Below are 43,731 nucleotides of genomic sequence, written 5' to 3' on the forward strand. Positions count from 1 at the left end.
CGTGGCGGACGGCGAAGCGGCGGCCGGTCGTGGCCTCCAGCACGCTTCCGCTCCCGGCGGAGAGCAGCCCGTGTGCGTCCTCGACGACGAGCGTGTGCCCGGCTTCGAGCGCCTCGTACGGTCCCGGACCGGCGAAGGTGAGGGGCAGGACGCCGAAGAGAACGAGGTTCTCGCGGTGTATCCGTGCGTAGGCCAGGGCGATGACCACGCGCAGCCCCAAGGACCGGGGTGCCAGCGCCGCCTGCTCCCGGCTGGAGCCCTGGCCGTAGTTCAGCCCGCCGATCACGGCGTGGTCTCCGGTGGAGCGGGCCCGCTCGGGATAAGTGGGATCGACGCCCTCGAAGGCGAAGTCGCCCAGCCGCTCCACGTTCGACCAGAGCGGCATGGCGCGAGGCCCCGCTGGCAGGATCTCGTCGGTGGAGACGTCGTCGCCCATCTTCAGCAGCACGGGGACCCTCAGCTGCTCCGGCAGCGCCTCGAAACGGGGCAGCGGCGGATGGTTGGCTCCCTTGGCGAGCGGCACCCGGCGGGCCCGCTCGGCGGGCAGGGGAGGCACCAGCAGGTCGTGGTTGGTGAGCCATTCGTCGGGTTCGTCGATGCTTGGTGCCGCCGGTCCGAGCGTCCGCGGGTCGGTGAGGACGCCTGTGAGGGCCGAGGCCGCCGCCGTCTCGGGGCTCACCAGGTACACCCGGTCGTCGGCGGTGCCGGACCGGCCCGGGAAGTTGCGGGGCACGGTGCGCAGGCTGATCCGGCCGGGCGCCGGCGCCTGTCCCATGCCGGGACAGCCGTTGCACCCCGCCTGGTGCAGGCGCGCGCCGGCCGCCAGGAGCGCTGCGATGTGGCCCGCGCGGGCGAGGTTGCCGAGGGCCTCGCGGCTGGCCGGGTTGATGTCGAAGGAGACGCGGTCGTGCACCGTCCGGCCCGCCACGATCGCAGCGGCCACGGCCAGGTCGCGGAAGGCGGGGTTCGCCGACGAGCCGACGTAGGACTGGTGGATCTCGGCGCCGGCGGCCTCGGCGACCGGCACGACGTTGCCGGGGCTCGGCGGCAACGCCACGAGCGGCTCGACGGTACCCAGATCGATCTCGGTCAGGTGGTCGTAGTCGGCGTCGGGCTCGGCGTCGAGCCGGCGCCAGTCCCCGCCGCGGCCCTGGCGGGCGAGGTAGCGGCGCACCTCGTCGTCGGAGCCGAAGATCGAGGTCGTGGCCCCCATCTCGGCCCCCATGTGGGCGATCACGTGGCGGTCCCACACCGACAGCCCGGCCACACCCGGACCGTGGTACTCGATGAGCCGGCCCACCGCACCGTCGGTGCCGTGGCGGCGTAGCATCTCCAGGATCACATCCTTGGCGCTCACCCAGGGACCGAGTCGCCCCACGAGGCGGACACCCCAGATCTCCGGCATCGTCACATGCAGCGGCTCGCCGGCCAGAACGAGCGCGACTGCCAGCCCGCCGGCGCCGATCGCCAGCATCCCGAGAGCGCCCGCTGCGCAGGTGTGGCTGTCCGAGCCGACCAGGCAGGCGCCGGGCCGGCCGAAGGACTGCTGGTGCACGGCGTGGCAGATGCCGTTGCCGGCCCTGCTGAACCAGAGCCCGTAGCGCTCGCAGGCGCTGCGCGTCATGAGGTGATCGGCGGGGTTGCGTTCGTCGGCCTGCAGCAGCAGGTGATCCACGTACCCGACGGCCAGATCCACCTGCGCCCGGTCAACCCCCATGGCCTCGAGTTCGAGCGCGATGAGAGGCCCGACCGAGTCGTCGATGAACACCTGATCAGCAGCGAGGGCGATCTCGGTACCGGCGACCGGTGTTCCGGCGACCAGGTGCGACTCGATGAGTCGGCGTGCGAGCGATCGTCCCATGGACAGGCCCTAGGAGTGTGCCGGACAACCCGTCCGCGAGCGCGAACCGGGCCACCGGAAAGTGGACTCCGGTCCTGGATCGAGTCCAGGGCCGGCTCCCCGTCGGAATGACTGGAGGGAGTCTCGCAGCACTGTTCAGCGGACTCCTAGCGCCCCTGCAGGCCGTAGCGCTCGTCGAATCGCGGATCCCGCGTGCAGCGCACCTGTCGCTCGGCCTCCCGGTCGAGCACCTCGGCGAGCGGGAGGCGCAGCCCGTCGTTGAGGTTCTGCTTCATGGCGACGAGCGCGCCGGGAGCGGCCGAGAGCAGGCGTTCGGCAACCCTCTGGGCGTGGGGGAGCAGCTCGTCGTCGGACACCACCTCCGACACCAACCCGATGCGCTCCGCCTCGGGCGCCTCGACGACTTCGGACAGCAGGTAGAGCTCGCGCGCCTTGGCGGGACCCAGCACCCAGCCCATCGTCGCCGTGCCGCCGAAGTCGCCCGAGAGGCCCACCCTGGCGAACGCCGTCACGAACCGGGCCGATGCCGCGGCGTAGCGCAGGTCGCAGGCGCAGACCAGTGACAGAGCGCCCCCGGCGCACGGGCCGTTGACCGCCGCGATGGTGACGGCGCCCATCTCGTGCAGCAGCAGCGAGGACTCCATGAAGCGCCGCAGCAGAGCGGTGTCGGCCTCCAGGCTCACGCCCCACGGCTCGCCGGTCTCGTCGCGGTCGCCGCCCGCCGAGAATGCCCGGCCGGCGCCGGAAAGGATGACGACCCTCACCGCGGGGTCGCCCGCAACCCGTTCCAGAGTCTCGGTGAGCGCTCCCAGCAGCCCGGTGCTCAGCGCGTTGAGCCGCTCGGGCCGGTTGAGCGTCACATGCGCGATGCCGCCGGCGGTCTCCACCAGGACAGGTTCGGTGCCCTCCTGCGGGGTCGCCGCCCGGCCCCCGGAAGTCCCGGGCCGCTCCGGCGGTGCGGGTTCAGCCACCGAGGTTCGCTCCATGGGCCCTACCGTCGGTGCCGCCGACACCGTCAACCGGGCTGCTCCGGGAGCGGTCCGCCTGGACGGATGCCCGCAACTCCGCCGTTGCGGCCTCGTCTACCTGGAGGTCCCCGGTCAGGGCGACGCCGTAGTGGCGCCGCGCCGCCTCCGGCGACACGAGCCCGCCGCGCACGTCGCGGAGCACTGACTCGACGGGGCGCTGGAGGGGGTCGCCCAGCCCGCCCGCACCCGCGGTGATGAACGCCAGGGAGTCGCCGGCCTCCACGGCCACCACGTCGCACTTGGACGGCAGATCCTCGGTCTCCCCGCCGGCGCGGTGAAGCAGCTTGCGGCTGAGGTCGCCGGGCAGGCCGCCGGCCCATCCCCAGGGCCGGCTCTGCCAGCGGTCGTCCTGGATGGTGATCTCGCCGTCGCTGTCGAAGCGGTACACCTTCTCCACCCCGTTGCCGCCTCGATGGTGCCCAGGCCCGCCGCTGTCGGGGATCGAGCGATACCTCTGCACCGTTACCGGGAAGTAGCTCTCGATGTACTCGGTGGGGATGTTGGTGAACAGCGGCCACCAGGAATGCCCGTCCATGCCGTCGCCCGCCGGGCGGCCGGGAAGCCCCCCGTAGCTGATCTCGCCGAGCTGGAAGTACTCGCCGCGGTCGTCGGTGCCGCTGTAGGTCAGCGCGGGGCTGGACCCGTAGCCCGCGCCGGCGGCGAACTCGGGGGCGCAGAGCGCCAGCACGCCCTGGATGACGTCGAAGTGCCGGGCGAGGGTGATGTTCAGCAGGCCCAGGGGGGCGGGGAACTCGGGACTCACGAGCGAACCGGGCGCCAGGATCACCTCGATCAGGTCGTGGAACCCCTCGTTGAACGAGATCTCGGGGTCGAAGGCCATGATGAGGTAGATCCCCACGAACATCTTGAACATTCCCTCGTGGGTGGCGAGGTTGATGGGGCCGGGCGCCTGGGGATCGGTGCCCGTCCAGTCGAAGTAGGCCTTCTCGCCCTCCCGCCACACCGTGAGTCTCATCTCGAAGGGTCCGTTGCCCTGACCGTCGTCGTCCACCACATCGCCGAAGCTCACCGGTTCGGTGGGGATGTGGCGGGCGATGATGGCGGCCATGGCGTCACGCGTGCGCTGCAGCAGGGCGTCGCAGGCGCGGCGGTAGGTGTCGGCGCCGAATCGGGCGCACAGATCCTGAACCCGCGTGGCGGCCGTACGGCAGGCGGCGACCAGAGCCATGAGATCGGCCTCGTTCATCTCCGGTGTGCGGCTGTTGTTACAGATGATCCGGAGCACGTCGGCGTTCAGGCGGTCCTCGGCGAAGAGCTTCACCGGCGGGATGCGGATGCCCTCGTCCCAGATGGACGTGGCGGTGGCGGCCATGCTGCCGGGCACGGTGCCGCCGCAGTCCAGCACGTGCCCGAACATGGAGGCGTAACCCACCCGTTCGCCGTCGAAGTCGATGGGGGACAGCACCAACCAGTCCGGCGTGTGCTGGATGGCGCCGCCGCACAGGTAGGGGTCGCTCTGCAGGATGACGTCGCCGCTGCGGATCTCGTCACCGAACGTCTCCAGCAGCAGCGGTACGTACGAGCCGAACTGGCCCACGAGCATGTTGCCGGCGGCGTCGGTGACGAGGGGGAACTCGTCGTGCTGCTCGCGGATGATCGGCGACATCGCCGACTGGAGCACCACGGCGTCCATCTCCTCGCGGATGTTCAGGAGCGCGCTCTCGATGATCTCCAGCGTCGCCAGATCGACCGAGGCGTCGGGGTCGCTCACGCGGGCTCCTCGGAGGTGATCAGCAGGTTCGGCATTCGCGTCGTAGGGCCAGCCGACGGCCGTGTGCGTCATGTGAACTCCTCGGGGGTGATCAGCAGGTTCGACCAGGCGTCCGTGACGGCGACGTGGCCGGGAAACACGAACGTGGTCGTGTCGGTCTGGGTGATGATGGCCGGCCCGGAGACCGCGTCGCCCGGCCGCAGGTGGTCGCGCTCGTAGACGCCCGCCTCGGTCCAGCCGCCCTGCTGGTAGACCTGCTCGGTCGAGGCCCGCGCATGATCGCCGTCGCCGCGTACCGCGGCCCGGGGTTTGGGCGCGATGTACGCGGCCGGGCCGCGCGCTTCGACGCGCACGTTGACGATCTCGATCGGGGCATCGGGAATGAACTCATAGAGCCGGTGGTGCTCGGTCCGGAAGATGTCCGCCAGGGCCTCCAGCCGGATGTCGCCACCGCGGTCCACCGGTACGTCGACCTCGATCTCGTAACCCTGGCGGAGGAACCGGAGGTCGCAGGAATGCGCGAGCGTGCCACCGGTGAGGCCCTGGGCGGCCAACCAACCCTCCGCCCGGTCCACCAACTCCCCGAACGCCTCGGCGGCCTCGCTGCGGTCGTCGTCCCGCAGTTCGGTGATCAGCGTGCGGCTGAAGGTGTTGCGATGGCCGACCGTGTGGTAGCCGTATGCGGACAGCACCCCCGGGGCGGGCGGCACCAGCACCGGGAAGCAGCCGAGCAGTGCCGCCAGGGCGTTGCCGTGCAACGGACCGGCACCGCCGAAGGCGACGAGGGCGTAGTCGCGCGGGTCGAGGCCGCGCTCCACCGAGATGATCCGGAGCGCGCCGGCCATCTTCTCGTTGGCGATGTCCACGACGGCCTTTGCGGTCTCCTGCGGGGTCAGTCCGAGGGGGGAGCCGAGCAGGTGCAACGCCCGCTCGGCGGCGTCGCGGTCGAGTGTGATCTCGCCGCCGAGCAGGCCGGCCGGCAACCGGCCCAGGACGAGGTTGGCGTCGGTGACGGTCGGCTCGGCGCCCCCCTGCCCGTAGCACACCGGCCCCGGATCGGCCCCGGCGGAGCGGGGGCCGACGCGCAGGCCGCGCAGCAACTCGGGCACGAAGGCGATCGAGCCGCCCCCGGCGCCGATGCTGCGGACGTCCAGGCTCGGTGACCGGACCGGTAGATCTCCCACGACCGTGTCGCGGGAGATCTGGGCTGTCCCGGCGGTGCAGAGCGAGACGTCGGTGGACGTGCCGCCCATGTCGAGCGTGAGGATGTCGTCGAGACCGCTGGCTGTGGCTACCGCCAGCGCCCCGGCGACCCCGCCCGAGGGGCCCGAGATGATCGTCTCGACCGGCCGGACGGCGGCGGCTTCGCTGGACATCAGCCCGCCGTCGGAGCGGACGATGTTCACGGCGCAGTCCACGCCGTCGGCGCGCAGCCGGTCACCGAAGTCGGCCAGCGAGCGCGACACGGACGGCGAGATGTAGGTGTTGACGACCGCCGTCATGGCCCGCTCGTACTCGCGGTACTCGGGGAGCACCTCGTGCGACAGCGTCACGTGGAGGTCCGGTGCCACCTCCTCGGCGATGCGGCGCACCTCCAACTCGTGTGACGCGTTGGCGTAGCTGTGCAGGAAGACCACGGCGATGGCCTCGACTCCGCGTGCTGCCATGTCGCCGACGGCGCCGCGGGTGGCCTCGACGTCCAGGGGGATCTCGACGGTCCCGTCCGAGCGCACCCGTTCGGGGATCTCTCGGGTCAGCTCGAGGGGCACCAGCGGGTCGGGCTTCACCCAGTTCAACCAGCCGACCAGCGGCCCCGGCGTCTGCGAGCGGGCTAGGTGGAGAATCTGCCCGAACCCTGCCGTCGTCACCAGGCCGATGCGGGCGCCCTGGCGGGTCAGCAGGACGTTCAGAGCGGCCGTCGAGCCGTAGTGCATGGCGACGATGTCGCCGCGGGCGGTGCCGCTGTTCTCGCAGACGCGGGCGATGCCGGCCAGGACCGCCTCGGTGGGATCGGCCGCGGAGGGGGTCTTGGCGATCCACGTGTGCCCGGAGGCGGTGTCCGTCAGGACGAGGTCGGTGAACGTGCCGCCGGCGTCGACCGCGAGCGAGAGGCTCATGGCCTGCCGTCTCGACCCGCGCCGGCGAAGAGACTCATCGGCGATCCTCCGGCAGAAGCAAGCCGAGCGCCGGGAACTGGATTCCGGCCCTGGATTGAGTCCAGGACAGGCTCTTCGCCGGAATGACGAGGCTGGGCAGCGGAGTTGCGAGCGCCGGGAACTGGATTCCGGCCCCGGATCGGGGTCCGGGACATGCCTTCGCCGGAATGACGAGGCTGGGCAGCCGAGTTGCGAGCGGCATGCTCACTGGCTTCCGAGGTCCGCGAGTCTCGCCAGGACGGCGTCCAGATCCACGACATCGCCGTACTTGGCGTCGATGTCGAAGAGGTTGGCGTCGTGGGGCTCGGCGGCGATGTCGGCGACGCACTGGCGGGGAACGATCGTCCGGAAGCCGCTCTGCATCGAGTCGATCGCCGAGGCGCGCACGCACCCGCTCGTCGTACACCCCGCCAGGATCACCGTGTCAACGCCCAGGCCCGTGAGGTACGACGCCACCGTGGTGCCGAAGAAGGCGCTGGCGAAACTCTTGACGACGACCGGCTCGCCGGGTCGGCGCCCGAGGCGCTCGTCGAGTTCGACCGTCTCGCTGCCGGCCACCGCGTACTTCAATGTCGGGCACTTGTCGATGAACCGGCCGGCGTCCCGTGCCGGATCGTCGTAGGCGACAACCGTGTACACGATCGGCACCCCGCGCGAGCGGGCGGCTGCCAGGAGCCTCGCTGTCGCTTCGATGGCGTCGGAGAAGTCGCCCCCACCCGGGATGGACGGATCGACGAAGCAGCGCTGGAAGTCCACGACGACCACGGCGGCGCGGCCGCCGAAGCCGACGCGGCCACCGAGTTCGGCCTGCTCGTAGATCCGGTGCTTGTCCTCCATGCGGATCAGATCTTCTCACGCATCGGCGTGCGAGAAGTTTCCGGGCCAGGAACCGTTCTCTTCGCCCCACCATGGATTCCGGCCTTCCCCGGAATGACCGGCGGGTTCCCTCGCGCCATTACTCCGCAGTGTTCGGGGCGGCGTACCTGCGTTCCGTCTCCCGCCAGTCGTCGAGCCCGACGAACGTGTTGAAGGCGTCGAATCCGGTGAGGAGGTCGCGCAGTTCATCGGGCGAGTCGATCTCCGCGAGTCGTTCGTAGAACCCTGCGGCGGCTCGGTGGACCGCCAGTGCCACGTCGGCGAAGAGGATCCAGGCGAAGCCGAGTTCCTCGAGCAGGCGGCGGGAGACGTGCGGGGTTCTGCCCTCGTAAGCCCAGTTGAACAGCTGCGGCCCGGGCGACTCCGTGGCGATGCGGCGGATCTCGTCGACCGACTCGGGGGCCTCCACGAAGAGCACATCCGCGCCGGCGGACGCGTAGGCGTGCGCCCGCTCGAGGGCGGCGTCGAGGCCCTCGGGCGCACGGGCGTCGGTGCGAGCGATGATCACGAAGTCCTCATCACGGCGGGCGTCGACCGCCGCGGCGATCTTGACGACCATCTCGGCGGTCGGGATCACCGCCTTGTGGGCCATGTGGCCGCAGCGCTTGGGCGTGACCTGGTCCTCGAGGTGCAATCCCGCGGCTCCGGCCGTCTCCAGCGCCCGCACGGTGCGCATCACGTTGAGCGGGTTGCCGTAGCCGCAGTCGGCATCGGCGATCACGGGGCGCTCGACGGCGTCGCAGATCCGGCGCGTGGCCTCGACCGTCTCCGTCATGGTCACGAGGCCGATGTCGGGACCGCCGGTGAGCGCCGCGGCCGACCCGAACCCCGTGACGTGCAGGATCTCGAACCCAGCGGCCTCGGCGGTGCGGGCGGTCAGCGCGTCGTAGGCGCTGACGACCAGCCTGCTGTCGCCGTCGCCGAGCGTGCCGCGCAGCGTCGCGGCAGGTGTCACCGGAGGCTCTCCGCGCCGCGCGGGAGATCCCCTGTGGCACGGCGCCGGGCGCCCCGCGGCGGCACGGCCTCCATGCGCCGGCGGGGCGCTGTGATCAGGTCGCCCGCCCGCGGGGTGCCCCCGTCATGGGGTGACGTCCTGCAGGTAGAGGGCGCCGAGCGGGTTGGGTGCAACGCCGCCGTACTCGCCGAGGTGCACCCACGGCAGCACGGTCTCGACCAGCGGCACGTACGGCACGTCGCTGGCCAGCAACGACTGCATCTTCGACAGCAGGGCGTCCCGGGCCGGCCCGAGGGGCTCGGCCACGATCCGGCCGAGCAGGTCGTCCACCGCCTCGCTGCCGTAGCCCTCGAGCTTGACCGACATCGGTCCGACGGCCAGCAGCAGGAAGTAGGCGACGTCGTTCACCAGCGGCCGGGTTCCGAAGAGCCAGGCCTCCAGTTCGCCGCCGCGGGTTGCGGTGTTGAAGTCGGCCGGCGAGCTGATCAGGTCGATGTTGACGCCGATGCCCACGTCGCGCAGCTGATCCTGGATCAGCACGGCCACCTGCTCGGCGTAGGGCCCCGGACCCGAGCTGGGGTTGATCGACAGCGTGAAGTCGAAGCCGTCGGCCAGCCCCGCCTCGGCGAGCAGCGCCCTCGCCGCCTCCGGGTCGTGGCGGGCCGCCACGTCGGTCGGCGGATCGGGCTGCGGGATCGCCGTCGAGATCGGGTAGAGCCCGGGCTTGCCGAGACCGGCGTACGCCCCGGCGATGAGGGCGTCACGGTCGATGGCCAGCGAGATGGCCTGGCGCACGCGCACGTCGTCGAACGGCGCGAAGCGGGTATTGAGCGACAGCTTGTCCAGGTTCACGTCCAGCCCGGCGATCGGATCGATGCCGTCGCCGCCGGCCGCCACGACGCTCTGGAACAGGTCGAATGTGAGGCCGCCCACGAAGTCCACCTCGCCGGAGCCCACCAGTAGCATGCGGTTGCCGGCGTCGGGCACTGCCCGCATGACCACGTTCTCGATGGCCACGCTGCCGGCGTTCCAGTAGTTCGGGTTCTTGGTGAGACGGATCTCCTCGCCGGGGATCATGGACTCCACCTGGTAGGCGCCGTAGCTGGCCGAGTTGGTGGCCATCCACTCCTGTGCCCACGGGTCCTCGTCGGTGGCGTGGGCCTGCGCCTCGACGCTGTCGATGATGCCCATGCCGTACCAGGTGAGGACCGGCAGCGTGAGTGAGTTGGCCGACGGCGCCACGAGCCGGAAGGTGCGGTCGTCGATCACCTCGATCGGGTTCTCGCGGTCGATGCCGCCGACGCTCAGCAGGAACGGCGTGATGAAGTCGGTCTCCAGGCCTCGCTGGAAGGTCCACAGCACGTCCGAGGCCGTCGCATGGTTGCCTGCCGGGCTGAGCGCCTCGCGCAGCGTGAAGACATAGCTGCCGCTGTCCTCCTGCGTCCAGGATTCGGCCAGTTCGGGCTGCAGGTCGGCCGGACCCTGCAATGCCGTGGCCCCGGCGGGCAGCGGCACGTAGCGCACCAGCGTGCTCACCACGCTCTGGGTGGTCTCCCCGGTCGGCCGGCCCTGGTACACCGCCGGGTCGACGTTGGACGGGACGGCCGGGAAGATCATCGTGAACGTCACCGGCTCGGGTTCCGGCGGGGGAGGTGGCGGCGGTGGCGGGTCGGGCGCGGCTGCGGCCTCAGCCTCTGCTGCCGCCTCCTCGGCTGCGGCCCGGGCCTCCTCGGCCTCGGCCCGGGCCTCCTCGGCCTCGGCTTGGGCGGCTGCGGCCTCGGCTTGGGCGGCTGCGGCCTCGGCCTGGGCGGCTGCGGCCGCGTCCTGCGCCTCCGCCAGCGCCGCTCGCGCCGCCTCGACGGCGTCCTCGTTGCCCTCGGCGGTGGCCTGGGCCAACTCGGCGGCGGCGATCGCCTCCTGCGCTCGGGCCGCGGCCGCCGAGGCTTCAGCGTCCGCCGCGGCCGCGGCGGCGTCGGCGGCGGAGGCAGCGCTGTCGGCGGCGGAGGCCTCCGAGCGTGCCGCCTGCGCCTCGGCCAAGGCGTCCGCAGCGGCAGCGGCTGCGGCGTCGGCCTCGCCGGTCTCGGCCTCCGCGCATGCCGCGGCCACGAGCGCGAGCGCGGCTGCGAGCGCGGCAAGTCGATAGCTGATCTTCCGTGGCCTCATCGGGCAATCTCCCCCTCTGGACGAATGGAAATCGCCGGACACCTTACGCGCTGGCGCCCGGTCGTTCCCGTGGAAGCTCGTGCGCACTGTCGGGCCGTCCGGGCAGCGACCCCGGTGGCGCTCCCGCGGCCTCCGTCCCGTCGTTCCGGCGGAAGCCGGAACCCATCGGTCTGCGACCGGGCTCACCATGACCGGCGGGGCCTACGAGCCGGTCAGGAATTCGTCGTAGAGCGCGGCCGCTCCGGCGATGTCGTCGGGAAGGGCATCCCAGCGGCCGCCGGGGACGAGGCCTGCCGCCTCGGCGCTGTGGGCTTGCAGCGGGTCGTCGGGATGTGCGGCGATCAGCGTCGGAACACCGACCTGCGGGAGGCGGTCGGCGGTCGGGTAGGCGAGCGCGGCCCGGTACGGGAGGTGGTAGGTGTCGAGCCGCTTGGCGACTTCTACGAAGCCGCGGTGGAAGGCCGGCAGTTCGACCATCGGGACCCAGCGGATGCCGTCGCGGGTGCGCCGGAACCACGGCCAGTAGGTGGTGAACGCCCGGCGGAAGTGCCACGCCGCCAGCAGGTGCGTGCCGTCCCAGGTCGGCTCGAACGTGGGGAGGTAGCTGGCCAAGAGCTCGGCGCGGGGCAGGAGGTCGGGCCGGTCGCCGTCATCGAACATGGTGACGCCCTCGAGGATCAGCCGGTGGATTCCGGGGCGAGCCAGGGCGACGTCGGTGGCGATCAGCGCGCCGGTATGCGTGCCGTAGAGGTCGAGTTCGCCGACCTCCAGGACGTCCAGGGCCTCGTTGACGATGGCCGCGAACTCCCCGATGTCGAACGGCCCGTCGCCGGGGGGCGGGTCGGAGTCGCCGTTGCCGGCCGTGTCGAGGGCGATCACAGGACGGTCCCCGGCCAACTCCCGCATCAGGGGTTCCAGCAGTGCCGACGATGTCGGCGAGGCGTGGAGCATGACGAGCGGCCGGCCGGTGCCGGCTGTCCGGCGCACCAGCAGTTGGCCGCTAGTGGTCGTCAGGTAGCCGCGTTCGATGGCTCTCGCCGCCGATGTTCGCGCCGGGATCTGCAGCGAGCGATCGGCACTGCCGGTCGCATCGAAGAGTGCGCGCAACTGCGACCACCGGTCCGGGCCAGGCGGCAGGTCGATCACCGTTCCGTGCCGGCCGGGCGCCGGAATACGCCCGCCGGGCGGCGTGAGCGGGTCGGCGGGGGACGTGACCAGAGTCCATGGGATCTCGAGCCGGCTCAGCGAGCCGGCCGCTGAGTGGGCGAAGGCGGCGCGGAGCCCGTCCCCGTAGCCATCGCCGGCGCGGAGCACGTCGGCGGCTCGGCGTTGCAGCACGCCGGGTGGCGGCTCGTCGGCGTCCAGGCGTGTCTCCGCCCCCGGCCAGTACCACGGCCGGAACAGGGATTGCTCGTGGCACCACCACCAGATGGCGGCGATGTGGGTCCCGTCCCACGACGGGTCGAGCCGGGGACAGAACCGCGCCGCCAACTCGCTCCTCTGCGAGTCTTCCAGGAGGGGGAGTTGGTCGAGGACCACGTCGGCGACCCGCTCGGGGTGCTGGACCGCGACCTCCAGAGCGACCTGTGCCCCGGTACCGGTGCCGTAGAGATGGCAGCGGTCGATGCCCAGGGCGCCGAGGTTCTCCGCCACGGCGTCGGCGTAGTCACCGAGGGTGGGGGGGCCGCCCAGGGAGTGCGAGTTGCCACAGCCGGGGAGATCCAACACGACGACCGTGAACTCGCCGGCCAGCGCCTCCGCGAGGGGGGCCAGCGATCCCGCCGACCACGGGAAGGATGGCAGGAGCACCACGACCGGCCCCGATCCGCTGCGCAGGTAGTGGAACTCCCGGCCGGCCACGTCGGCGAAGTGCCGGGACAGACCGCTGGGATGTGACGCCGCGCCCTCTGTCACGGGCGGACCGCCGGGTCGGGCCGGAAGCGGCTCGGGACTCCGTGGGCATCGGGTGTCGCTCCGGCTGAGAGCCTGCGGCGCGCTCGGCTCCGAGAGGGATCGCCTCGCCCGCTCGTCGCCGCGACGGGGGCCGGAAAACACGACGGGGCGCCTCGTCCGGCACCGCCGCCGGCGCGTCCCGTGCTCCCGCCGCGGCGTGCGGGGCCGTCCTCGATCACCGGAGCGCCGGCGGCGGCTCGTAGCCGCCGGTCACGTCGGTGAGGCGCCGGGCGAAGTCGATGGTGCTGCGATCGTGCAGGTACGGGCCGACGATCTGGATGCCGACCGGCAGGCTGTCGGATGCGAGGCCAACCGGGGCGACGGTCGCGGGCAGCCCCGCCATGCTCGCCATGCCCGGCCAGATGATCTGATCCCAGTAGTCGCGGACCTCGCCGTTGACGGTGATCGTCCGGTGGTTGATGTTGGAGTGGTCGTGCGGGATGGCGGTCGTCGGAACCGTGGGGCACAGCAGGATGTCGCAGTCCCTGAAGAAGTCGCGCCAGCGTTCCCGGTAGCCGGCGCGCTCCTCGTCGGCGGCGAGCCAGTCACGGTGCCGGGCGGTGCCGTCGCGCAGGTAGCGGGCGTTGCGCCCGTCGTCGTCGGGTGCCAGTTCCTCGGCCTTCGCTAGGAGGGTGCCGTAGACCCGGTTGGCGAGCCCCGCGGTCGTGGCGGCGTAGAGCAGGCGCTGGTAGGTGCGGTGGGCGTCGGCGAGGGTGAAGTCGGGCCGCAGCCGCGCGTCGATCGCAGCGCCCGCGCTGGCCAGCGCGTCGACGGCGTCGCTGAGGACGGCGCCGACGGCGCTCTCGACGGGGCACGCCGGATCCTCCAGCCACACCGCGACGCGGTAGTCAGCGAGTGCCCGCCCTCGCGGAGGCGGCAACGCCAGGTGCCAGGCGGCGCCGTCGGCCTCGTCGGGACCGGCGAGCACGTCCAGTGCCAGCGCCAAGTCCTCCGCAGCACGTCCCAGCGGCCCGACGACGGCGAGATCCACGGGGCTCAGCGCCCCCGGTGGCGGGGGGATGTGCCCGCGGGTCGGGATGATGCCGAAGCTGGGCTTGTGCCCGTAAATGCCGCAGTAGTGCGCCGGGTTCCGGATCGAACCCCCGATGTCGCTGCCGAGCTCCAGCGCCGTCAGCCCGGCGGTCAGCGCAGCGGCCGAGCCGCCCGACGAACCGCCCGGTGACCGGTCGGTGTTCCACGGGTTGCCGGTCGTGCCGAAGACCACGTTCTCGCTCTGGGCGTCGCCGCCGTAGAGGGGGCAGTTCGTCTTGCCGAACACGATGGCCCCGGCGGCCTTCAGGCGGGCGACGGCGGTCGCGTCCCGATCCGGCACGTGCCCGCCCAGCCAGGGGGCCCCCGCCGTCGTGCGCAGCCCCTCGGTCTCGATGGTGTCCTTGATCGTGATCGGCAATCCGTGCATCGCCCCGGCCGTCTCGCCGCGGGCCAGTGCGGTATCGGCCTCGGCCGCCAGCCGTCGCGCCCGCTCAGCATCCAGCGTCACAACCGCGTTCAGAGCCGGATCGGCTACGTCGATCCGGCTCAGGTAGAGGTCCAGCAACTCCCGGCTCGACACCTCACCGGCCTTGAGCGCGGCCACGAGACGTGCGGCACCTGCGTGCGCCCAGTCGGCCATCGCCCCACGATATGCGCCCGGCGCGCGGAGACCCGGGGTTGAGCACCCTGTGGAGAGCGCCGGAACGTTGCGCCCGGCTACCGCTCAGGCACTGCAGGCCGCGGCCGGCGGGGCGCCGCCACCGCCGCGCGCCGGCGGCCCACGGGTCACCGCGACCACCGCCCGCCGGTGCCTATGGCAGGACCCAACAGCTAGCGTTGCCCGCGTGGCGGCGGAGGAGATGACACCGGACGGCCTGCTCTGGACGCCGCTGCGGATCGGCGCCACGACGGTGAAGAACCGGATCATGCTGTCGCCTCACCGCCAGGCCTACGGCGACGACAACCAGCCCACCGACCGCATGATCGCCTACTACGTCGAGCGGGCCAAGGGTGGTGTGGCGCTGGTCGACGGGGAGTCCACGTCGGTGAGCCGGCGCCTTGCCCGTGCCAGTGCCGAGTCCGGGCCGTCGGGGTGGCGCCTCACCGCCTGGGAGGAGCGGGTGATCCCGGCCTTCGCCCGGCTCGCCGAGGCGCTGCACGCCCACGACTGCAAGATCTTCATGGAGTTCAGCACGTTCGGCGTGAACCAGGGCGCCCGCATCGACTTCGACGACTGGTACCCGGTGCGGGGACCCTCGCGGGTGCCATCGCCGGGTGGTACCGAGATCCCCTGGGAGATGGACCAGGAATACATCGACGAACTCGTGGAGGACTACGGCCGCTCGGCGGCCAACATGAAGCGCGCCAACATCGACGGTGTCGAGGTTCATGCCGCGCACGGCTACCTGCCGATGCAGTTCCTGAGCCCGGCGTTCAACAAGCGCAGCGACCGTTACGGCGGCTCGCCGCGGCGCAACGCGCAGCTCCTCGTCGAGATCGGCGAGAGCATCCGCTCCCAGGTCGGCGACGACTACACGGTCGGCATGCGCTTCTCCTTCGACGAGTACATCGGCGACGCCGGCGTCACCCCCGAACTGGCCGAGGAGTACCTCGACATCTTCGCCGCCACGGGCTTCTATGACTTCTTCAGCATCTCCAGCGGCAGCTACCACAGCTTCCACTACGCCGTGCCGGCCATGGGGTCGGTGCCGCAGGCGTTCCTGGTCGACTACGGGCGGCGCGCCAAGCAGGTCGTCGGCGACCGGGCCAAGATCTTCCTGGCCGGCCGCATCCTGGATCTCGCCACCGCCGAGCGGGTGATCGCCGACGGCGCCGCCGACATGGTGGCGATGGTGCGAGCCCACATGGCCGACCCGTTCCTGATCGCCAAGACGCTCGAGGGCCGGGAGAGCGAGGTGGTCCGGTGCGTGGGTGCCAACGAGTGTCTCGCCACCGGGTTCCGGGGCCGGCGGATGCACTGCGTGATGAACCCGGCGGTCGGCAGGGAGCGACTTTGGGGGGAGGGGACGCTGCAGCCCGCCCCGGTGGCCAAGCGGATCGCCGTGGTCGGTGCGGGCCCGGCCGGTCTGCGTGTGGCCGGCGTGGCGGCCCGGCGTGGCCACCGCGTCACGCTGTTCGAGGAGAACACCGACGTGGGCGGGCATCTGGACCTGTTGAAACGCCTGCCCACCCGCGGCGACTGGCAGAAGATGATCGACAACCTGATGATGGTCGTCGAGGCCAACGGTGTGGAGGTGCGGATCGGCGCCGCTGCCACGGCGGGGGACATCGGCGGCGGCCGGTTCGATGAGATCGTCTGCGCCACGGGTTCGGTCTGGGATCGCAGCGGGTTCTCCGGCGGGCGGGCCGACCGCGCCGGAATCCCCGGAGCCGAGGCACCGAGCGTCCTGGACGTCGCCACCGCCGTGCGCCGGGCGCTCGACGATCCGACCGCGCTGGGGCGCAAGGTCATCATCCTCGACGACTGCGGCGCCTACCTGCCGCTCGGGCTGGCGGAGGTCCTCGGTGGAGCGGGCGTCGACGTGGAGGTCGTCAGCCGCTTCGCCGTCATCGGGCAACACTTGGTGGAGACGCTGGAACTGCCGTGGATGCTGCCGCGGCTGGCCACCGCCGCAGTGACGCTCACACCGAACCACTTCGTGGAGGAGATTCGCGACCGGCAGGTCGAGGTGTACACCACCTGGAACCGCCGGACCCGCCTCGTGGACGACGTCGACGCGGTGGTCCTGGCGATGATGCGCAATCCTCGCGACGAGCTCTACTGCGAACTGCGCGCCAGCGGGGATGTCTCCGTGCACCGCATCGGCGACGCCGTCTCGCCGCGCACCACCTCCGACGCCACCTACGAGGGCGAGAAGCTCGGCAGAGAGCTCTGAGATGTCCGACCGCGCCCGATCCCGCAGTCGCCTCGGCCGAACCGCCACGACCGGAGTCGGTGATGGCACCCGCGGGTTCAGTTGATATGGCCGGACTCGAACTGATCTGGCGGCCGCTGCAGATCGGCGCCACCACGGTCAAGCACCGCATCATGGTCGCGCCGCACGGGCAGGCCTACGGCGAGAACCACGCGCCGGGCGACCGCATGATCGCCTACTTCGCCGAGCGGGCCAGGGGAGGCGCAGCGCTTGTGGGCGTCGAGGCGACCTCCGCCAGCCGGCATCTCAGCGGCGCCCAACCCGGCGGGGCCACCTCGGGCTGGCGGCTCACCGCCTACGAGCGACGCACGATCCCCGCCTACGCGCGGCTTGCAGAGGCGGTGCATGCCCACGAGTGCGGGATCTTCGTGCAGCTCAGCACCGGCGGCGTCAACGACGTCGGGCGGGCTTGGACCGACAACTGGCACCCGGTGCGGGGCCCGTCGCGGGTGCCGTCGCCGATCATGAACGAGACACCGGTCGCTCTCGGCAAGGCCGACATCGACGAACTGACCGGCGACTACGGCCAGTCGGCCGCCAACCTTCACGAGGCCGGCATCGACGGCGTGGAGATCCACGCCGCCCACGGCTACCTCGGCATGCAGTTCATCAGCCCCGCCTTCAACAAGCGCACCGATGCCTACGGCGGGTCGGTGGCCAACCGCTGCCGCTTCTCCATCGAAGTAGCCGAGGCGATCCGCCGCCGTGTCGGGGACGCCATCACCGTGGGGTTGCGGCTGTCCTTCGACGAGTTCATCGGCGACGCCGGCGTGACCCCCGAACTGGCGGAGGAGTGCCTCGAGGTCCTGGCCGCCACCGGTCTCTTCGACTACTTCAGCATCTCGTGCGGGAGTTGGTACTCGCTGCACCGCACGGTCCCGCCGATGGGCTCGGCCCCCGAGGCGTTCCTGGCGCCGTACGCCAAGCGCGCCAAAGCGGTGGTGGGTGACCGGGCCAAGGTGTTCGTGGCGGGTCGGGTGCTGGACCTGGCCACCGCCGAGCGGGTGATCGCCGACGGTGCCGCCGACATGGTGGCGATGGTGCGCGCCCACCTCGCCGACCCGTTCCTGGTGACCAAGACGAGGGAGGGCCGCGAGCGGGAGATCGTGCGCTGCGCCGGGACGAACGAGTGCATGGCCGCGCCCGCCAAGGGACGTCAGGTCACCTGCGTCGTCAACCCGGCCACCGGCCGCGAGCGCGACTGGGGCGAGGGCACACTCCGTCCGGCCACCGAGCCGAAACGGATCACCGTCGTGGGCGGCGGACCGGCCGGGATGCGCGTGGCAGGGGTTGCCGCCAGGCGCGGCCACGAGGTCACGCTCATCGAGCGCGGACCGAGGCTCGGTGGCCATCTGGACCTGCTGCGGCGGCTGCCCACCCGGGGCAACTGGCAGGTGGTCGTCGACGATCTGGCGACTGTGCTCGACATGAATGGCGTCGAGGTCCGCCTCGGCCAGACGGCAACGGCCGAGGGGCTGGTCGCCGCAGCGCCCGACGCGGTCGTCTGCGCCACCGGTTCGACGTGGGATCGCACGGGATTCTCAGCCGCCCGCCCCGATCGGGAGACGATGCCGGGAGCCGACGGGGACCGCGTGCTGGACGTCGCAACCGCGACCCTGGCCGCACTCGACTCCCCCGAGGCACTGGGCGCCAAGGTCCTGATCCTCGACGACACCGGCACGTACCTGCCGCTGGGGTTGGCGGAGGTCCTGGGCGAGGGGGGCGTCGAGGTCGAGGTCCTCAGCCGGTTCCCCGTCATCGGCGAGTTGGTGGCGGGCACCCAGGACCTCCCCTGGCTGCTGCCACGCCTGGCGAAGCTCGACGTCCGTCTCTCACCCAACCACTTCATCGAGTCCATCGACGGACGCCGCGTCGACGTCTACGAGACCCTCACCCGCCGGCCGCGGCACGTTGCCGGCGTCGACACGGTCGTGCTCTCGATGATGCGCAGCCCGCAGGACGCCGTGTTCCGGGAACTGAGCGACACCGGTCCGATCCCCACCTACTGCATCGGCGACGCCGTGGCCCCACGCTCGGTTGCCGAGGCCATCTACGAGGGCGAGAAACTCGGCCGCGCCCTATAGGTTGGCGGATGGATCGAAACGCTATGTGCAGTCCGTACGAATTGCCCGATTTGCGCGTCGGTGACCGGCAGGAGCCCGACCCGCTGGAGCGCTACTCCTGGCCGGAGTTGCGAGAGCTGATCTACGGCGGCGACGGGCCCTGATGCTCGAGATTGACACCCGCATCGCCAAGTGCGGAGTGCCGGATCGCTAGGAGCCAGCTTTCCGCCTGAACCACTCGGAGGCGTCGATCCCGGCGCGGGACGCTGCCGATGTGAGTCCCTGGACGGCTTGGGATGCCAGTTCAGGCCGTAGTCGGGTGACCGCTCGGTACTCGGTCGCTCGGCGCTCGGCGTCATCGACGGATGTGAAGCGCCAGTCCGAGGGTTGGCCGTGGGCGACCACTGCGCCGGCACAAGTCGGCTTGAACTTAGGCATGGCAAGTTTGTGCGGAGCCGTGTCGAACCGAATGCGGACCAGTGTGTTCTCCGGGGAGCGAATCACGGCTTCCGGGTTTTGCTCGTCCGGACGGAGTCGCAGCATCGGAAAGGCGCGGCAACCTTTGAGTCGAACGCTGTCGCACAGAGGCTGTATGCACAGCCAGTAGCTGCCGGACTCATCGCGAAGGACCACGCCGAGTTCGAGCCGTGGCGCTTTCTGGCCGAAGTCACTGGAACTCATCATGACGGCGAGTGTCTCGCTTGAGGCCTCACCATTACCGAACGCGGCCGTCAGATCATCGACCGCCTTGGTTACCGCCGAGTCGCCCAAACCGATTCCCGGCAGGCCACTGACGATTGCCTCTCGCGCCAATAGCTCGTCAGCAAGGGCCTTCACGTCCGACGAGACGCTTTCCGACCGCCTCAGCCGCTCTGCAAGTTCGCTTGGACTCCCGCCGCTCGTTGTCCGCGTCAGTGACTCAGCCACAGAATCGATGGTCCAGACGTCACCCACGAGCGCGTCGTGCAGTGCTCGCTCGAGGTCGCCGGCGAGCAGGCGGATGAACTGGGGTCCGGCGTCGTCGGCTTGCGGCAGCAGAGCTCGGTGCACGAGCCCTCCGGCGTCCAGATCGGACCCGAAGTTCGTAAGAATCCTCGGAGTGGAGTCGCGCACTGCGTTGACGCCGCGAAAAACGAACTGAGGCATGAGCCCCCCGACGATCATCTCAAGGTCGTCTCGTATCCGCGCCGGAAGATCGCTATATGGGGCAGTCCTCCAATCCTCGCCGCCGACCAACGTGATTCCCGGCTTCCCGAAGACGAGCACGACCGTGTTCTCGCATCGCAGTACGAAGTCGTGAGTCTCCTCGAAGTCCGTTTCCTCCGTGAGGCGGTCGACGATGGCACTCAGCCGTGGCGCTCCGGTGAAGATGACGACGACTGTCAGACGACCCTTGTTCGCCTCGGCGACTTCGGAGATCATCCCGATTGTCCTGGTGTCGTCTCCGAACAGCAGCCAGTCGAGTATCAGCAGGTCGGCAATTTGAGCACCCTGACGAGCCAGAGCCATGAGATCGGACTCACTATCGTGTGGCTGGAGGACACCGCACACGATTCCCTCGGCGATGAACGCATTGACAAGCTCCGCTGGGTGGACCGGTGTTGCGTCATCAGCCGGAGGGGAAACGAGGCCGGGCTGCGGCTCGACGGGGAGGCCAGCTGTCTCGTCGGCGCCGAGTTCCTCCAGCGGGCTGTGGTAGCCCTGCACGCGATCGTCTATGACCAGCGCTGTGCGGAAGTATTCGCTGATTGCGGTCATCGGCGCCTCTCTCGCTCCTTAATTCTTGGACGGATCAGGAACTCCGTGCCGCCATCGCGGTCGCCGAGGTGGATCGACCACCCGGCACGTTCGAGGACCTGGCTCGCAATTGCCAGACCGAGGCCGCTTCCGCCGGGCTTGGTGGTGAAGCCGAAGTCGAACACCCGGTCGGCTATGTCCGCCGTAATCCCGGGACCGCTGTCTCGGTAGACGAGCGTGTCGCCGCGCTTGTCGAGTTCAATGACCTGGGTCGATCCGGCCGAGTCTCGCTGGATCCAGTACAGGCTGTTGTCGACCAGGTTGATGAACACCGGATAGAAGGTGGAGGTGTAGCCCTCGAGTCTGGCGGCTTGAAACTCCCGGCTCGGACGGATCTCGACGCCCACGTCCGCCAAGCGGTCTCGGAATAGCTCGTCGAGGTAGCGCGAGATGTCGCTTCCCTTGATGGTCGTCGGGGTGCGCCGCAGCCGCCGCTGCATTGGCGTGAGCAGCGTGAGATAACTCTCGAGATGGTCGATGTCTCGTCGCAGGTCTTCGTAGAGTCTGACGAGTTGCGGGTTCTTCTTCGCCCACGCCCCAACTCTTCGCACGTCGCTGCGGATACTGGAGATGGTGGCCTGGAACTCGTGGTCGACGACGGCCAGAGCCATGCCGAGTTGCACGAGTTCCAATTGCGCGTCCGCTTGGGCGCGTAGTTCGACGATCTCGGCGTCTGCGGCGGCGGCGAGTTCGGTGGGATCGGGTGCCCCGCTGCTGAAGACGAGCCTGCTCGATTGGACGAGGTTGACGACCCGTATGAGCGCTCTCCTGGATTCGGTTGCCAACGCGTCCACTGCCTGCTCGAACCGGGCCTGATCCTGGATCCATCCGCTGCTGGTCGAGGTAGTTGGCACGGCTATGGCGTCGAGTTGCCTGTTGAAGTCCTCGCGGAGTCCCGCCAGAGTGGCGCGCACGGCGGTGGCCAGTCCCGCCAATGCGCTACCGGCCTCTCCTTGGGCTTCGCTGACTCGGCTCCTCGCCTGCGAGATGCGGCCCTCGACGAACTCGCGCCGTTCCCTCTCGTCCGCTTCGAGGGCGGCCAGCCGCTTCTCGGTGGTCGCGACCAGGTCGTCGACGGTCTCCAAGGCCGGCCGGACGTACGATCTCTCGATCTCCTCGATGCCGCGTTCGAGGGTCGTCATGTCCCGGCGCATCGGCTCGGTCGGAGCGAAGCCCTCGGGCTCGTCGAATTCCAACGACATTGTGAGTTGACGTAGTGCCCACCTCGCAGCGGCAACACGCTGAGAGGCGGGTTGAAGTCGGTCACAAGTGTCGAGTTCCGCCGCGAGCGTCTGCACGATCCCCGCCGTCTCCTGTTGGAAGTTGGTCTCGTTGAGGTACTGCACCCCGCCAGCAAGCTGGGCGCGCAGTCTTCGCCGTCCCTCCCTGGCTCGCTTATCGCGTTCCTTGCGTAGTGCATCCTCCCTCGCGAGCCGCTGCCGGCCCTTCTCGTAGGCCCCGACCCGAGGGCTCTCGGCCCGGAAGAACGTTGCCGCGAGTTCCACGAAGAGGTTGATAAGTAGACCCCTGAAGTCCGAGTATGCGCGACCCTGGGTGAATCCCTCCCTACCCGCCTTCTCTTGCAGGGTGTTGTTGTGTTCGGTCGACAGACTGACGGCACCGAACATCCGCCTGTAGGAGAAGTAGTAGTAGCCAGCACCCAGCGTTCGCCGTTCCTCGATTTCCAGATAGTCCACGTCGGGGCGGCCATACGGCTGGACGCGGATGCCGTCCATGTAGACGTAGAGGCCGCCGAGTTGGCGAAGCCGGGTTGTCATCGTCGCGAACGCGTCCGGTTCGAGTCGCGATTCACTTCGTTCGCCCTGAACGACTCCGAGTTCGAACGCGAAGCACCCGCATCGTGGCCGCAACGGTTTCGGACACGGGATGTCGACGTCGGTTGGTTCTTCGTCGAAGATCCGGATCGTTCCCAGGAAATTGCCGTTCTCGTCGAATTCGCCGAGGACGTGGTGATCTGCTGACTCGAAGTCGGACGTGCCGAAGAAGTCGCCGGGCTGCAGGAGGCTCTCGTCGTCGCCGCCGTAGCGGTGATCGACGAAGTCGACCGAGAACTCGGGCGTGGTCGGGCTCCCGAGCCACACGTCGGTGAAGCCGTGCAGCGTCCTTTCCAATGACGAGGCGTCCTCTGCTCGTGGGCTCTCGAGTTCGGGGGGTAGGTCCTCGGACACCGGGGAGATGAGGAACACCGTGCCGCTCGTCCTGATCGGTTCCAGATCGGGCAGTGCCCGGTAGGGATCGTCAGGTATGGCGTCGAGGGCCGCCAGGATCTCGTCCATCCGGTGTGACCACGAGGCCGAGGTGTCCAGCGCACGGAAGTTCGCGACGGCCTCCGCGATCGGTGTCTTCAGCTGGCCCACGTCAGCCGCAGTGAGGTCGCCGGAGTCCAACTCGACGAGCCCGACGGGCACCTCATCCAGGTCCACACGCGGCAGCTCGAACATCTTCCAGCTGACGAGCGCGGCGACCGCGGGATGACCGTCCCGCTTGGATACGACGAGCACCTGGCTGCCGAGAGCGCCGATGGCGAGACGCCCGATGCCCTTCTCGCCGAGTTGGACCCTCGGCCGCATTCCCGGCGGTGCCGACGTCGAGCCGCGTTCCAACTTCGACTCGGTGGCGATGGTGAGCCAGTGCTTCTCGAAGGTCTCCCGATCCATGCCGACGCCGTCGTCGCTCACGACGAGCACGTTGTGGGATCGGAAGAAGTCCGCGATCGCAACGGTGGCATACGCGTCGTAGGAGTTCTTGAAGAGTTCGCTCAGCGCGGTCGGCAGGCTCGCGATCTGCTGCCTCCCGAGCATGTCAACCGCCCGCGCTCGGGCACGGAAGCGAGTCATGCTGCGGCGTGCATCAGCGGCCCCGAGACGGAAGCGCCGGGAGAGTCCTCGTCCCTGGAGTCGTCCTCGGCCACACGTCGGGCCTGTGCGACGTGCTCCACTAGGTGCCGCCCGAAGTGCCGCGCGAGGACGACCGGTACCGCATTGCCGATCTGCCTGGCCTGGGAGGTCAGGCTTCCGGCGAACTCGAATGAGGTGGGGAAGGTCTGTAGTCGCGCTGCCTCCCGAGCGCTGAGTGCCCGATCCTGGGATGGGTGGCCGAAGCGCCCGTTGCTGTAGCTGATGCACCTCGTGGTCAGCGCCGGTGCCGGCTTGTCCCAGTTGAGTCGGCCGTATACGTCGGTGTGACCTTTGAAGCCGTCTCGATGGCAGTCGGACCAGAGTCGTGCTGGCCAGTCCCGGCGGTCGCCGCCCTCCGGCGTCGCCCGGATCCGCTCGAGGTTCAACTTCGAGAGCCTCATGGATCGATGGCTGCTGATGTCGGACTCCCTCTGCCCGGCCGTGATCGGAGGAAGCGAACCGATCCACTCCCTCACCGTCGAGTGCGAGCATCCGGCTGCCGGGCCGTGAGAGGGACCCGGCAGATCGATCGGTCCGAGGCGGCTGGCCACGAGCACGAGCCGGCGTCTCGTCTGGGGCACGCCGTAGTCGGCACTGCAGACGGTGCCGTAGCTCACGTGGTGCGTCCTGCCCAACTCCTCCACGAAGTCGGCGAACGGACCCTCCGAAGCTGATACCCGCTGCATTCCGGGCACGTTCTCCACGAAGATCAACTCGGGGTTGAGGGCCGTCACGAACCGGAGGAACTCGATCAGCAGGAACGATCGGCTGTCTTCGGCCAACGGCTGCTGCCGGTGTCCGGCGAACGGCTGGCACGGGGCGCACCCCGCGAAGAGCATGACCGATTCCGATGCCGGCTGCAGCAACTCGCCCACGTCGGCGACGCGTACTTCACGGATGTCTTGCTCGATGACAGGTGTGGCCGGGAAGTTCATCCGGAAGGTCGTCACCGCGTCGCGATCCCAGTCGACTGCCAGCATCGGGGAGATGCCCGCGTCGGCGAATCCACGCGTCGTGCCTCCACAGCCGGAGAAGAAGTCCGCGAGGGCGATATCGACGCTCATTTCGGGTGCCTCGGTGGTGCTCAGCACGGAAGTTCGCCCCTTGTCATCACGGCCTGCCAAGCTACTTCACCAGATGGGTGTGACATCACGCGCTGCATGGACCCGAGCGGCTGGAACCCCGTGCCCAGCGGTGCCGAGAGGCCAACGATGGTGCTCACCGCTGGAGTTCCAGTCGGCGCCGAGTGTGCGCCACCTGCACGCGGTCGGCAGCGGTTGCAATCTCGTGCTCCCACAGGCGCAGGGACTCCCAGCCGTGCTCTCGGAGGAGGCGATCGGTGTCCGCGTCGCGTGTACGGTTCATCTCGATCTTGTCCCGCCACCACTGCGAGTTGGTCATCGGCCATGTCGCATGTGTCGGGCAGCCGTGCCAGAAGCAGCCATCCACGAAGACAGCGAGCCGGATCCCGACGAACGCGATGTCGATTGACCTCTGGGGGTTACCTGGAACCGGGTATCCCACTCGATAGCGCATGCCGCGGCGATGGAGTGCGCGTCGAAGCACCAACTCGGGCTCAGTGTCGCGGGTGCGCTGCCGCGACATCCGTGACGAGGCGGGTGCTCTGGTGCGACTGTCGATCACTGCGACAGAGGCAGCGTAGCCGGAGCCGGGGCAGTGTTCCGTCGGGTGCGCGGCCTGCCGGGGAGTCGCATGCACCGGGAAGACCCCTCGATCGAGTGCCGTCGCCAGTCGCTCTCGGCTCGGCCCGACGGCGTTCGCTAGTTTCTAGGGCTTGTGAGGACGCAACTCGCCAGGACGAGACGTTGCGTTGCTTCCGGGTGCCGTCTCGGCAGTGCGATCCTGTCATTATTGCCGAGATCTCCGCGTTAGATCAGAAGTCATCGGGGTGATCAGCGTGGGTGGAGATGTAATCAATAATCACGCTGGGTTCATCTGGTCTGTGGCGGACTTGCTTCGGGGTGTGTACAAGCAGTCGGAGTACGGGCGGGTGATCCTGCCGTTGACGGTGCTGCGTCGGTTGGACTGCGTCTTGGAGCCGACGAAGGCCGACGTGCTGGAGTTGGTCGAGGAACTGCCGGTCTCGCTGCAGAACCGGGATCCGCTGCTGAAGCAGGCGGCGGGGCAGTCGTTCTTCAACACGTCGCGGCACACGTTTGCGACGCTGCTGGGTGATCCGGACAACGTCGCGGGGAACCTGCGCAATTACATCGCGGGGTTCTCGGAGTCGGCTCGGGACATCGTCGACAAGTTCAAGTTTGACGTGCAGATCGACCGGCTTGACGACCGCAACCTGCTGTATCTGGTGGTGTCTAAGTTCGCCGACATCGATCTGAGTCCCGAGACGGTGTCGAATCTGGAGATGGGGTACCTGTACGAGGAGTTGATCCGCAAGTTCTCCGAACTGTCGAACGAGACTGCGGGCGAGCACTTCACGCCGCGCGAGGTGATCCGGCTGATGGTGAACCTGCTGTTCGTCGACGACGACGAACTGCTGACCAGGCCCGGCGTCGTGAAGACCCTGCTCGACCCGGCGTGCGGCACCGGCGGGATGCTCTCGGTCGCCGAAGACCACCTCCGCTGGCTCAACCCGCAGGCCAGTCTGAAGGTGTTCGGCCAAGAGTTGAACGACGAGACCTACGCCACCTGCCGCGCCGACATGCTGATCAAGGGTCAGGAGGCCGCCAACATTCGCTTCGGCAACTGCTTCGACGATGACCAGCACCAGGGCGAACGGTTCGACTACCTGCTGGCCAACCCGCCGTTCGGGGTGGAGTGGAAGATGGTGGCCGACATGGTTCGGGACGAGCATGCTCTCCAGGGCTTCGCGGGCCGCTTCGGTGCCGGTCTGCCCCGCATCAACGACGGCAGCTTCCTGTTCCTGCAGCACATGATCTCGAAGATGAAGCGGCCCGAAGAAGGCGGCGCCCGGCTGGCGATCGTGTTCAACGGCTCCCCGCTATTCACTGGCGGGGCCGGATCCGGCGAGTCGGAGATCCGACGCTGGATCATCGAGAACGACTGGCTCGAAGCCGTCGTCGCTCTGCCAGATCAACTCTTCTACAACACCGGCATCTCCACCTACTTCTGGATCATCACCAATCGCAAGGCTTCCAAGCGCCGGGGCAAGGTTCAACTCATCGACGCTCGCGAAAGCTTCACCAAGATGCGCAAGAGCCTCGGCGAGAAGCGGAAGGAGATCTCCGACGCGCAGATCGACGAGATCACCCACCTTTACGGAGCCTTCGAGGAGAGCGCGCAGGTCAAGATCTTACCCAACGAGTCATTCGGGTTCCTGCGTATCACCGTCGAACGCCCTCTACGCCTCCGCTGGGAGATCACTGACGACACGCTCGCCGCCGTCAAGGACAACGGGAAGCTCGCAAGGATCGGCGCGGAACAGCGGGAGGCCCTACTCAAGAAATTCCGAGCCTGCCACGGCGCGGCCCGCACCAGCGAAAAGGCTGCCCGAGAACTCGCCGAAGAAGTGCTGCTATCAGCAGGTATAGACAAGACCGCGGCGCGCGTCAAAGCTGTCATGGGCAGTCTCGCCATCCGAGATCCCGAAGCTCCGATTCTCATGGACCGCGCTGGCGATCCTCAACCCGACCTTGATCTGCGAGACTACGAGAACGTCCCGCTGCCCAAAGTCAGCGTGACCTTCGAAGCTGATCCGACCGCCCGACTTGACACGGTCGAATACCACACGGCTGTCGACGACTACATGGCCTGCGAAGTCATACCCTACGTTACGGATGGATGGTACGAATCCACCAAGACAAAGATCGGCTATGGAATCCCCCTCACCAAATATTTCTACAATCAGATTGTACTTCGCTCCCTAGTTGAAATCGACGCAGAGATGGTTGCGCTGGTCGAGCGCTTGCGACAACGACACGCATCGTTAGGTTCCGAGACGCTGCAGCAAACGAAAAACAAGACGAGAGCAGTACGCCTAAAGAATGTTGCAGATATTCGCGTTAGCAATGTTGACAAGAAGACTGTTGAAGGCGAGCTGCCTGTCCGCCTAATGAACTATACGGAGGTCTACTATGGCGACCGGCTAGTTCCGGAGTTAGACTTGATGAACGCGACCGCCAGCAAGAGCCAATTGAAGTCATTTCGCCTCATACCTGGTGACGTTATCATTACAAAGGATTCGGAGACACCTGATGATATCGGAGTCGCCGCATATGTTGAGAGATCATCGGACAATCTCGTGTGTGGGTATCACCTAGCTATTATCCGTCCGAACCCGGATCTTATCGATGGCAGATACCTCTATTGGTCGATGTGTTCTGCCGATGTAGCTCGACAGCTGTCGTCTAGTGCAACTGGGATTACGCGGTTCGGGCTTCGAATTGATGCAATTGCGGACGTAGAGATTGAGATCCCATCACTGACAGTACAGCGCGAGATTGCGGATCACCTCGATGCGCAGACGACTCGAATCGATGCCTCTATCGATGAATTGCAGACACAAATCGAACTCTCGCGCGAATACCGGCATGTACTAATCACAGATGCGATAGCTGGCGAACCGCCGAGCGCGAGTGATCCGGGATGAATTCAACTAGTGAGGTGGCGTTCGAGGAGCACGTCGCGTTCTGGCTCGTCTCACATGGCGGCTATCGTCGGGTGAAGGTCGGCAACGTGGGGGTTGGGCCGCGGGACTTCGATGCTGAGGCGGGCGTCGATACTGCTGATCTGTTCGAGTTCATCGGGGCCACGCAGGGGCGCGAGTGGGGTCGGCTTGTGGATTCGGCGTACGGGGGTGACCCGGACGGGGCGCAGGCGGGATTCGTACAGCGGCTCGCGTCGGAGTTGGATCGGCGGGGGACGGTGGACGTGCTGCGTCGCGGCGTGGTGGATCGCAACTTCAAGATCCGGTTGGCGTTCTTCAAGCCCGCCCATGGGCTGACGCCGGAGTTGGCGCAGCGCTACGAGGCGAACGTGCTGTCGGTGACCCGGCAGTTGCCGTTCGATCCGTCGAGTGCGCGGACTGTTGATCTGGGGCTGTTCGTGAACGGGATTCCGGTGGCGACGGCTGAGTTGAAGAATCCGCTGACGGGCCAGACCGTCGAGAACGCCATTGCCCAGTACCGAACCGACCGTCCAGACACGAATAGGACGCTGGGCCGGCTGGGGATGGTGCACTTCGCGGTCGATCCGTTCTTGGTGGCGATGACCACGCGTCTCGCCGGCAGGCAGACTCGGTTCCTGCCGTTCAATCGGGGCCACAATCTCGGCGCGGGGAACCCGCCGAACCCCGGTGGGCATGCCACTGCCTATCTGTGGGAGCAGGTGTGGTCTCGGGATGCGTGGATGGACATCCTGGGCCGGTTCATCCATGTGGAGAAGCCGTCGAAGGGGTCCAAGGCTCGCCCGGAGGTGATCTTCCCGCGGTTCCACCAGTGGGACGCGGTACGGCGGTTGGAGGCCGACGCCAAGCAGCGGGGGACGGGCCGGAGTTGTCTGGTGCAGCACTCGGCAGGGTCGGGCAAGTCGAACTCGATCGCTTGGTTGGCGCACCGGCTGTCGTCGCTGCACACCGACGACGACGTGAAGGTGTTCGACAAGGTGGTGGTGATCACCGACCGTGTGATTCTCGACAGGCAACTGCAGGACACCATCGGCCAGTTCGAGCACGCCGTCGGCGTGGTGCAGCGCATCGACGAGGACTCCGCGCAGCTCGCCGCGGCGCTGGCCGGGGAGCAGGCCCGCATCATCGTGACGACGCTGCAGAAGTTCCCGTTCATCTTCGACAAGATCGAGTCGTTGCCTGACCGCAGCTACGCGGTGATCGTGGACGAAGCGCACTCGTCGCAGACCGGCGAGGCGGCCACCGAGTTGCGCCGGGTGCTGGGCACCGCCGAGCCGGACATCGACCCCGACGCCGAGACGACCGACGCGGAGACGCTGCTGGCCGCGGCGGTGGCGGCGCGGGGCCACCAGCCCAACCTGTCGTTCTTCGCGTTCACCGCCACGCCCAAGGGCCGCACCCTGGAACTGTTCGGCGAAGTCGGCGCCAGCGGCAGGCACGAGCCGTTCCACCTGTATCCCATGCGCCAGGCCATCGAGGAAGGGTTCATCGAGGACGTGCTGGCCCGCTACGTGACCTACAACCAATACGTCCACCTGGAGAAGACGATCCTGGAGGACCCGGCCTACGACACCGCCAAGGCCCGCAGCGCGCTGGCCAAGTACGTGGCCTTCCACCCCGAGAACCTGGCGCAGAAGGCCGAGATCATCGTGGAGCACTTCCGCACGAAGATCGCGGGTCAGATCGGCGGGCAGGCCAAGGCGATGGTGGTGTGCTCGTCGCGGCCTCACGCTGTGCGGATGTGGGAGGCGCTGCGCCGCTACGCCGCCGACTTGGGCTACGGGCTGGGGGTGTTGGTGGCGTTCTCGGGGGAGGTGGAGGGCCTGACCGAGACGAAGGCCAACGGCTTCGGTGAGTCGCAGACCGCCGAACGCTTCGACACCGGCGACTGGCAGATCATGGTGGTGGCCGAGAAGTTCCAGACCGGCTTCGACCAGCCGAAGCTGGCGGCCATGTACGTCGACAAGACCCTCACCGGCCTCGCTGCGGTGCAGACCCTGTCGAGGCTCAACCGCACCCACCCCGACAAGTCCGGCACCTTCGTGCTGGACTTCGTCAACGACGCCGACGCCATCGGCGAGGCGTTCGCCGTGTACCACGGCAAGACCGTGGCGCCGCCCACCGACCCGAACCTGCTGTTCGACACCCGCCGCGGCCTCGATGCCTTCGGCGTGCTCGACACCGGCGAGACGGCGCGGACCGCCGCGCTGGTGCTCGGCGACGGCAACCACGCGCAGGTCCACGCTGCGCTGCAACCCGCCGTCGACCGCTTCGACGGACTCGACGAGGACGACCAGGAGGTGTTCCGGGACGCGCTGGCGCGGTTCGTGCGCGTCTACAGCTTCCTTTCGCTGGTGGTGCCGTTCCGCAACGCCGACCTCGAACGCGACTACCTGTACTGCCGGGCGCTGGCCGCGCTGATCCGGGGCCGCCCGCCCGGCCAGGGCATCGACCTGGGCTCGGAGGTGGAACTCACCCACCTGCGCCACGAACTGACCTTCGAGGGCTCCGTCGGGCTGCCCGCCGGCGAGGGCGAGGTCAGCACCATCTACTCCGGCACCGGGCCGCAGACCGATCCCGAACAGGAACCCCTGTCGCAGATCATCGCCCGCATAAACGAGCGCTTCGGCACCGACTGGACCGACGAGGACCGCCTCGTGTTCGAGGCCGCCGCCGGCGACCTTGTCGACGACGCCGAGATCCAGAACCAGGCCCTCAACAACGACGAGGCCACGTTCCGGGACCACGTCTTCCCCGAGCGCTACCAGAAAGCGCTGCTGTCACGCGGCGACCGCAACAGGCAGCTCGTCTACGACTACCTCGACAGCGCCGACCTGCAGGCCGAGATCGTCGCCATCTTCGCCGCGAGCGTGCAGCAACGAGCCATCGTCGCCCGCCAGCGGACCTGCCCCATCGGCGACCTCCTCGGCACCGACCGCGAGTCGCAGTTCCTCGAGTACAAGTCCACGCTGCGCTGGGACATCAACCGTCAGAGCAAGGGTGGCGCTCCTGAGGACGCGGCCATCAAGACTGTCGCCGGCTTCGCCAACTCCGAATTCGGCGGCACCCTCCTCGTCGGCGTCGCCGACGACGGCACCGTCTGTGGCCTTGAAGACGACTACGCCACCTTCTCTGAGCGCGGCCAGAAGGGGGACCAAGACCTCTGGGGCCAGCACCTCCAGAACCTCATCCGCAGCCGCCTCGGCGACTCCGCCCTCGCGCTCGTCACCTGGCAATTCCACACCATCAACGGCGACCAACTGGCCCGCATCAGCATCGGCCCCGCCAACCACCCCGTCCACGAACGCACGGGCGAACAGCGGATCCTCTGGCACCGAACCCCCACATCCACCATCGCCGTCACCGACCCCCAAGAACAAGACCGAATCATCGCCCGCCGCTGGCCGGCGTGACCAGGACGCGGGTTCTCCGTCGCACAGCGGGGGTCACCGCGTCGGCTGTATCGGGGGTCACCCCGGCGACTCCGTTCCTCCATCATCTCGGTGACGGTGCGCATCTCCTGGCGGTCTTCGCCGTCGGATTCCAGTGCCTCGACCTCGGTGGCGAGCGCTCGGTTCTCCCGGGGCCAGCTGCCGGTCATTGGTCTCCGCCCAGCGCGCCCGCCGGGGTCCAGAGGGCGTCGAGGGGGAGGAGGGTGAGGCGGTCGCCGAGGCTGAGGCGGTGGGGCCCCGTGTGCAGCACGAAGCCGTGGACGAAGTCGGCACCGATGCGGTCGAGTCGGTCTCGCAGCCAGGCGAGCCACCGGAAGGCGTCGGGTCCCGGTGAGATGGCCGCCTTCACCTCGATGGCGACGATGCGCCCGTCGGGCCGTTCGAGAATGAGATCGATCTCAGGCCCGTTACGGTCGCGGAAGTGGTGGAGTCGTGCGCCGCTTTCGTCCCAGGTGAGTTGCTTGGCGATCTCGTTGGCGGCGAACGTTTCGACGAGTTGCCCGACGGACGTGTCGGTGGGGCGCGCCAGGGCGGCGGGGTCCTTGTTGGCGAGCGTCGCCGCGAGGCCGCTGTCGCTGAGGTAGAGCTTGGCGGCTCTGGCTGCCTTGTTGGACAGGTTGCGTGACCACCGGGGGACGTGGTGTACGAGGAAGACGGTTTCGAGCCAGGCGAGGTAGGTGGCCACGGTCCGAGCGTCGAGACCGACTCCGCGGGCGAGGCGGGCGATGTTCAGTTCTTGGCCGGTGAGTGCCGCCACAGCGCTCAGCGCGGGCGCGATGGCGTCGGCGCGCCGGATGTCGGCCAACTCCACGATGTCCCGCCGGGCGACGGTGTCGACGTAGTCGCGATGCCAGCGGCGGCGCTGGGCGGGGGAGAGTTCCCTGGTGGTGGGATAGCCCCCGGCGCAGATCAGTTCCAGGTACCGGTCGCGGGTGTGCGCGCCCGGCGGTCCGGCTCGGAGAGCGTCGGGATTCTCGAAAGCCAGGCGGGTGAAGGTCTCGGGGCCGCCCCGGGCGAGTTCGCCCTGCGAGAAGGGCCACAACTCGAGGATGCCGACTCGCCCGGCGAGTGACTCCGACAGGGTGGGCACGGTCAGGAAGTTCGTCGAACCGGTGATGAGGAACCGCCCCGGTACCGGATCGAGGTCGACCGCCATCTTGATGGCCCTGACGAGCGGGTCGCCTGCTCGCTGAATCTCGTCGATCACGAGCGGAAGGGGTTGAGCGACGAAACCGACAGGGTCGTTGCGGGCCGCGTTGAGCAGTGCCGGGTCGTCGAGGGTGACGAACGTGCCGCCGATCCGCTCGGAGGTGAGACGCGCCAGGGTCGTCTTGCCTGCCTGGCGGGGACCGTGGATCAGCGTGACACGGGAGGCTCCGAGCACGGCGTCCAGTGAGATCGAAGCATGCCGGGGCAGCAGGGACGTGGACATCCCTCCCAAGGCTAATGTAGGAATTGTCGGGCTGCTAATGTATGAATCGTCGGATAGTTGACGCGTGATTCGTCGGCGATCTCAGACGCGAATGGTCAGGCTAAGCGGCACCGCCGAGCCGGTCGAATGTTGGCGGGGAGTGACGCCGACGAGGAGAGCCCCGGCCGTTTGCTTCCTTTGCGAAATGGCAGTACTGCCTCTTTTGCATCTTTTGCAAAATGATCAGTTTGGGCTGTCGCCTGAACGACGAGACCGGGCGAGACGCTGAGACCGGGCGAGACGAGACAAGATCGGGGAGTCGGCAGTGGCGATCGTGCGGCATCCGAACCCGTTCCACCCGACTTTCGGTCGTCCGCCGCACACCCTGGCGGGTCGGGACGAGGCCATGCGTCGCTGCCGTGCCGCCATGTCCGCCGGCCCTGACCATCCGGACTACTCCATGCTGCTCAAGGGCCCTCGCGGTTCTCGAGGCGATGAGCGCCTTCGACACCCCGGAGATCAAGCTCAGCGACCTCGCGCGGGCCACCGGCAGGACGTCGAACTATCTCAGCGTCTACATCGAGCGTCTCCGCGGGGCCGGGGTGATCGACCGGCCCGCGCGGGGACGTGTGCGGTTCACGCATACGACGATGCGCGGCTGGCTTCACCGGCAGCGCGTCGAGCGCGGCGCAGCGGTGGGCGGCTTCGGCCCCCCGGAGACGACCACCACCGTCAAGGAACGCATCATCGCCACCTGCCGCGCCAACCCCGAGGCCACCCACGCCGCCATCGCGGCGCGCCTCGGCACCAGCCCGGACTACGTGGGCCGCGTCCGCCGAGCCGACAGCGCTCCGTCACGCAGATCTTCTGGCACCGAGCCCCCATCCCCACCTCCAACATCGCTGTCGACCTCCAAGAACAAGACCGAATCATCGCCCGCCGCCGGCCAGCGTGACCCGCGTGCGAATAAGCGCGGAGAAACGAAAAGAAGCGCAGAAACGAAGAGGAACGAATAGACGAACTGGAGCGAAGCGATGAGCCGGTAGCATGTTTGCCGTGGCCGGGCTGTCTGTGAAGAACCCGTTCTCGCCTTCGTTCGGGACGACTCCTCCGCTGCTGGCGGGCCGCGACGGGGTGATCGAGCGGTTCGTCGAAGCGGTCGCGACCGGTCCGACGCATCCCGACTACACGTTGCTCGTGACCGGCGACCGCGGCACGGGCAAGACAGCGGTGCTGAACGCGCTGGAGGCGGTCGCCGCCGAGCGGGGCTGGCTGACCATTACGGCAGCCGCGTCGTCGGAGTCGCTGTCGAGCAGGATCACCGGCGAAGCCGAACGCTGTATTCGGAGCCTGTCCGGGGGGCGACGACGCGCTCGGCTGGCGTCGGTCAGCGCCCTCGGCGTCGGCGTGGGATGGGAGACCGACAGCGGCGACTCGGGAGGCGAGCCCAGCCTGCTTACGCTGCTGGAGCGGTTGGGCGACATGCTCACGGAGCGCGGCAAAGGGCTGCTGCTCACAGTCGACGAGATGCACGACGTGTCCCGCGACGAGGTCCGCAACGTCGCCGCCGCGGTGCAGATAGTCACCCGCCGGCGGCTCAGGCCGCTGGCGTTCGCAGCCGCCGCGCTTCCGCTGATCGAGCACACGCACCTTGCGGACCCCAACATGACGTTCCTGCAACGATGCGCCCGGGCGCCGCTCGGCCCGCTCACACCCGCAGAGACCCGCCGCGCGCTGCACGAGCCGATCACTCGCAACGGCAGAGCCATCGACCAAGACGCCCTCGCGGAGGCGGTGGACGCCACGCTCGGCTACCCCTACATGATCCAGCTCGTCGGCTTCCACGCGTGGCGCGGACAGGAGGCAGCCGAGGCGCCGATCAGTCTCACCAATGTCCGAGCCGGGATCCTGGAAGCAGAGCAGACCATGGTGGACCAGATCGCAGGACCGGTCTGGAACCGCCTCTCAACCATGGACAAGCGATTCCTGGTGGCGATGCTCGCTGACCCCGACGATTCGGCGCTCGCCGACGTCGCAGCCAGACTGGGGCGCTCACTCCAGTACGCCCGCACCTACCGGAGGCGCCTCGCCGCGGCGGGGGCGCTGAGCCCGGCATCCAAGGGCCGCGTCCGCTTCCGCGACAACGCACTCAGACGCCGCGCCGCAAACGCCGCCCGCGACGACCCTGCCCTGTCATAGGAGACTGCCCAGCTGGACTCCAGAGCCGGGAATGCGTTGAGGGGTCCAGAGGGTGTCGAGGCCGACTCCGCGTGCGAGGCTGCCGATGTTCAGTTCTTGGCCGGTGAGCGCCGCCACAGCGTTCAGCACGGGCGCGACGGCGTCGGCGCGCTGGATATCGGCTCCCTAATGTAGGAATCGTCGGACAACTAATGTCGGAATCGTCGGAAGCCTGACGTGTGATTCGTCGGCGATTTCAGGCGTGAATCGTCGGCATGGTCTCAGGCTGGCTCCGCGGTGCTGCCGACGTTGCAGAAGGTGGCGGCCCAGTGGCCGGGGCCGACCTCACGTAGGGGCGGGTTCTCCGAGGCGCAGCGGGGGTCGCCGCGGTAGTTGCAGCGGCTGTAGAAGAAGCAGCCCTCCGGTAGCTGGGTGGGGCTGGGGATGTCGCCGGTCAGCGCGATGTGTGGCGGCTGCTCGGTGGGGTCCGCCGGCAGCGCCGCCGACAGGAGGGCTTCGGTGTAGGGGTGGCGCGGGGTGTCCAGTACGGCGGCCTTCGGGCCGGTCTCCACCACCTGGCCGAGGTACATGACGGCCACACGGTCGGAGAAGTAGTCGACCGTGCCGATGTCGTGGGAGATGAACAGGTAGGCCAGGCCCAGATCCCGCTGCAGGTTCGCCAGCAACTCCAGGATGCCGGCCTGCACCGACAGGTCGAGGGACGACGTGGGCTCGTCGAGGACCACGAACTTGGGGCCCGTGACGATGGCCCGCGCCACGCCGACGCGTTGCTGCTGGCCGCCGCTGAGTTCGCGGGGCCGGCGCTCGTAGAGGCCCGGGTCCAGGATCACACGCCGCATGGTGTCGGTGACGCGCTCGCGGCGCTCGGTGGGAGTCAGGGAGGGCTCGTGGATGACCAGCGGCTCCTCGATGATCCGCCCGACGCTCATCAGCGGGTCGAGGGACTGGAAGGGCTCCTGGAACACGATGGTCATGTTCCGCCGGGCGGCCTGCAGCGTCTTGCGGTCCAGTCCGTCCAACTGCATTCCGTCCACGGTGACGTGGCCTTCGTCGGGCTGGATGAGGCCCAGCGCCAGGCGGCCCACGGTGGACTTTCCCGAGCCGCTCTCGCCGATGAGCGCCAGCGTCTCGCCCGCTTCGATGTGCAGGTCCACGCCGTTGACGGCGTGCACCTCGCTGCGGCCTCGCCGGAACGTCTTGCGGACCTCGCTGAGCGTGACGAGGGCCATCACGCACTCACCGTGGCACGGCCGGACCGCGCTGGACTCGCCGGCAGGTCCGACCCGATACCTCGACGCACATGGATTCCGGCCTCCGCCGGAGTGTCGGGGGAGGTGGCCCGCAGCATCATGTCGGCGTCTCGGAGGTCGGGGACGGCGCGGCGACGCTCGTGGGCGCCGCGGGCAGGCGGATCCCGGTGCCCTTGTCGTAGTGGACCGCCGCCCAGTGTTCCGGTCCGACCTCCCGGAGGCCGGGTGCCTCGGTGGCGCAGCGCGGGTCGGAGCGGTACTGGCAGCGGTCGTAGTAGAAGCAGCCCGGCGGCAACTCCAGCAGCGTCGGCACCGTGCCCTGGGCACCCACCAGGCGTTCGCCGCGCCGGGGCACCGCGGCCAGCAGCGCCTCGGTGTAGGGGTGGGCGGGCTCGGTCAACACCCGCCGCACCGGACCCGATTCGACGACTTGCCCGGCGTACATGACCAGGACGCGGCTGCAGTACTGCGCCACGACGCCGACGTCGTGGGTGACGAGCAGCATCGAGCGCCCCTCGGTCTCGGCCAAGTCGCGGATCAGGTCCAGGATCTGGCGCTGGATGGTCAGGTCGAGACCGGTCGTCGGCTCGTCGGCCACGACAAGCCGGGGGTTCAGGACCATGGCCAGGGCGATCACGACCCGCTGCGCCATGCCCCCGCTCAGCTCGTGGGCGTAGCCCCGCAGGACGCGTTCGGGATCGGCGATGCCGACGGCATCCAGCATGTCGAGCGCCGTGCTGCGGATCTCGCCGCGCCGGCCGCGGCGATGCGCCCGGACGACGTTGGCGAACTGGCGCTCGATCCGCAGCACAGGGTTGAGCGCCCCGAACGGGTTCTGCGGGACGAACCCGATGCGCGCCCCCCTGATCCGGCGGAGTTGCCCTGGCGGGAGTCCGACGAGGTCGGTCCCCTCGAGGCGGACCGACCCCCCGGTGACGCGCCCCGGCGACTTCAACAAGCCGATGACCGCCCGCACGGTGGCGGACTTGCCGCAGCCCGTCTCGCCCACGAGACCCACCGTCTCGCCCTCGCCGACGGCGAACGACACGCCGTTGACGGCGTGCACCGTGCGGCGCCGGCTTCGGAACTGGACGTGGAGGTCGCTCACCTCCAGCAGCGGGGGAGCGGCGCCCGGCTCGGCCTGCACGGACCGCCCCGGCGCCGTCCCTTCCGGCCGGCGGGGAGCAGCCTGAGCCGGCGCCCGGGGCGACGCCTCCGGCGGCGGGCAAGTCCCGCCCCGCGCTGCTGGCACGGGGCCCTGCCGGGACAGGGAGGGCGCGGCGCTCATTCCTCGGCCCGCCCGATGAGGCGGGTCACGCCGTCGGCCACCATGTTGAAGGCGACGATCGTTGTGAACACCATCGCGCCGGGGAAGAACGACACCCACCACTGGCCGGTGGCGATGTTCTGCGACCCCACCCTGATCATGACGCCCCAGGAGGCGTCGGGAGGCGTGATGCCGATGCCCAGGAAGCTCAACCCGGCGATCACGATGATGGCGTGGGCGGCGGCCAGCGACGCCTGGGCCAGCACGATGCCCATCGTGTTGGGCATCACGTGGCGCAGCATCACCCGGCTGCGGCTGGCGCCGATGGCCGTCGCCGCCTCGATGAAGCGGCTCTCCCGCAGCACCAGCGCCTCGCTGCGCACCAGGCGGATGAAGCGCGGCACGTTCACCAGGGCGATGGCGAAGATGATGTTGCGCAGGGTGTTGCCGGTGAGCGCCACGATGGCGAACGCCAGCACCAGCAGGGGGAACGACTGGAACATGTCCAGGCCGCGCATGATCCGCTCCGACCAGCGGGACTTGTTGGAGGCAACCAGACCCACCGGGATGCCCACGGCGATCGACAGCAGCGTGCCGGCGAGGGCGATCGGCAGGTCCAGGCGTGCCGAGGCGAACACCCGTGAGAACACGTCGAAGCCGAAGCGGTCGGTCCCGAACCAGAACTCGCCGTCGGGGGACTGCAGCGTGCTCTCGGGGTTCGGCTGGATCGGGTCGTGGGGGAGGGGCGCGAAGAACCCGGCGAGGAGGATCAGCAGGATCACCACGAACCCGATCGTGAGTCCCTTGTGCGAGTGTGCGCCGCGCCCGGCGGCGCGCAGGGCGCGGCGGGGGGCGCTGTCGCTCCCCGATGTGCCCGCGACCCTCGACGAGGCCCGGCGCAGGGCGAGGAGCGCCCTACTCATCGGACACCGGTCCTCTCAGTGGCCGTGCCGGCGAGCACCCGGCCCACTCCGGGGGGCGCCCACGATGGGCGATGAGGCGGCCCGCCCGACTCGCCTCGCTACTCATAGGACACCCTCGGATCCAGCGCCACGACGATCAGGTCCAGGAGCAGGTAGACGAGCAGGGTCAGCAGGCCCACCACCAGGATGAAACCCTGGATTGCGGGCACGTCCAGCTTCAGCATCGCGTCGATGGCCCACTGGCCGAGGCCGCCCCAGGCGAACACCGTCTCGACGATGGCGGCGCCGCCGAACAGCGCGGCGAACAGGATGCCGATGTAGGTGACGACGGGGGTGCGGGCCTCGCGGAAGGCGTAACCCACCACCCGCAGCTCCGACAGCCCGCATGCCCGGGCGAACTCCACCTGGTCGGAGTTCAGCGCCCGCGACAGCACCGCTCTGGTGGTCTTGGCGAAGTGCGACGAGTAGAACAGCGCCAGCGTCACCACCGGCAGCATGGCGTGGTGGAGGGCCGTCTTCAGCAGCCCCCAGTCGCGGGCGATGAGGGTGTCGAGGATCACCGCGCCCGTGACCCGTTCCGGCGGGCGGTCCAGCAGGCCGATGCGTCCCACCGGTGCCGGAGCCCAGCCGATGATGTAGAAGATCACGTAGATCAGCAGCAGGCCCATGAAGAAGTCGGGGATCGACTGGGTGATCGTGACGCTGGTTCTCGAGAGGGTGTCGGGCCAGCGGCGGCGGAAATAGGCGCTGAGCGTGCCCAGCAGGCTGCCGTAGAGCACCGCACCGAGCAGTCCGAGGACCACCAGTTCGAGTGTGTCCGGGAAGCGCTGGGTGATCTCGTCCCAGATGGGCAGCTTGGTGAAGAACGACGTCCCCAGGCTCCGCTCGGTGAACAATTCCCGGATGTAGGCGGCGTAGCGCTCCGGGAGCGGCTTGTCGGTGCCCAACTCGGCGCGGATCTCGGCGACCTGCTCCTCCGCGGCGAGGTCACCGGCGATCACCAGCGCCGGATCGCCCGGCGTCAGGTTGACCAGCCCGAACGCCAGCGTGATGACGATGAACACCGCGACGGGGATGAAGAGCAGGCGCTTCGCTATCGCTCCCGTTCGGTATCTCACGTGCCGCTCACCGCTGGGAATGTGTCGAGTCTCTAATGGCGGACCCGGTCGGATCTGCTGGGCCATGGATTCCGGTCTGCGCCGGAACGACGCGCGAGAGGATCAGCAGCATCGGCCGGCAGTCTCGTGGATTGACCGGGGCACCGCGGGCGGCTCTCGCTGGGCCGCCCGCGGTCGTTCCGTCCGGCGACGGTCGGATCAGTTCTTGGCGAGTTCCTCCGGGATGATCCGGCGGAAGATGTCCATGCGGAACGACTCGACGTCGGGCCCGAGCGAGATCGGGTTCACGAGTTCGATGAGCGGCACCCAGGGCACCTCGTCGATGAGGATCTGGTGCGCCTCGAGCACCATGGCGTCGCGGTCGGGTCCGTACTGGGTGAACGCCATCAGGTCGATGAGTTCGTCGATGCGGGGGTTGTTGTAGCCGTGGGCGTTCTCGAACGCCTTGGCCGAGTGGTGCACCAGCAGCCAGGCGAACTGCGGGTCGCTGATCCCCGGCGTCTGCGAGGAGAGCCAGGCCTGCAGCGCACCCTCCTGCAGCTTCGTCTGGAAGTCGGCGGAGGACGCCATGACCTCGATGCTCATGTCGACTCCGACCTCCGCCAGCTGGGCCTTCATGAGGACCGCGATGTCCTCGGAGAACGGCCCGGGACGGACCGGGTTGATCGTCATCGTGAACGCCAGACCGTCGCCGTAGCCGGCCTCGGCGAGCAGCGCCCGCGCCCGCTCCGGGTCGTAGGTCGCCGGATCGCCCGGTGGGGGCGGCTGGGGAACCTCGCTCAGCACCTGGTAGAGCGCCGCCTTGGCCGAGCCCTGCATCGGACCCTGCACCAGGGCCTCCCGGTCGATCGCCGAGGAGATCGCTTGACGCACCCGCACGTCGGCGAACGGCTCGAAGCTCGAGTTCAGCACCAGCGGCACCGTGGTGTTGCCCTTCGCGGCGATGGCCTGCAGGTCGCCGCCGAGGCCGGCGAACTGTGCCAGCGTCAGCTTGTCGGCGAAGTCCACCTCGCCGGCCTGCAGGAGTTGCAGCCGGCCCGCTGCTTCGGGGATGGCCCGCACGACGATCAGATCGATGTCGGGTGCGGTGCCCCACCAGTTGGGGTTCGGCACGAGGCGCAACTCCTCGCCCGGCGTGATCGACTCGAGCATGTACGAGCCGAAGCTCGCCGAGTTGGTGGACAGCCACCCGGCGCCCCACGGGTCGTCGTCAGTGGCGTGCGAGAGCACCTCGACGCTGTCGAGCGGACCCATGTGGTGGTAGGTGAGAACGGCCAGGGAGTACGGGTTGTTCGTGTCGAGCACCACCAGGTCGAAGGTGCGGTCGTCGATGACCCTGATCGGCTCCTCGAGGTTGATGCCGCCGCCCCAGCTCAGGAGGAAGCGGCCGACGCCGTCATTGGCGATGATGCGATCGAACGACCAGCGCACGTCCTCGGAGGTGATGGTGTTGCCGTACGGGCTCACGGCGTCGTCGCGCAGCACGAAGCGGTAGCCGTCGGAGATCGGGGTGACGGATTCCGCCACGTACGGCTCGACGTCCGCCGGGCTCGGCCAAGTGGTGGCACCCGGGTCCGGCTTCACGTATTGCAGGAGAGTCCCCGCGAACATCGGATTGAGTTCGGTGCTGGGCTTGCCCTCCGTCACGGCCGGGTCGGCGTTGGAGGCCACCGCCGCCACGGCCATGACGAAGACCTCGGGTTCGTCGGCCGGCTCCGGCGGCGGCGGTGGCGGCTCGGGTGGCGGGGGTGGAGGCTGTGCGGCTGCGGCTTCCGCCTCCGCTGCCGCCCGCTCGGCGACCGCCCGCGCCTCTTCCGCCTCGGCTTGGGCGGATGCGGCTTCCGCCTGGGCTGCGGCCGCCTCGGCTTGGGCAGCGGCCGCCTCGGCCTGGGCGGCCGCTGCGGCCTCCTGCGCCTCCGCCAGCGCAGCCTCCGCGGCCGCCACGGCGTCCTGATTGCCTGCGGCGGTGGCCTGGGCCAGCCCGGCCGCCGCTATCGCCTCCTCGGCGAGCGCTGCTGCCGCCTCGGCGGCCGCGGCAGCGGCGTTGGCGGCGGCGGCCGCCGCCGAGGCCTCGGCCCCGGCCGCGGTGGCCTCGGCCCGCGCCGCAGACGCCTCGGCGTTCGCGCTCGAGACGTCGGCGTTGGCGCCGTCGAGGATCGGGCTGTCGTCGTCGCTCGCGCACGCCGCCGCCAAGAGCAGCAGCGCGCCCAGCGCCAGCGATGCACCGAAGAGCCGTGAAGAGATCATGGTGAAGCCTCCTAGGGGATTGCCAGATCTTGCGGGTAGAGGAAGCCGGTCGGGTTGGGCCGCGCTCCTTCGAGGTCGTCGCGGAACACCCAGGGAATCACCGTCTCCACCAGCGGCACGAACGGGAACTCCGTGGCCAGGATTCTCTGTACCTCAGCGATGAACTCGTCGCGGGCCGCTCCGGGAAGCTCGGCGAGTATCTGGCTCGACAACTCATCGACACGATCGTTCGTGAAGCCCTCGTATCCCAGCCCGTCGGCTGCGAAACCGTTGGATGTGAACAGCAGCGGGATCGTGTAGGCGGGCTCGCTGAGAATCGGGCGCACCGAGTACAGCCACGCCTCCATCTCGCCGCCGCTTACTGCCGCGTTGAAGTCGGCGGGCGAGGCGATCGTCTCGATCGTGGCGTCGAGGCCCACCTCGCGCAGTTGCGACGCGAGGATGACGGCGACGGCCTCGGCGTGGGGACCGGGCCGTGTCGGGTTGATGGTCAGGGTGAAGGAGAATCCGTCCGAGTAGCCGGCCTCGGCCAGCAACTCCCTGGCGCGATCGGCGTCGTAACCCGCCGCCACGTCGGCCGGCGGCTCGGGCTGGGGGATGGCCGTCGAGAGCGGGTAGCGCCCCGGCGTGCCGAATCCGCCGTATGCGCCGGCAATGAGCGCCTCCCGGTCGATGGCCAGCGAGACAGCCGCCCGCACCCGCGGATCGTCGAAGGGCGGGAAGCGGTTGTTCAGCGACAACTCGTCCAGGTTGGTGTCCCGGGCGTCCTCGTAGGCCAGCGCGTACTCCCCGGTGCCGGCCACGCTGCCGAAGAGATCGAACGTCAGGTCGGCCACGAAGTCCACGCTGCCGCTGCCGATCAGCAGCAGGCGGTTGCCGGAGTCGGGGATGGATCGCATGATGATCCGGTCGATGTCCACCTCGTCGGCGTTCCAGTAGTTGGGGTTCTTGACGAGCCGCAGTTCCTCGCCCGGCGCGAGGCTCTCGACCCGGTAGGGGCCGAAGGTGGCCGAGTTGGAGGCCAGCCATTCGGCGGCCCACGGGTCGTCGTCGGTGGCGTTGGCCTGCGCCTCGACGCTGTCGAGAATGCCGAGCGCGTAGTAGGTCAGCACGGGCACCGTGAGGATGTTGCGGCCCGTGACGTTGAGCGTGAACGTCCGATCGTCGATCACGGTGATGGGCGCTTCCCGGTCGATGCTCGACAAGAACATCAGGAAGCGCGCGATGCCGTCGAGGGCGATCATGCGGTCGAACGACCACGCCACGTCGGCGGACGTCACGGTGTTGCCGTACGGGCTCATCGCCTCGCGCAGCGTGAAGGTGACGCTTCCGTCCTCGTGGACCTCGAACGACTCGGCCAGTTCTCCCATCACGTCGTTCGGGCTGTGCAAACTCAGCCCGGGTGAAGGCTCGTGCGTGTAGCGCACCAGCGTGCTCACGACGCCCTGTGCCGTCACGAGACTGGGCCGTCCCTGGAGGACCGCCGGATCCACGTTCGTCACCAGTCCCGAGAGCGCCATCGTGAGGTTCTTCTCGGCAGGTTCGGGAGGTGGCGGTGGTGGCGGCTCGGGCGCCGGGGGAGGCGGCGCGGCCGCTGCGGACTCGGCCTCGGCGGCCGCCTGCTCGGCGGCGGTCCGCGCCTGCTCCGCTTCGGCCTGCGCGGCGGCGGCTTCGGCCTGCGCCGCCGCCGCTTCCTCCTGGGCGGCCGCTGCCTCGGCCTGGGCGGCTGCGGCCGCTCCCTGGGCGTCCGCCAGGGCGGCTCGGGCCGCCGCGACGGCGTCCTCGTTCCCCTCGGCGGTCGCCCGGGCC

General features: G+C 69.0%; 27 protein-coding genes and 1 pseudogene. 8 read left to right on the forward strand and 20 right to left on the reverse strand.

Annotation, left to right across the window (positions count from 1 at the left end):
• The 9 genes from OXG55_06390 to OXG55_06430 form a co-directional block, all read right to left on the reverse strand.
• A partial coding sequence (locus OXG55_06390) for an aconitate hydratase (GenBank protein MCY4102874.1) occupies positions 1-1,861 on the reverse strand: 1,861 nt, incomplete at its 3' end.
• Positions 1,862-2,007: 146 nt separating this feature from the next.
• The gene (locus OXG55_06395) at positions 2,008-2,832 is read right to left on the reverse strand and encodes an enoyl-CoA hydratase-related protein (GenBank protein ID MCY4102875.1); all 825 of its coding nucleotides are present in this window, start codon (positions 2,830-2,832) and stop codon (positions 2,008-2,010) included.
• A complete protein-coding gene (locus OXG55_06400) occupies positions 2,825-4,693 on the reverse strand; it encodes a hydantoinase B/oxoprolinase family protein (GenBank protein MCY4102876.1) in 1,869 nt (622 codons plus the stop codon). Before OXG55_06400 ends, OXG55_06395 begins: the two co-directional genes overlap by 8 nt.
• The gene (locus OXG55_06405; GenBank protein MCY4102877.1) at positions 4,690-6,738 is read right to left on the reverse strand and encodes a hydantoinase/oxoprolinase family protein; all 2,049 of its coding nucleotides are present in this window, start codon (positions 6,736-6,738) and stop codon (positions 4,690-4,692) included. The genes OXG55_06400 and OXG55_06405 overlap by 4 nt, the downstream gene beginning before the upstream one ends.
• Before the next feature lie 243 nt (positions 6,739-6,981).
• Positions 6,982-7,614 (reverse strand): isochorismatase family protein, encoded by a 633-nt coding sequence (locus OXG55_06410; GenBank protein ID MCY4102878.1) that lies wholly within the window; start codon positions 7,612-7,614, stop codon positions 6,982-6,984.
• Between the two features lie 118 nt (positions 7,615-7,732).
• Positions 7,733-8,608 carry an isocitrate lyase/PEP mutase family protein gene (locus OXG55_06415; GenBank protein ID MCY4102879.1) on the reverse strand — a complete coding sequence of 292 codons (876 nt, stop codon included), beginning with the start codon at positions 8,606-8,608 and terminating at the stop codon, positions 7,733-7,735.
• A gap of 123 nt (positions 8,609-8,731) precedes the next feature.
• Entirely contained in the window at positions 8,732-10,771 is a 2,040-nt protein-coding gene (locus tag OXG55_06420; protein ID MCY4102880.1) for an ABC transporter substrate-binding protein, read from the reverse strand.
• 201 nt (positions 10,772-10,972) lie between these two features.
• On the reverse strand, positions 10,973-12,685 hold the full coding sequence (locus OXG55_06425) for an alpha/beta fold hydrolase (protein MCY4102881.1): 1,713 nt from the start codon (positions 12,683-12,685) through the stop codon (positions 10,973-10,975).
• Positions 12,686-12,899: 214 nt separating this feature from the next.
• Complete coding sequence (locus OXG55_06430) at positions 12,900-14,357, reverse strand: amidase (protein ID MCY4102882.1); 1,458 nt, start codon at positions 14,355-14,357, stop codon at positions 12,900-12,902.
• Positions 14,358-14,562: 205 nt separating this feature from the next.
• Between OXG55_06430 and OXG55_06435 the strand changes: the two genes are divergently transcribed.
• The 3 genes from OXG55_06435 (at position 14,563) to OXG55_06445 (ending at position 18,880) form a co-directional block, all read left to right on the forward strand.
• A complete protein-coding gene (locus OXG55_06435) occupies positions 14,563-16,614 on the forward strand; it encodes an FAD-dependent oxidoreductase (GenBank protein ID MCY4102883.1) in 2,052 nt (683 codons plus the stop codon).
• 86 nt (positions 16,615-16,700) lie between these two features.
• Positions 16,701-18,737, forward strand: a complete 2,037-nt coding sequence (locus OXG55_06440; GenBank protein MCY4102884.1) for an FAD-dependent oxidoreductase — start codon at positions 16,701-16,703, stop codon at positions 18,735-18,737.
• 8 nt (positions 18,738-18,745) lie between these two features.
• Positions 18,746-18,880 (forward strand): hypothetical protein, encoded by a 135-nt coding sequence (locus OXG55_06445; GenBank protein MCY4102885.1) that lies wholly within the window; start codon positions 18,746-18,748, stop codon positions 18,878-18,880.
• A gap of 46 nt (positions 18,881-18,926) precedes the next feature.
• Here the strand turns inward: OXG55_06445 and OXG55_06450 are convergent, their stop codons facing one another.
• From OXG55_06450 to OXG55_06465, 4 genes are all read right to left on the reverse strand, one after another.
• The gene (locus OXG55_06450; GenBank protein ID MCY4102886.1) at positions 18,927-20,474 is read right to left on the reverse strand and encodes a response regulator receiver domain; all 1,548 of its coding nucleotides are present in this window, start codon (positions 20,472-20,474) and stop codon (positions 18,927-18,929) included.
• Entirely contained in the window at positions 20,471-23,335 is a 2,865-nt protein-coding gene (locus OXG55_06455; GenBank protein MCY4102887.1) for an ATP-binding protein, read from the reverse strand. The genes OXG55_06450 and OXG55_06455 overlap by 4 nt, the downstream gene beginning before the upstream one ends.
• A 32-nt stretch (positions 23,336-23,367) precedes the next feature.
• Entirely contained in the window at positions 23,368-24,495 is a 1,128-nt protein-coding gene (locus tag OXG55_06460) for a DNA cytosine methyltransferase (protein ID MCY4102888.1), read from the reverse strand.
• Positions 24,496-24,649: 154 nt separating this feature from the next.
• A complete protein-coding gene (locus OXG55_06465; protein ID MCY4102889.1) occupies positions 24,650-25,075 on the reverse strand; it encodes a very short patch repair endonuclease in 426 nt (141 codons plus the stop codon).
• Positions 25,076-25,349: 274 nt separating this feature from the next.
• Here OXG55_06465 and OXG55_06470 point away from each other — a divergent pair.
• The 3 genes and pseudogenes from OXG55_06470 (at position 25,350) to OXG55_06480 (ending at position 31,468) form a co-directional block, all read left to right on the forward strand.
• Positions 25,350-27,326: pseudogene (locus OXG55_06470) on the forward strand (class I SAM-dependent DNA methyltransferase).
• A gap of 210 nt (positions 27,327-27,536) precedes the next feature.
• Entirely contained in the window at positions 27,537-28,019 is a 483-nt protein-coding gene (locus OXG55_06475; protein ID MCY4102890.1) for a restriction endonuclease subunit S, read from the forward strand.
• A complete protein-coding gene (locus OXG55_06480) occupies positions 28,016-31,468 on the forward strand; it encodes a DEAD/DEAH box helicase family protein (protein MCY4102891.1) in 3,453 nt (1,150 codons plus the stop codon). Before OXG55_06475 ends, OXG55_06480 begins: the two co-directional genes overlap by 4 nt.
• A 184-nt stretch (positions 31,469-31,652) precedes the next feature.
• Here OXG55_06480 and OXG55_06485 read toward each other — a convergent pair whose 3' ends face one another.
• Positions 31,653-32,939: an ATP-binding protein gene (locus OXG55_06485; protein MCY4102892.1), complete on the reverse strand. Its 1,287-nt coding sequence runs from the start codon at positions 32,937-32,939 to the stop codon at positions 31,653-31,655.
• A 473-nt stretch (positions 32,940-33,412) separates the two neighbouring features.
• Here OXG55_06485 and OXG55_06490 point away from each other — a divergent pair, with 473 nt between their 5' ends.
• Both OXG55_06490 and OXG55_06495 read left to right on the forward strand, forming a co-directional pair.
• Positions 33,413-33,934: a hypothetical protein gene (locus OXG55_06490; protein ID MCY4102893.1), complete on the forward strand. Its 522-nt coding sequence runs from the start codon at positions 33,413-33,415 to the stop codon at positions 33,932-33,934.
• Positions 33,935-33,974: 40 nt separating this feature from the next.
• Positions 33,975-35,117: an ATP-binding protein gene (locus OXG55_06495; protein ID MCY4102894.1), complete on the forward strand. Its 1,143-nt coding sequence runs from the start codon at positions 33,975-33,977 to the stop codon at positions 35,115-35,117.
• A gap of 260 nt (positions 35,118-35,377) precedes the next feature.
• Here the strand turns inward: OXG55_06495 and OXG55_06500 are convergent, their stop codons facing one another.
• The 6 genes from OXG55_06500 to OXG55_06525 all read right to left on the reverse strand — a co-directional run.
• Positions 35,378-36,346 (reverse strand): ATP-binding cassette domain-containing protein, encoded by a 969-nt coding sequence (locus OXG55_06500; protein MCY4102895.1) that lies wholly within the window; start codon positions 36,344-36,346, stop codon positions 35,378-35,380.
• Between the two features lie 118 nt (positions 36,347-36,464).
• Positions 36,465-37,514, reverse strand: coding sequence for an ABC transporter ATP-binding protein (locus OXG55_06505; GenBank protein MCY4102896.1), 1,050 nt, complete (start codon positions 37,512-37,514; stop codon positions 36,465-36,467).
• Between the two features lie 137 nt (positions 37,515-37,651).
• Complete coding sequence (locus OXG55_06510) at positions 37,652-38,557, reverse strand: ABC transporter permease (protein ID MCY4102897.1); 906 nt, start codon at positions 38,555-38,557, stop codon at positions 37,652-37,654.
• A gap of 98 nt (positions 38,558-38,655) precedes the next feature.
• Positions 38,656-39,675 carry an ABC transporter permease gene (locus tag OXG55_06515; GenBank protein ID MCY4102898.1) on the reverse strand — a complete coding sequence of 340 codons (1,020 nt, stop codon included), beginning with the start codon at positions 39,673-39,675 and terminating at the stop codon, positions 38,656-38,658.
• Positions 39,676-39,873: 198 nt separating this feature from the next.
• Positions 39,874-41,922, reverse strand: a complete 2,049-nt coding sequence (locus OXG55_06520; GenBank protein MCY4102899.1) for an ABC transporter substrate-binding protein — start codon at positions 41,920-41,922, stop codon at positions 39,874-39,876.
• A gap of 11 nt (positions 41,923-41,933) precedes the next feature.
• Positions 41,934-43,731 (reverse strand): ABC transporter substrate-binding protein (locus OXG55_06525; protein ID MCY4102900.1); only part of this gene is annotated, 1,798 nt, incomplete at its 5' end.

It is taken from the genome of bacterium, from assembly GCA_026708055.1.
Taxonomy (GTDB): Bacteria; Actinomycetota; Acidimicrobiia; order Acidimicrobiales; family CATQHL01; genus VXNF01.

Coding starts and splice junctions, on each gene's coding strand:
- OXG55_06400 (MCY4102876.1), bottom strand. CDS start 4,693: ATGACGCACACGGCCGTCGGCTGGCCCTACGACGCGAATGCCGAACCT.
- OXG55_06405 (MCY4102877.1), bottom strand. CDS start 6,738: ATGAGCCTCTCGCTCGCGGTCGACGCCGGCGGCACGTTCACCGACCTC.
- OXG55_06410 (MCY4102878.1), bottom strand. CDS start 7,614: ATGGAGGACAAGCACCGGATCTACGAGCAGGCCGAACTCGGTGGCCGC.
- OXG55_06420 (MCY4102880.1), bottom strand. CDS start 10,771: ATGAGGCCACGGAAGATCAGCTATCGACTTGCCGCGCTCGCAGCCGCG.
- OXG55_06430 (MCY4102882.1), bottom strand. CDS start 14,357: ATGGCCGACTGGGCGCACGCAGGTGCCGCACGTCTCGTGGCCGCGCTC.
- OXG55_06440 (MCY4102884.1), top strand. CDS start 16,701: ATGGCCGGACTCGAACTGATCTGGCGGCCGCTGCAGATCGGCGCCACC.
- OXG55_06445 (MCY4102885.1), top strand. CDS start 18,746: ATGGATCGAAACGCTATGTGCAGTCCGTACGAATTGCCCGATTTGCGC.
- OXG55_06450 (MCY4102886.1), bottom strand. CDS start 20,474: ATGACCGCAATCAGCGAATACTTCCGCACAGCGCTGGTCATAGACGAT.
- OXG55_06455 (MCY4102887.1), bottom strand. CDS start 23,335: ATGCTCGGGAGGCAGCAGATCGCGAGCCTGCCGACCGCGCTGAGCGAA.
- OXG55_06460 (MCY4102888.1), bottom strand. CDS start 24,495: ATGAGCGTCGATATCGCCCTCGCGGACTTCTTCTCCGGCTGTGGAGGC.
- OXG55_06475 (MCY4102890.1), top strand. CDS start 27,537: ATGAACGCGACCGCCAGCAAGAGCCAATTGAAGTCATTTCGCCTCATA.
- OXG55_06480 (MCY4102891.1), top strand. CDS start 28,016: ATGAATTCAACTAGTGAGGTGGCGTTCGAGGAGCACGTCGCGTTCTGG.
- OXG55_06485 (MCY4102892.1), bottom strand. CDS start 32,939: ATGTCCACGTCCCTGCTGCCCCGGCATGCTTCGATCTCACTGGACGCC.
- OXG55_06490 (MCY4102893.1), top strand. CDS start 33,413: ATGAGCGCCTTCGACACCCCGGAGATCAAGCTCAGCGACCTCGCGCGG.
- OXG55_06500 (MCY4102895.1), bottom strand. CDS start 36,346: ATGGCCCTCGTCACGCTCAGCGAGGTCCGCAAGACGTTCCGGCGAGGC.
- OXG55_06510 (MCY4102897.1), bottom strand. CDS start 38,557: ATGAGTAGGGCGCTCCTCGCCCTGCGCCGGGCCTCGTCGAGGGTCGCG.
- OXG55_06520 (MCY4102899.1), bottom strand. CDS start 41,922: ATGATCTCTTCACGGCTCTTCGGTGCATCGCTGGCGCTGGGCGCGCTG.